The organism is Streptomyces sp. MB09-01 (assembly GCF_033794505.1).
In the GTDB taxonomy this organism is placed as follows: Bacteria; Actinomycetota; Actinomycetes; order Streptomycetales; family Streptomycetaceae; genus Streptomyces.
In genome coordinates, this window is record NZ_JARAYQ010000003.1 from 1 (window position 1) to 55,914 (window position 55,914).

The following is a 55,914-nucleotide window of genomic DNA, read 5'->3' on the forward strand; positions in this document are numbered from 1 at the left end:
GCTCACGGGTCCGGCCTGCGCAGCCCGGCGTAGGCGAGGCACCCGAACGGGTCGATCACCGTGTCCATGCACCCGATGGAGGAGTTGGAGAGGACAAGCGCCCGGCGTGGGCCTGCCTAGCCCGGCCCACGGTTGACGCCTGCTTACGCGCACCGTTTCGACGCACATCCTGAAGGAGACCCCCCAGTGAAGAAGACCACGGCCGTCATCACCGCTACCGGAGCCATCCTCCTCGGCGCGGCCGGCATGGCCTCTGCCGACGCCGGCGCCCACGGCGTGGCCAGCCACTCGCCGGGTGTCGCCTCCGGGAACGCCATCCAGATCCCGGTCCACATTCCCATCAACGCCTGCGGCAACACCGTCAACGTCATCGGGCTGCTCAACCCGTCCTTCGGCAACACCTGCATCAACGCCTGACCCAGCCCCAGCACGCACCGGGGAGCCTTGCCGGTTCCCCGTGTGACACGTGAGCGCGGCCCCGGCTTCCTCCCCGGTCGGCCGCGCTCACGCGCGTTCACCCCTGCCGTGAGCAACGCGGCGCCCGCTTGTTCGCCGTCCACGCGATGCCCCCTCCGGCACGCATTCGCCGGGCGGGCGACCGGCCCGACGCGCTGAACGACTCGACCACGTTCGCCACCTGCTGCTGGCCGAGCGCGGCGGGGGCGGAGCCGGCCCGCCGCCCGTCCCCCTGGAGCCGTTGTCACAGCCGGCGGCTACCTTGCAGCTCAGCACACCGTCACGGCAGGGCGCAGGAGCAGGGAGCGGCAATGGTCGTCGAGTTGGGGTACGCGCAGGCGTGGGATGCGGAGGCCCGTGCGCCCTGGCAGCCGATATCCGCCGGGGAGGCCCGGGAGCGGGATGCCACCGGGCTTCCGTACGTGGTGGTGTACCGGGAGCCGGGCCGGGAGGCTCCGCTGGAGGTCCGGCTCGTCTCCTGGCGGGACCACTACGTCGGGCTGTGGGTCTACGACGCCCAGGGCCGCCGCACCTACGACCTCGACATGCGGCTGCTGGACGAACCGTCGCGACTGCTGCGCCGGTACACCGTCGGCTGGCACTACACCGGCCCGGAGATGCCGGAGTTCGACGAGGGGTGCCCGCGCATCACCGTGGACCTCTTCCCGGACGGGAGGGGCCGACGGACGGAGGAGCTCCAGGGGAAGGGCGGGGGTACCTACGTCACCTCTCCCGCCCTCCGCGACGACGAGCGCTGGATGGACCGCCCGGCCTTCGGGGAGTGGCCGCTGCTCTCGGCCCAGGTGCACCGGCTCGTCGAGCCGCCGACCTTCGAGGCGGCTGAGCTGGTGGAGGTGGACGAGCCCGGTGACGGAGATGCCCCCGCCACCTGCTGGCGTCCGCCGCGCCCCGCACAGCCCGGGCCGATCAACGAGCTGTTCCGGCCCGGGGTGCGCGTGACCGACGGGTACCACCCCGAGATGACCGTCGTGGAGCCGCGCCGGGTCGCCACCCTGCGCGTGCCCAGCGGGCTGCTGGCCGTCTCCGGCCCGGACGCAGGCGAAGGCGGGGGGCCGCGCATCACGGTCCCCGTCCCGCCCGGGGAGTACGTCCTCGACGAGGCGCGGGTCCGCCACAGCTACCACTGCGAGTGGCGGGACACCGAGGTCACGACCACGGCCCCCACGGCCGTCCGCCTCCTCGTCAGCGAGACCCCCGCCGCGACCTGGGAGATGGCCCTGGGTCCGGACGACGATCCCCGGCTGTTCATCGAGGAGCAGATAGCCGGCTTCGACACCGACGGCGCCACCGGCTGCTTCGCCGACGCCGGGGCCTGGGAGCCGCTCGTCGCGCTCTTCGAGCGGGGGCTGATCCAGGGAGAGCCGGACCTGGACGGGTACGAGGACATCGACGACGGTTCCATGTTCATGCAGCGCACCTGGGACGAGGCCTCCGGCGGCGAACTCATGGCCTTCGCCACGACCGGGGACGGCACCTACCCCGTGTGGGTCGGCCGCTCCCACGCCGGTGAGGTGGTCGCTGTCGTCGTACTGGTGGAGGGGATGCCCGAACTGCTCCCGGAGCGGGACGCAACCACTGCCGATGCCTGAGACGACGTACGGGACCTTCGCGGAGTCCTGGGACGCGGCGTCCCGCGTCCCGTAGCGATGGTCGCGCACTCGAGACCGGCGCCCGCCTCGCCGACTGCCGTCCGCCGCTTCGCCCGCGCCGGCAGCCTCGACGAACTCCTGGCCAAGGCCGCCGGACGACATCCTCGCCCCCCTGACCGTGCGGCATCGCACGATTCCCGGCAGAGCCGAATGACGCGAACGTGCACAACACCCTTCAGATGTGGGAAGTGAGGCCGGTAGCAGGGTCGTGGGAGATCAGCGTCGGCATCCCCGGGTCATACCGGACGACCTCGCCGGTGAGCAGGGCCCGTCGTTGACTGGCTGTCGCGATTTCGACCAGGAACCGCAGCACGGCGGCCACCCCCGCCCCGTCAAGGACGTCCTCGGGCCAGACGGAGAACTCGATCTCCTCCTCGTCGCAGGGCAGCGCGAAGAACCACACGGCGCCGAAACGGGCCCGGAAGGCGGAACTCGTCCCCCCGCCCTCCGGCTCGTCTGTCCAGACGCGGAAGAGGTCGGCGAAGTCCGGACGCACGGGATCGAGGTGGGGGTAGGGGTGCTCCACCTCTGTCTCGTCGGCTACGACACGCAGGCGTTCGAGGACCGCGATCCACTCGACGCGGGTCGCCCCGAGAACCCGAATGTCCCTCAGGCTGCCGTCGAGATGGAAGACGGCGCACATCCACGGCTCGGGCAGGCACCGCGCGCGGGCACCGTGCTCACCGGCGTGGACGTCCTCGTGCGTCAACTCGAACAGCCCCTCGCGTTCGCCTCTCCCATGGCACCAAGGTAAGAGGGCCCCACGGCACGGAAGGACCTGCCCGGCCGGTTCAAGGGGTCGTGATCCCACACTCCGGGTCCTGCGACATCACAAGATCCCCGGCAGAGCCGAAATGCGTGACCGCCCACGATCCCGAGGTGCGGCCGATCGCGTGGGCCGCAGCGCCGCCGAACGCAGCGCGGTCCTTACCGAGGTCGAGAAGCCGGTGGCGCCCGGACACCCGGCACCCGTCGGCGTCTCGGGCGAGGAGACGCCCACGCGATGACCGTCGTCGCCCAGGAGGGTGACATGCTTCAGGTGTGCAACCCCTGGGGCTCGACCACCCGGGTCAGCGAGAACGACTTCATCAACGGCTACATGGGCAAGGCTTGCAACAGTGATCTCCCCAACGCGTACACCGTACGTCTTCCGCGCTAGCAGGGGCGGTGCGGCGATCGCAGCGGCCGTGGTCCTCGCTCTCGCCACGGGCTGCGGCTCCGGCACCGACGAAGCGGGCGAGGGCTCCACGAGCCGCGCGGTGAAGGACACCAGCATCACTGCCGAGCCGGGCGAGCGCTTCACGCTCACCGTCGCCCAGAACGCCTCCACCCGCGAGTACTGGTACCTGGTCGACCCCGAACCCGACAGCTCCGTACTGGTCAGCCGCGGCCAGGTCTACGCGTCGGACTCCGGCGACGAAGCGGTGGCCGGTGCCGGCGGCCGGCTCACCTTCACCTTCGAGGCCAAGGGCAAGGGGACCACCCGGTTCACGCTGCTGCACTGCACTTTCACCACCTGCCAGGGCAACACCTCCACCCAGCCCCCCGAGACGGCTGGGTCCTCCGCCACCCCGACCACGGGGGCGACCACCCCCTCCCAGGCGCCCGAGCGCATCACCTACACCGTCACCGTCAACTGACCGCAGCGGACAAGTCCCGGGCTACGACGCCGACCCGGTCTCTGCACCACCGCGCCTGGGGCGGGGCTCACCACCGTCGGCTTCGCAACCAGAGACCCGTTCTGAGTCCGTCGGGAAACCGGCAGGCCCCGCCTGACGACGGGTCGGGTTAGCCACCGACCTTGGACAACTGCTTGCAGGGTCCGCTCTGCTGGCTGCAGACGAGGAAGTACACGTCCTTCACCATGAAGAGACTTTCGTTGTCCTGCAGGACCGCTTCACCGTTGTCGTTGCCGTGCACATGGACGGTGCGCCACTTGCTGCTGTTGTCGTTCTTGTATTTGATCTGCAGTTGCGGCCAGATACCGTCGCCGTGCGTCACGTCCGTGAGGATGATGTGGCTCATGTAGGCGTTGTAGTAGCCCGGCAGGGCGTCCGAGGGCTCGTAGTAGTAGGCCAGGCTGGCACAGGCGAGGGAGGTGCAGGCGGTGAAGTTCCCGCCACCGGTGGCGCCGCTCCCGCCGGCGTGGGCCGGCGCTGCCGTCATGGCCGTGACCAACGCCGCCGCGGGCGCGACGCCCGCCAGAGCTCGTAAGATCCTCTTCCGCATACGACCCTCCACTGGGAATGCTGACCATTCGCGCACAGATGTGCGGGTTCACCGGCGCCTGCCGTAGGCACCCGCTGGGTTTCGCCGCTTTCCGCGGCAGGGATCGGGCCTCGTCGAGCACGCTGTGCTTGACACTGGGCCGGAGTCACACGCCTCAGCAGCGGCTGCTGTCGTCGCCGGCCGCCTTTGTCCCTCACCCTCCTTACATCGCGACGGGCGCCCGCGTGACCGATCAGGTACACCCTGCGCCCAGCGCGGGGCGGATTCGACTCGTTTCGGCCTGTCCCGAAACGAGAGCGATGGGAAGGATCAACCGAGGGGGAGGGGGATGCCGTGCTACGGGTTCACTTCACTGTCGAGGACCTGGCGCAGGTACAGGTCACGGTGTTGGGGCCATTGGCCGAGACGCAGCTGAGCCTGCGGACTGTGCAGCGACGGGACCGTGCGGCGCTGTTCCACGGGTGGCGTGCGCGTACCGGTCCGCAGATCGGCCCCGATGGGAGGGAAACGGCGCGGTTTCTCAGCTCAGCTGCCGGGGGGCTGGTCGATCTGTTCACTCTCGTGGGCGCGGCGGGCTCTATGGGCGAGGGGTTAGAGCGGCTGATCAGTGCCTCGGACCAGCGGCTGCGCACGGAATTCTCCGTGCTTCCGCGCACGAGTATGCGGCGGGCACCGTGGCTGGCTCAAGCGATGGATGCCGACCCGCAGGCGAGGCGAAGGATGGCCATCGCACTACAGGGCTGCCACCGCGTGGCAGTTGACCCGTACTGGGGGCGTATCGACCAGTACCTGGAGGGGGAGGTGGCACGGCGCGGGCGGCTCATGGTGCAGGTCGGGGTGGGGGCACTGCTGGACAGCCTGCGCCCGATGGCCGTGTGGCGGCCCCCCGTGCTGGAGATCCCGGGCTATCGGCCCCTGGTCCACCCGGAGGCCGACTTCCACGTGACGGGCCGTCCGTTCCTTCTGGCTCCGTCGGTCTTCTGCGGGCCGGTTCCCCAGCTGTTCGCCAGCCCCCAGGCCAACACGGTCGTCATGGTGTATCCGGCTCTGAACAACCCGGTCCACGCGGCTGCCCTATGGGCTTCCCCCACTGATACGCGCCAGGTCGATGCCCCGGTGCCGCCGGCTCTATCCGCGCTCCTCGGCCGTACCAGGGCAATCGTGCTGTGCGTGATAGCCGACCATCCCGCGTGCACTACTACGCAGCTCGCGCAGCGGGCGGGCATATCACCGGCCAGCGCCAGCGAGCACGCCACCACCCTGCGCAGCGCCGGGCTGACCACCCTCACCCGGGAACGGAAGGCCGCCCTTCACGCGCTGACCCATCTCGGCCTCACCCTGCTGAACACCAACGGTTCCGCTCCAGCCGAGTCCTGAACGCCAGAGGGCACACCTCAGATGAGCCAGTGGGCGAGATCTCTCGGGCGGGGACCAGGAACACGCTCTCAGCGGCCAGCCAGTGGCGTTCGACGACGGGCTCGCCTCCCCGGTACCGATGCACAGCAGGGGACCGACTCCCACCCAGGCGACGACCCATTTCCCGGTAGACCTGCCCGACGTCGCCGAGTAACTGCCGCAGGGGGAGCGCACCTCGATCCGGCCGCCCTGGGTGGCGCGGCGTACTGCGCGAGGATCTCGATCGAGGACCAAACGTCCAGCCCCTATGCCGGGAGTCGGAGCCAGGACCGCTACCGTCCCGCTGATCACCGTCGGCGACGGCACCGGCTTTCCACCGTCACCCTCGCCGCAAGACCGACCCAAACAGCCTCATACCCGGCACCACGTCCTTGACGAGGGACATCGAGGCACCCCACCGGGAACACCGTGCCCTCGTCACGTGAGCGTGATCAAGCCATCATTCCGTCATCTGATCGGCTCAGCAGGACCTAGAGTGTGCGCGTGACCGAGCAGAATCCCGAACTCATCGCCGGCCGGTACCAGCTGGTCGAACGCATCGGCCAGGGCGGTATGGGCCGGGTCTGGCGGGGCATCGACCAGCAGCTCTTCGGACGCGACGTCGCCGTCAAGGAGATCCTCTTCCCGCCGGGGATGGAGGACGGCGACCGCGCCGCGCTGCTCAGGCGGTTCACCGGTGAGGCTCGCGCAGCGGTCACTCTCAGCCATCCCGGGATCATCACCATCCATGACGTCGTGGAGCACCGCGGCGCTCCCGTGATCGTCATGGAGTTGATCCGAGGCCAGTCCCTGGCCGCCGCCATCCGGAGCGAGGGCCGGCTGCCCGTGCAGCGGGTGGCCGAGATCGGCGCCGCCATGCTCGGCGCGCTGGCCGAGGCGCACCGGGCGCGGATCGTCCACCGCGACATCAAGCCGGACAACGTGCTCCTGACCAAGGACCGCGTCGTCCTCACCGACTTCGGCATCGCCCACCTCGCGGACGCCACGACCAAGCTGAGCCACAGCGGGATCGTCATCGGTACGCCGCACTACATGCCGCCGGAGCAGCTGGAAGGCAAGCGCCCGACCCCCGCCAACGACCTGTGGGCGCTCGGCGCCACCCTCTACCACGCCGTCGAGGGGCACCCGCCGTTCGAGGCGGAGGGGCTCCACGCCCTCGCCGTGGCCGTGTTCACCCGCCCGCACCGGCAGCCGGTTCACGCCGGCCCGCTGGCGCCCGTGCTGGACGCGCTCCTCACCAAGGACCCGGCGCAGCGCGTGGGCGCCGCGGAAGCGGCCGAGATGCTGGCGTCGGTGCTGCGGTCCTTCCCGCCCCGGGCCGACGTACCTGCCGGGCACGGGCCGGGGCAGGAGCCCGCGCCCGAATCCGCGCCCACGCCCGATCCGAGGGCGACCTCCGCACCGGCACCGGCCCCGGCACCGGCCCCGGCCCCGGCACCGGACGCGGCGGCGGAGCACCTTTCCGCTCCGGCGGGGCCGGAACAGGCGCCACCGACGACGCCGTCACCGCGGACCGCCACCATCGTGGACTCCGGGTCCGCCGCCGGCACACAGCCGCGCCCCGTGCCGGACCGGCCGACCGGCGCGACCGGGGCCGTACCCCCGGCCGAGGACCCGGTCACGCTCGGGGCGGCGGCCGAGACGGAGCACGGCCAACGGACGTCCGCCCGGCGCCGGGGCTTCACCCGGCGCTCCGCGATCCTGGGCGCGGCGCTGGCCACGCTCACCACGGGCTCCGTCCTGACCTGGACCCTCACCCACGGCGATGACGCCCCCCGCGGCGGCAGGACGCCCGGCAGCGGCTCGGAGGCTTCCTCCGTCACGGTGGTGATCGGGGTGGACGCACCGCTCAGCGGCGGACTGTCCTCGATGGGCGTCGGTATCAGGAACTCCGCCGACCTGGCGGCCAGGACTGCCAATGAAACCCGGCACGTCCCCGGTGTGAACTTCGAGATCAAGGCCCTGGACGACGAGGCCGACCCCGCCACGGGCGAGTCCAACGCCGCCCGGTTCGTGTCCGACGAGAAGGTGCTGGGGGTCGTCGGACCCCTCAACTCCGGTGTCGCCCGGACCCTGGTGGCTCCTCTCGCGCGGGCGGAGCTGGTCAACGTGTCACCGGGCAACACCGACCCCGTGCTGACGCTGGGCCCCGACTGGGCCGCCGGCAGCAAGTCCCGTCCGTACTCCACCTACTTCCGCACCACCGCGACGGACGTCGACCAGGGGCCGTTTGCCGCCCGGTACCTGCACGGCGAGGCGAAGAAGACCAAGCTCTACGTGATCGACGACGCGAGCGCCCACGGCACCGCCCTCACCCGCGGTTTCACGGCCGAGTTCACGAAGCTCGGCGGGACGATCGTCGGTACCGAGCGGGTCGATCCCGCGGAACGTGCCTTCGCCGGCCTCGCCGAGAGGGCGCGGTCCTCGGGCGCCGACGCCATCTACTTCGGCGGCTACTACGACACCGCAGCGCCGCTCTCCCAGCAGCTCAAGCAGGCGGGGGTGAACGTCCCCCTGATGGGCGGCGACGGCATCTTCGACCAGCAGTACCTCACGACGAACCCGAAGGCCGAGGGCGACCTCGCGACCAACATCGGCGTACCCGCCGAGGAGTCGGCCGCAGGGCAGGACTTCCTCGCCCGGTACGGGAAGGCGGGGTACCCGGAGGCGGCCGGCTGGTACGGCCCTTACGCGTACGACGCGACCTGGACCCTCATCGAGGCGGTGAAGGCCGTCGTGGCGGCCAACGGCGGCACCCTGCCCAGCAACGCCCGGGCGAAACTGCCGCAGGCCGTGGCGCGCGTGGCCTTCGACGGCGTCACGGGCCGCGTCGCCTTCGACGGTAACGGCGACACGGTCAACCGCCGGCTGACGGTGTACAGGGTGAACGACGGCAGCTGGGCGACCGTGACGAGCGGACCCGCCACCCGCTGACGCCTCGCCGGGGCGCCGCGGCCCGGAAGCAGTTCGACCTAAAGGGTGTTCCAGAAGGTTGGTGTGGGCAGGTTCGGAGGAGTCTCCGGCCTGGTGTTTCACCGGGCCGGGGCGAGGTGTGCATGGTGGCGACGGCCTGGACTGCGTGGTGGAGGCCGTCGCCTTTCTGGCGGCAGTCACGGAGGATCTTCCAGTTCTTCATGCCGGCGAAGGTGTGCGCGACCCGGGCCCTGACCCGTCGGTGTTCGGCGTCCTCCTCGCCGCGCAGGAGCGGGCGTCCGGTCCTTCGACCCCGCCCCCCACCCGGGAGCAGGACTCGAGCCCTCCGGCAGCCCCAGGTCGACGCCTGCTCGATCTGCCCTGCCGCCCGCGAGCGCGGGGCACCGGCTCCTGAGCCTGAACATCCTGGGGCCACGCTCGCCCAGGCCCCTGCCCAGCGGGAACGAGGCTTGAGGCCCTCGACCTTGGGGAACGTGCCCGTACCCGGGGCTTCCGTCTCCCTTTCCCCCTGCCTTGCAGGGCCTCCAGTTGCCCTTGCGGCGCGGAGCCCTCCACCTGCCACCGGCCACCTCGCCCCCTCGCCGCCGGATTCCGCAGGCGGGGCGCGGGGCGCGACGCGGGAGAAGGAAGACCAAGAGCGGTCGATGAGGCCATGGGCTGCCGCCGACGCCGCGTTCGGCACGGAGGCCGGTGCGGCCGCGCTCAAGGACGACCGGAGCTTCGAGAAGATCGTCTTCTACGACCTGGCCGCATTTCCCGACCGCCACTCCCCGCCCGCCCTGCCTCTGATCCGGGGAATTCGGCACGCAATCCCAGCACCCCGGGGCGGCGTCGACCACCTAACCGGCCCCGCACCCCCTAACGTGCTGGTCGGCGTGAGACCGCGCCGACCAGCCCGACAGGGTGAGGAGGCGTATGCCGGACCACGGACCGGACAGCGCGCCCGACCACCGCCCGGACGACGCCCCGGACGGTGGCCGCCGCGTATCCCTCTGGCTGTGGTCTTTGCTCGGCCTGTTCGCCGCCTGCGTGCCGTGCGCGCTGCTCGTCGTGGAGAAGCTCGGCTCCGCCCTGTCCCCCGTGCCGCTCGTCCTCGCTGTGCTGGCCGCGTTGGCCGGGTACGTGCTTGCAGTGCGCGCCGTGGCGGGGGAGTGGCTCGGACAGCGCCCCCGCCGCTCCCGGATCCTGGTGTGGTCGGCCGCCGCGGTGCTTTTCCTCGGCAGCGTCGCGGTGCTCCTCGTCTTCCGTCCCCCGCCGCCCCCGCTCACCCGGATGAGTGGCGCCCGGGACGTGGCCGTGGCCGGCTTCGCGGCCGAGAACGGACGGCAGGACAAAAGGGTCCTCGACGACGTGGCTGCGACGTTCGCCAACGACATGGCGGCACGCATCCCCGCCGCGACCGCCGTCCGCAGCTACGCGGGCGAGGCGTCGCTGCCGCTCGCCCAGCTCGCCGACACCCGCCGCGGCGCACTGGAGCGGAAGACCGCCAGGTTCGCCGACGAAACCAATGCCGAGATCGTCGTCGGCGGCCTCGTCAGCGAAGACCGGGCGGGCCAGACCATGCTGCGGCCCGCCGTCTACGTCCGGGCCGACCAGATCCCCGATTCACCCGAACTCACCGGATGGTTCCTCGGCGAGCCGGTCCTCGTCGCCCGCGGCTGGGAGTCGGCTCGCGCCCGCGCCCAGCTGACAGGGGAGCTGACCCGCCGGATCGGCGCCCTCACGCAGTTCGTCGACGCGCTCGACACCTGGCGCAACGGCAGCCCCGCGGAGGCCGGCCGGATCCTCACCGGCCTGCTCGACGCGGAGCAGTACGCTGGTGCCAGCGGTTTCGTGCCACCCGATCTGGTACGGCTCTTCCACGGCCACGTCCTTGAGGACCAGGCGTACGACGAGAGCGGCCCCGGCCGCGAGGGGCTGCTGGAGGATGCCCGCAGCGACTACCTCGCCATCGGCCGGGACTCGCCGGCCGGCCGCCGCGCCGCCCTCAGCCTTCAGGGCAACGCCTACCGACGCGCCCTCGGCCCCACACACAGCTGCAAGCCGGGCACTGTGCGCGCCACGGACCTGGCCCAGGTCTCGAAGGCCCTGCGCGTCCTTGCCGCGGATCCCGGCATGACCGAACTCGGACGGATCAAAGCCAACGCAAATCTGGCCCAGGTCGAGCAGTGCCGCATCACGGCCCGACTGGTGAAGGACGACGGCATGGTGGAGCGCGCCGTGGCGACCGTCCGTACTGCCCCGGACCTCACCGGCGGCGCGGACCTGCGTGCCTTCGCGGAGTCCATCGCCGCCGTCAACGCGGCCGGCCGCGGTGACCTGACAGCCGCCCTCGACCGCATCCGGGACGCCATCGCACACGGCCAGGACCCGGTACGACGCGCCGTCTGGCACGGTCTGCTGGCCTCCTGAAGCTTTGAGCGCTGTGACCTCACGACCGGGCGTACGGCGCAGCAGGACGCCCTGACCCAGCTGGCCGCGGCGGAACGCGCGGGCAGGGCGGACAGCGCGCGCGTCCGCCGGGACGAACAGACCTTCGCCACGGAACTGCGGCGCGCCGAGGAGCGGTGCGGACGGAAAAGCCGATGAGACCGACAAGGAGAGGTGACGAGTGGTCACACGACGTCCGACCCGGTGGCGGCCGCCCATGCTGTGGGTCCTCACCGCGCTCCTCAGCACCGGCTGCACGATGCTCCACCAGACGCCCACCGCAGCCCCCACCAGCCGGGCCGCACCGTCGGCAACCCCCAGGCCGGAAGCCCGGGACATCCTGCTGGCCCAGCAGTTCGACATGGACATGGAGGGCGCAGGCCCGGTCAGCTGCGGCAACGACCTTCACCAGCTCACCCGAGGCCGTCCGGACGACCACCCCCGAGTCTGGGTGACCGCGGGCGAGGACGCCACGGGAGCGAGCAACGCGGTGGCGGCGGGCCTGGGCGAGGAGTCGCGCCTGTGCCTCCACGGCTTCCCGCCCGGCGGCCCCATCACGGTCACGATCAAGGCCGGAGGGCGCACCTACACCACGACCGTACAACCCGTGGCAGAGCTGACCGCCGCGCCGTCGGCGATGGACGACCTGTTCAACGGGCGTCCGATGGAGGTCGAGGACGTCGGCGACGGCCTGCTCGAGAGCGGCTTCTGGCACTTCCTCCCGTCCGAGCCGGCCCTGACAGACATCGCCCGGTCGGGGCGGTTCACCGTGGCAGCGCGCTCGGGAGACGTTCGCGCCGAGAGCGAGGTCCCGCTGCGCCTGCCCCGGGGAGCGGCCGCCGTAGAGGGCTGGGAACGGAACCACCAGCTCGCGGTCTACGGATACCCCGCCGGCGCACGCGTCCCCATCGGTCTCTACCGCCCGGAGGACCGGGCGGACGGCCGCGTCGCGGTGCTGCAGCGGGAAGTGGGCCGAGTGGTCATGCCGCGCCACCGGGTCGCCATCTTCACCGTCCCGCCGGACGTCTTCCGCACCATCAGTGCGGAACCCGCCGACGACGAGAACCCAGCCTGTCTCTCCGTCGCCGACCTCGCCAGCTGCGCCACCTGAGCGGGTCGGCTACGCGGCACGCAACTACGACTGTTTCGTCGCCCCTCGCGTCGACCGCAGCGATGATCCTGCCGAGTTCGGCAGGGCGGGCTGTCCTCTTGGGGGCTCGTGGGCCCTCAGGAGTCAGGCCCCGGTCCTGGACACGGAGAGGCCGCTGTCGGGCGCGAGGTCACCCGTCTCGTCGGCGATGGCGGTTCCGGCCCCGGCGGTCAGCGCCACGCCGACGAACAGGGCGGACGAACCGAGGACCGCACCGATGCGCTTGTGTATCGCCCAGTGCGGCGAGCTGCGCCTGGTCGCTTCTTCCCGGCACCCCGGCCACGTCCCGGGGCGCCCCGCCGGAAGGGGCATGGGCACGGCGTGGCGGGGCCGGGGCGCCCGGGGGCTGGCTCATGATCGGCTGTGTGAAGACTTCCGGACGTCTGGCCGCCTTCGCGGTCGCGGGCCTGCTCGCCGCACTTCCCGCCTGCTCGGAGTCCGACGGCCGCGGCGGCGGTGGGGCGGGGGTCCGTACGGGCGCAGACGCGAGGGCGGGTGCTCGTAACGGCGTGGACGCTGCTCGGACGGCGGCACCTCGCACGGAGTTCCGGGGCGGGCACGCCGCTGCCTCAGGCGCCGGTGACCCGTACTTCCCGGGTCTCGGCAACGTCGGCTACGACGTCACCCATTACGCCCTGACCCTGGCCTACGACCCCGGCAGCGGCCGCCTCGAAGGCACTGCGGAGATCACCGCGAAGGCCACTGCGGACCTCAGCGCCTTCAATCTCGACCTCCTCGGCATGGAGGTGCTGAGCGCCACCGTCGACGGCCGTACGGCGCGGGTTCGCCAGGACGGGCAGGAGCTGACCCTGCAGCCGCGCGTTCACCTCAGGAAGGGCGCCGCCTTCCGCAGCGTCGTGCGCTACGCGGGTACGCCGGAGTCGATCACCCATGACAACGGGTGGCGCGAAGGCTGGTTGAAGACGGAGAACGGAGCGGTCGCCTTCGGTGAGCCGACGGGCTCGATGTCCTGGTTCCCGGGCAACCATCACCCCTCGGACAAGGCCTCGTACGACATCATCGTCACGGTCCCCAAGGGGGTGCAGGCGATCTCCAACGGGCGGCTGCGCGCCCGGCGCACCAGCGGCGACCGTGCCACCTTCCACTGGCACCAGGCCGAGCCCATGGCCAGCTACGTGGCGACCGTGGCCATCGGCAGCTACGACATCAGGACCTCCCGGACCCGATCGGGCGTCCCGGTCGTGTCGGCGATGGACACGACCGCGAGCGTGGACGAGGACGGAGAGGTCCTCGGCCGGTTCCCCGAGATCATGGAATGGGCCGAGGGAAGGTTCGGTCCCTACCCCTTCTCCGCCGCCGGGGTGATCGTCGATCAGGCGGCCGATGTGCCCTACGCCCTGGAGACCCAGACGAGGCCGACCATTCCGGCCGACATCTTCCACACCACCAACGTGGTGCACGAACTGGCCCACCAGTGGTTCGGCAACTCCGTCACCCCGCGGACCTGGCGGGACATGTGGCTCAACGAGGGCTTCGCGACCTATGCGGAGTGGCTGTGGACCGAGGATCACGGCGGGGCCAGTGCCCAGGAGCACTTCGACCGCAACCACGCCAAGGCCGCGGACGACGACGAGTGGGACTTCCCGCCCGCCGAGCCGCCGAGTGCCTCGGACATCTCCGGCCAGCCGGTGTACGTGCGCGGCGCGATGGTGATCCACAGGATCCGCCAGACCGTAGGCGACAAGGCCTTCCGTACCCTGGTGCGGGGCTGGACCCTGCGCCACCGCCACGGCCACGCCTCCACGGACGACTTCACCGCGTACGTGGAAGCCAAGGCCGGCCGGGACCTCGACTCGATCTGGGACTCGTGGCTCTACGGCGACGGCAAGCCCGAGTGATGGGGCGACGCGGTGTCAGGTCCTGATGCGCCGGTGGGCGGTCTCGACGAGCTTCATGTACTTGTCCCAGTTCCACACGGGCCCGGGGTCCTCGTGGGTGGACAGCGGGATTTCGACGTGGCCCAGGATGTGGTCCCGGTCGACCGGTACGTCGTACTTCGCGCAGATCGTGGCCGTGAGCACGGCGGATGCCTCGTACATCCCGTCGGTGTAAACGGGCTGGTCGATCCAGCCTTCGTGCTCGATACCGATGCTCCGGTAGTTGTGCCAGACACTGCCGGAGTGCCAGGCAACGTCGCGCTCGCGCACGCACTGAGCGATCCGCGTGCCGGTTGCGCTGACCACGTAGTGCGCGGACACCCTCTCGGCGGGGTCCTTGAACTTGGAGAGCATGATCGGCAAGCGGTCCGTCGTCAGATGAATGACGACGTATTCGATGGGATAGTCCTCGGGACGGTCGGAGGACGTGTAGTTGGAGTCGGAGGCCTCGACCCAGACGGCGGTGGCGTAGTCCACCAGGGCGTCCCGACGCCGGGTCGCAGGCGGCCCGGCTGCGGCGACGGGGGCCTTGCGCACAGGGCTCGGCAGTGCAACCTTCACCTTCGCCTCGGACCCCATCAGTCGGGTCAGCTCCACAGCGGCCAGAGCCGTACTCGCCGCGCCGGCAACACCCCACAACAGCCGTCGACGGCTAAGCGGGCTGTCTTCCATGGCCACTCCTCATGAGGTCGAGCAAGACAGGCAGAGGACGACACGCCGCGAATCACGGCATCACGCTATATAAGCGGCACATCCCGTAATCTGATCCTCAACCAGTGCCCGCACCCCAGCAAGCCGATACTCCACCACTCGGCGCACACCCCCACCCCTGACCGGGCCCGTCCCCGTCGGCAGGCGTCACCCCGTTTCGCTGCCGTACGGTCCGCCATGCCGCCGGTCCGGCCCCTCGTTCGGAGCCCGCTGGCCGATTGCGGCGCGCTCGTGGCGAAAACGCAAGGGTGCCGCGCCCGTGGCCGGGTGACGCGGCCCTCGGTTCACGCTGCGGGCGCGGGCGCGGGCGCGGCGGGGGGCGCGCGGCCATCCGGCCGTCGTCGGGACGAGTCCCGCCCACGCCGTAGAGGGCCGCTAACGTCGGACGAATCCTTGCCGACGCGCACGCGCACGCGGCCAGGCTGCGCGTCGACCACGCCGTTGCCCCAGTAGCCACCGCGGCCACCGACCTGCAGGCCGCGGCCGAGACGCCCGCCACCCTGGTCCCGTCCGCGCGCACCGCGGAATCCCCCGTGCGCTGCACCAATTCCGCGTCCGCGTCCGCGGAGAGCGGGACGCGGGCTGCCTTCTGCTGAACACCAGCTCCAACCTCAAAAGCGCGCTGATCCTGCGGACCGCCGCGCAGGCTTCCGACGCGAAATCGATTTCACAAGCGGCTGCCACAGTCGGCACCGGTAACGCATCAGCGCCGTCGACGTCCATGACGCTCGCCCGAGGGAGCCTTGCCTCCGGCGAGACTCCCGTCAGCCCTTGGGGCGTCCTGGAGGCGCCCCAACTAGAGCTCGTAGAGCCAGACTTGCACAGAACGTTGACGCGTTCATGACCGCTGTGTACGTTGCGCTTGAAATCGATTACAGCCTTTCGCGGGGCGCCGCGGCGGACGTCACCCCGCCCGGTTCCGCGGGGCCGCAACACCGTCAGCCCGTCCTCGTTTCCGGCAGCCGCCGGCTGCCGCGACGCCATGCCCGGATCCGGGCCGCTCCGCCCTCGCGCCCTCCTTGCTCACACGGTCCGTTCACCAGATCAGGAGAAGAGATGTCCAGCATCGGAACGCGATGGAGAGGGATGTGCCTCGCTGTCTTCAGCGGCGCCCTCGTCACCTCGCTCGCTCTCACGGGTTTGCCTGCCGGCGCCGCGCCGGCTGATCCCGCGCTGCTGGGCAACGGCACGCTCAACCGGGCATTCGCCCATGCGACTTCCGCCTATCAGGTCCCCCGGGAGCTGCTCACGGCCGTCGCGTACGCGGAGACCCACCTTGACGACCACGACGGCGAGCCCAGCCACGCGGGTGGCTACGGTGTGATGCACCTGGTCAGCAATCCGGAGCGCACCACCCTGGAACTCGCCGCCGAACTCACCGGCGAACCGGCCCGTGCACTGCGCACCGACACCACGGCCAACATCCATGGCGGGGCTGCCGTCCTGCGTCACTACGCCGACGAGCTGAGGCTCAGCTCCGAGGACCGCCGGGACATCGACAAGTGGTACCCGGTCATCGCCCGGTACAGCGGTGCCGAGGATGACCGGACGGCCAAGCTCTACGCCGACACGGTGTACGAGATCCTGGCCCAGGGCGTCCAGGGCCGGTGACCCCGGAGCGGGGCAGTTACGCCGACGTCCCCTCCCTCGACGACTCCCATGACGACTCCACCGGCGACGCCACCACTCACCGGGAAGCGGTCGCCCTCAGCGCCGACTACCCTCCCGCGCACTGGGTTTCCGCCCATTCGGCGAACCACTCCAAGGGTCGGTCGTCCGCCATCACCAAGGTGGTCGTGCACGTCACCCAGGGGTCGTACGCCGGCACCGTCAGCTGGTTCCAGAACCCGTCCGCAGGGGTGAGCGCCCACTACGTGGTCCGCTCCTCCGACGGCCAGGTGACCCAGATGGTCCACGACGGCGACACCGCGTACCACGCACGGTCCGCCAACGCGTATGCCGTGGGTATCGAACACGAGGGCTACGTCGACAACCCCTCGTGGTTCACCGATGCCATGTACCGGTCATCCGCGGATCTCACCCGCCACCTGGCGAATCGCTACGGGATCCCCAAGACCCGGGCGAACATCGTCGGCCACAGCGAGGTGCCGGGCAATGATCACACGGACCCGGGCCGCAACTGGAACTGGAACTACTACATGCAGCTGGTCAACGGCGGCAGCCGACTGATGCTCGGCGGTTCGCCCGCGGACTTCAACGGTGACGGCAAGGACGATGTGGTGACGTTCACCCACGGGTCGTTGGCGGATGTGTATGTGGCGACGGCGATGGGTTCGGCCTTCTCCGGCACGTCGGTCAAGTGGAACGACTACTTCGGGCTGACCGGCGAGACGCCGCTGAGCGGGGATTTCAACGGTGACAGGAAGGACGACGTCGTCACCTTCACCCACGGCCCGAACAACGATGTGTATGTGGGGTTGTCCAACGGCTCCTCGTTCGGCGGGGGCCAGAAGTGGAATGACTTCTTCGCACTGAATGGTGAGGTGCCGGCGACAGGGGACTTCAACGGTGACGGGAAGGACGACATCGTCACCTTCACCCACAATGCGACGGCGGACGTCTACGTGGGCCTGTCGAACGGCTCGTCGTTCGGCGGCGGACAGAAGTGGCACGACTTCTTCGCTCCGACGGGGGAGTTCCCCGCGGTCGGTGATGTGAACGGAGACGGAAGGGACGACATCATCACGTTCACCCAGGGCAGCAACGCCGATGTGTACGTGGCCTTGTCGACGGGCTCGTCGTTCGCTCCGTCGAGGAAGGTGCACGACTTCTTCGCTCCGGGGACCGAACAGCCTCGGGTGGGGGACGTGAACGGTGATGGCAGGGACGACATCATCACGTTCACCCAGGGCAGCAACGCCGATGTGTACGTGGCGTTCTCCGACGGTTCGAACTTCACGGGCGGGGGCAAGGCCAACGATTTCTTCGCCCTCTCCGGCGAGTACCCGTATGTGGGTGACTACAACGGTGATGGCAAGGACGACATCGTGACGTTCACCCACACCGCTTCCGCTGACGTGTATGTGGGGCTGTCGAACGGCTCGTCGTTCGGTGGTGGTCAGAAGTGGCACGACTACTTCGGCCTGCCCGGCGAAACCACCTTCTAGGGGAACAGGATTCGAACGGACACACTGTGGTGGGCGTCGGCGAACCCTCGTCGGCGCTCCCACCGCCGTTCTCCGCAGCGCACTTCCCGGGCGGGCGGGAGCACGCCGGAGCGCCCTGCGCCGACGTGCCGGGCGGAGACGGGGTCACGGACAGGGGGACGGTCCGGTCGAACTCGAACGGACCTGGAGGGTCGTCTGCAGCACCACCGTCTGCTGGGGCCGGTCCTTCCCGGCGATTCGTTCCAGCAACAGGTCGACGGCCGTCCGGCCCAGGTCGTACGACGGCGGCTCGACCGTGGACAGTGACGATCCGACCAGAGACGCCCAGGGCAGGTCGCCGAAGGACAGCACTCCGGTCCGCGGCGGCTCCCTGTCCGCGGCCCGCAGCGCCTCGAGGACGCCGACCGCCATGAGGTCGTTCGTCACGAACACCGCATCCGGCGGCTCCTCCATCGCCAGCAGGTCGCACATCGCGTCCCGGCCGCCCCCCGGCCCGACATCGGCGTACCGGATGAGCGCCCGCAACTGCGCCTGATCCACGCCCAGTTCTCGCAGGTGCTCACCCATGGCCACGCGGTATCCGGTGAGACGTTCCTCCGCGGCGGAGGTGCCTTCCGGGCCGGTGATGCACGCTATACGGCGGTAGCCGCTGCGTAGCAGGTGTGCGGTGGCCTGCTCACCACCGTGCTGGTTGTCGATCATGACGGCGTCGACCGCTGACCCCAGTGGCCGCCGGTCGACCGCCACCACGGGCATCCCGGTGAACCGGGACAGGTCGGTGTGGCTGCGAGAGGCGGCTGCGATGATCACGCCGGCCGTCTGCTCGGCCAGGGCCGTGTCGAGGTAGCGTCGCTCCTTGTCGAGGTCCTCGTCGCTGTTGCAGAGGACGACCGAGTGGTTCTTCTGCTGGGCGGCGTCCTCGACACCACGCGCCAGTGCGGTGAAGTAGGGGTTCCGGATGTCCGGAACGATCAGGGTGATCACGCTGGACCGCTGCATCCGCAGGGCCCGGGCCACCCTGTTCGGGGCGAAGCGCAGTTCGGCCGCGGACCGCAGGACGCGTTCGGCGAGCTCGGCGGTGACCCGTCCGCCGTTGAAGACCCGGGAGACGGTTGCGGCCGACACCCCGGCGGCTCGTGCCACGTCGTTGATCGTTGCCACAGCGGTGGAGAGCCCCTCGTCCGGGCGCGGCAGCTGCCCGCGCATCATGTGTAGTGTCCAAGAACTGTACGGGCGGAACCCCCTGCGTGGGACCCGGGCGACGGATTGCAGACTTGCGCGTTCGTGGACCCCACCGGTGGGCCGCTGCCGCCGTCCGGCCGCGCGACCGGCGCTCGAACGGGTGCTCGGCATTCCGCTTCATCGGCATCGGTGTCTGTGCCGGCAGTGGCCCTCCGGCCTGCCGTCCAGGCAGGTATGCATCATCTCCTACGTGACCGCCCTCCCGACCAGCGCGAACCGATCGCCTCCGCACACCAACGGGGCACCTGGAAAAGGGAGTCGATGTGCAGCGACTCCATCCGTCGTCAGTGGCACGGCATGCGCCGCACGGGCGGAAAGGGGGAACCGTTCACGCATGGATGCGTGTCTCCGAGCACACAGCAAGACGTGTCCGGGCGGCCCGGCTCGATCCTCAGGGGGGATCTTGACTTCATCGCACCGCGGACGACTACGTGCTCTGGCCGCCGGCGTACTGGCGCTGGCCGCCGGCGCGCTGGTCACCGCCCCGAGCAGCGCAGCCGAGCAGCACCGCATACCCGGCTCCGCCACCACCTGGCCCGCGGCCGGCCCGGAACCGGAGTCGGCGTACGTCGCCGCACCGCGCAGCGACCGCCAGTACCCGGGCGTCGTCCTGCCCGGCCGCGCCACGGAGCCGGCGCGGGTGGCCGCCGCCAAGCCGCGGCACGACGTCGACGGCGACGGCCTCAGCGACATGATCGTCATGGAGTACGACCAGAGCACGGGCGTCTACCTGTCGTCGATCACGGCCTGGAGCGACTATGCGATCTACAAGACCGACCCCGAGGCCTCGTTCAAGGACCTGCTGCCGGTGGGCGATGTCGGCGGCACGACCAGGCCCGAGCTGCTCTCCCTCTCCTTCGACGGCGTGCTCACGCTCTACGAGGCCGGCCTGAGGGCCACGTCGGCGCCCCTGTGGTCCGGCGGCGGCTGGCAGAAGTACAACCGCCTCATGGCCACCGGCGACATCACCGGAGACCACCGCCCCGACCTGCTCGCCCGCGACCACGTCGGCGACCTGTGGCTGTACACCGGCACCGGAACCGTCAGCAAACCCTTCAACGCGCGGGCCAAGGTCGGCTCCGGCTGGGGGATCTACGACCAGATCGTCGGCGCCAGCGACGTCGACGGCGACGGCCTCGGAGACGTCCTCACCCGCACCCTGACCGGCGAGCTGTGGTTCCACAAGGGCTCCGGCAGCGCCACCGCCCCGCTCAAGCCCCGCGTCAAGGTCGGCACGGGCTGGAACACGTACAACGTGATCAGCGGGCCGGACGATGTCGACGGCGACGGCCTGAGCGACCTGCTCGCCCGCAACCGCGACGGCTTGCAGTACTTCTACAAGTCGCTCGGTGGAGGCAAGTTCGCCGCGCCCGCATACTTCGGCAGCGGCTATGAGCGCAACAAGTTCATCGTCGGCGCCGGCACCACGCAGCTCTACGGCAAGGCGCAGAACCTCATGACCCAGGCCGACAACACCCTGGCCAAGTACTACGCCCTGGCCAACGGTGACTACCTGTCGCCGCCGATCGCGGCCGGCACCGAGACGCCCGGCTCCCGCACCACCTACGCCACCGGGCTCAACAGCCACAACCACGCCAGTTACGTGCAGAACATCGGCAGCGACCTGTACATCCGCGGTCAGAAGGTCAGCACGACGTGGAACTACACGCTCATGGTCGGCCCCGGTGACCTCACCGGCGACGGCAAGGGCGACCTGCTCAGCCGCGACTCCGCCGGTGTTCTGTGGCTGCACCCCGGCGACGGCGCCGTGTACACCAAGCTCGGCGCGCGCATCAAGGTCGGCACCGGCTGGAACGCCTACGACGCGCTCGTCGGTGCCGGCGACTACTCCGGCGACGGGCGGCCCGACGTGCTCGCCCGGGACACCTCCGGCCGGCTGTTCCTCTACAAGGGCACGGGGACGTCCACCGCGCCGTTCGCCGCCCGGGAACAGGTCGCCACCGGCTGGAACGTGTACGACAGGCTGGTCGTGCCGGGTGACATCGACGGCGACAGCAAGGGCGATGTGCTCGCCCGCCTCCCGAACGGCGACATGTACCTGTACACCTCAACGGGCAACGCCGGCACCGCGACCTTCACCGCCCGGGTGAAGTTCGGCACCGGCTGGAACATCTACAAGAACATGATCTGAGCTTGTTCTTTAACCTTTCAACCGTTGTAGGGCGGTAAGGCGCTTTCCCCGGTGGACGGTTTTGCCCACGTCGTAACGGGGTGCCCGGTGTCTGTTCGGGGTGCCGGGTGGTCGTCCGGGTCCGGGCCGGTGGGGTTTCGGTGCTCTCGCGGGGCAGGACATGTGCTGGCGCAGGTTCCGAACCGTCCGCCGGACCCGGGCGGGTGTGAGCCGGTGCGGTGCGGCCGGCCTCTCCCAGGGGTACCGCAGGTCGCCGGTGAGCGAGCCGGAGCTGGGTGTAGGGCGCGTACAACTCGTCCCGGAAACGTGATGCTTCCGCGAACGCTTCCCCCGGAGCGGCTTCAGGCAGCAGACTCACCCTCACGGCCTTCGTTCTGATCGGTGCACCTTGGTCGGAGCACATGATCAGACGAACGCCGCCTCAGCGTCCGGAGAATGCACAGGTCAGCGACCCAGTTCGAGTCATTTTCGACGCCGCACCCTCCGGGGCAGGGTCAGGCTCCTTCGGGGGTGATCAGGCAGAAGGGATGGTCGACGGGGTCCTCGTAGACGCGGTAGCCGATCGGCTTGTCCGAACCATCCAGCAGCGTCGCGCCGAGGGCGAGCACCTGCGCCTCAGCCGTATCGAGGTCCGTGACCATCACGTCGATGTGCATTTGCTGAGGACGCGCGGGATCCGTCCACCGCGGCGCGCGAAAGCCGTCCACCCGCTGGAAGAGAACCACCGGGGTGCCCGCCGCGTCCTGGAGCACGACGAAATCGCCGGTGTCGGCCTGCCGGGAGAGCGACAGCAGCTTCTCGTAGAAACCCGCGAGTTCATCCGGGTCGGGGCAGTCGATGACAACGGTGTACAGGCGTCCGATCATCCGGCTCATTCTGCCACTCCACTGGCCGGCGAGCGGGCCAAACGGCAGGGGCCCAGCCCAAGGTTGAAGAACAAGCTGAGTCCCGCGGCCCGCACGGGCCGGCCGGCAGCGCGTCTCCGGCCCCAGCAGGTGGCGGTCGACCACGACCAACCGGCCCAATTCCCGCTCGTCGAAGACGATGATCACGCGAAGCCTCGCCCGCGTCTGTGGTTGCCCCGGTCCCAGGGCCCAGGGGCACGGCGGAGGTGGAGATGGACGTGAAGGGAGGGCGCGGAATCGTCGACGGCGCCGCTTCCTCAAATGAACCTCTGAACGTTGCTCGATCCGCTGGACAGTCTATTGATCGACCCCATACTTTCGGGGCTTGATGTACGTCAACCAGACAGACACAACGGGGGAGTTGTCCATGTCAAAGTTCACGCGGACCGCCGCAGGCATCCTGGGTGCGGTCGGAATCGTCGCTTCGTCAATGATCTTGGCTCCCGCCGCGCACGCGGCGAGTGGTGGCGGCTGCTGGGAGTACTCAGAGGGCTACGAGCGCTCCACCTACGTCAACTGGAGTTCCTGCATCAGTGCCCCGAAGGCGGGTATCGGCCGGCCCGATGCCTACGTGACCCTGCGCGCCGGGCACCCCGCCTGCAAGATCATGATCCAGGTGTTGCGGACGGGAGGCTCGAAGGTCATGTCGCAGAAGATCTACGACTGCCCCTCGGGTGCCATCCGGAACAAGCGCTTCACCGCCCCGGACTTCAAGGGCGACAATGCGACGCCCGGCAGGGCCTACGCGACCTACACGACCATCTTCTGGACCAGTTCCAAGACAGCCACCATGGCCAACAAGAGCCCCTGGCTGAAGCTGCCGTAAACGCCACCCGGACGCGGTACGTGCCCGCAAGGGGCGCGTACCGCGTGGCTCCGGGAGCGGGATGTGGCCCGGCACCTCCGCCCTGGGGCCGTGCCCGGCCGGCGTCGTTGCCTGCCATGGAGGAGATGCTGAACGCTGAGGGACGGCTCCTCGACGGGGCACCGAGCCGCGCCTGAAGCTGATCAGCGGGGACGCGGCGGCGGGCATGACGGTCCTGTTCGGCGCCCGGGTCCAGCGGCAGGGCGATGGGCCGCCGCGGGTCGGTGCAGGTCAGGGATTCCCTCCAAGGTGCTGCGCCCTTGTCATTTCGTTGGACGGACGTGCTGCTCGGGCTGTCGGCGCGGTAGGAGCCCGCAGGAGGTCTCGCCAGCCGGCAGGCCAATGGGACAGCGCGAGAGTGCCCATGATGAGAAGGTGGGTCGGCGCGGCCCAGCTCTCCACCGCCGGCTCGTGGTTGACGATGTGGGTGGTGACCGCGCCGGTGAGCACGAACATCAGCGTCGTGGCACCCAGGAAGCGCGTTCGCTTGGCTTTCGGGGGTCAGCCCCGCAGGGTGGCGATGGCCTTCTCGATGCGCCGTCGGCGCGTCTCGGGCCTCTTCGCGCTCTCGACGGCGCGCACGTGCTCGTGCTTGCGGCTAGAGGCAAGGTTGTCGTACGCGGCGCGGGCGGCCGGGTCGTCGTCCAGGGCTCGGGCGAAATCCGGGGGCTCGACGACGACGCGCGGCTCGGTGTCGAGCTCCAGGTCGACCTCGACCTGCTCGCCGATCGCGACACCGGCGGCCTGCCGGTTGGCGTTGCTGAGGCCGAGCAGGCGGCGGCCCCACAGGATGGCGACCCGGCTCTTCCAGGAATGCCCGTTGACCGTGATCGTCACTGCCGGCCGCGCGCCCCCACCGAGCGCTGCTACCACCTCGGGCGGAACTTCCAGGCCCCGCATGGGCTCGGGCGGCTCGACGTGGGCCCAAAACTTCATGATTCTTCTCCCGTTGTTCTGCCGGCTCACCGCAGATCCGGCCCGCCCGGCTCCGATGCTGCCCCCACTTCCCACACCGGGACCATCGCCGTGTCCCGGACGGCTGCGAGGCAAGAGAGCGCGGCTACTCGGCGTAGGGCTGGTCGGCTCCCGGGGCGCTGTAGCCGAGGCTCCAGACATAGCCATCCGGGTCGGCGAAGGTGCCGCCGTACCCGCCCCACGGCAGGGCACCGGCGGGCTTGAGGATCGTGGCACCGGCCTTCCGGGCCTCTGTCATGATCTCCTCGACCCGTGCCTCACTGCGGACGACGTAGGTCAGAACCAGCCCGCTGAAGCCGCTGCCTTCCGGATCCGTGCCCACCTGGTCGGCCAGACCCTCGCGACCGTAGAAGCCGACCGGCGAGGCGCCGTCCGACTCGAAGAACACCGAGATGCCGTAGTCGTTCTTGATCTTCCAGCCGAGCCCCTCGGTGTAGAACCGCTTGGCCCGGTCCATGTCCCGGACACCGAGCAGAATCGAGCTGACGTGCGCTTTCATGCCTTACTCCTTGCACTGTCGATGGACGTCGATCGGTATGACAGGGACGGAAGTCAGGACAGCGTGGGGGTGAGCGACGCGGCAGCCTCCCAGGCGAACCCGTCCGGGTCGGTGAAGGTGTCGGCGGTGCTGCCGAGGACGATGCGGTGCGAGCCGGTGCCGTCGACGGGGACGCCGAGGTCCTTGGCCAGGGCGCGGCGCTTGTACAGCGCCAGTGTGACGCGGCTGGACTGACCGGGGGCGAACTCGGCGTACTTGCCGCCGAAGCTCTTGGCCACAGTCAGGCCCCGATCGACGTAGAACTGCTTGGTGGCCTTCACGTCCTCGACGCCGATCAGCAGGACGACCTCGTCGATCTCGCGGGTGGCGGGGCCGGTGTCCTTCTTCGCCGACGTCGCGATCTTCCAGATCGTCCCGTCCGGGGCCTGGACGACGCCGCTGTACCCCCACAGCGACTTCGCGGCGGGCTTCAGGACCGTGGCGCCGGCGTCCACGGCGGCGCCGACGAAGCCGTCGACGGTGGCCGGGCGGGACACCGTGAGCGCCAGGGTGAAGCCGCGGAATCCGGTGGAGTGCGCCTCGGACGCCCGCAGGCGTATATACGCGTCCACGCCGAAGGCGCTGTAGAAGCGGCGGGCGGACTCGGGGTCGGCCACCTCAAGGGTGACGGACGCGACGGACGTGTTGGCTGCGGTGGAAGTGGTGGTTGCCATGACCATCACGCTAGGGGCTGTGCGGTGGCCGGGGCTTCTCGATTCCTGACCGGTCTTGAGACGTGCTTCGCCACGCACGCCGGCATCCCCTCCACCTGGATCGCCGACCCCGCATCGCGGGCCGTACCCGCAGCATCGGCATGGTCGGCCGCCGCATCCGCCGCCTGGCGCCGGAGGGCCCCGGGCGGCATGCCGACGAGCTCGGTGAAGCGGGTGGTGAACGTTCCCAGCGACGCGCAGCCGACCGCGAAGCAGACCTCGGTGACGCTGAGGTCGCCCCGCCGCAGCAGCGCCGTCGCCCGCTCGATGCGACGCGTCATCAGGTACGCGTACGGCGACTCACCGTAGGCGGCCCGGAACTGCCGACTCAGGTGCCCGGCGGACATGTTCACATCGTGGGCGAGCGCCTCCACGTTCAGCGGCTGCGCGTATTCCCTGTCGATCCGGTCGCGGACGCGGCGCAGCCGCGCGAGATCAGCCAGGCGCTGCGCCTGGACGCGTGCACGCCGCCATTCAGGCTTGCACATGAGAACCCTCCCCTGTCTTTCGTCTTCCATTTCCATCGACGTCTTCGAGCGTCTGGGGTGCGCGCCTCAGCGGGCACCCCAGACGCTCGGTGGTGTGGACCGGGCCGCCGGACTCGACCAGCCGCCGCTCGGGCAACTGCCGGACAGCAGCGGGACGGAGTCCGGGCTCATGACCGGCTCAACGAGGACCCGGACGCCGCCGGGGCGGCGACCGGCAGCAGGGCAGGCACTACCGCTTTGTGCGCCGCCGCGCTCCTCATGGGTGGTCGTGATGGCGGCCCGCCTAGCTCAGCGCAGCTCCTGAATGCGGACCAGGTTGCCCGCGGGATCGCGGAACGCGCAGTCGCGGACGCCGTACGGCTGCTCGGTCGGCTCCTGGACGACCTCAGTAGCACCGGCCTGCACCTTTTCGAACGTGGCGTTGAGGTCCGGGGTGGCCAGCAGGATCCAGCCGTAGGTGCCCTTGGCCATCATCTCGGCGATCGTGCGGCGCTCGTCCTCGGTGATGCCGGGATCGGCGGCAGGCGGCGCCAGAAGGATCGACGTGCCCGGCTGACCGGCCGGGCCGACCGTGATCCAGCGCATCCTGCCCTGCCCGACATCGCTGCGGACCTCGAAGCCGAGGACGTCGCGGTAGAAGGCGAGCGACGCGTCCGGGTCGTCGTGCGGAAGAGTAGTCGTGTGAATGGTGATGTCCATGGTGAGCAGGCTAGAGGCGGCTCCGTGCCCCGCGCTTCTCGATTCCTGATCGATCCGGACACGCCCGGACGTCCACGGGCATGTCACGCGGAGCGCACTCGCTTCCCGCGACGGTACACCCGATGCCCCGTCAACCGCCTTCCAGGGCCAACGATACGGACGAGCACGTGCCCGAGGTGGCGACTTCGATCGGGCTGCTGCTCACCGTCGTCGACGAGCGGCGCCTGAGCCCCGCCGGCGGCGGGCGTGCTCGCGGCGGCGACCTCGACTCAGGGGGTGTCGCGCTCCTCGACCAGCGGGTCCACGGTGTGGTCTCCGGCGCCGATGAAGTCCTTGCCCTGACCGCACTTCGACTGTGCCCGCACGTGACCCGTCCCCTCAGCCGGTGCACCGAGGGGCCCGCGGGCACCCCGGGCGTCCCGCTCACTGCTTGGTCAGGAGCGGCCCGGGAAGCGCAATGATCGGAGCCGTCCGGTTGCCGCCGACGATGCGTACACGGGTCGACGTTCCGCCCGGGATGCACGCGAGCGTGCGTGCTCTCACGGTTGATCCGCAGCTTGACCGAACTCGACATCTGCGGATAGTCAGGACCCATCCGCCCTGCTCCGTGCAGGTCCCGACCGGCAGGGTGTACTGGCCGCCCTGCCCTTGCCGGTCAACGTCAGGGATGCAGCGCCCTCCGGGGCGGTCCACACGCCCGGATAGTCCGTGTACGGCCCGGAGCAGGAGCCGCAGACCGTCGCCACCAGGGCTACGACGGAGATTGCGGCTACGGCACGGGACGGCGGGCGGGCGCGAGCGCTCCGCCGTGCCGGCGAGGCAGATGACGGTGGCCGCGCCGGAGGCGACCATGGCGACCGCGCCCCACACGAACCAGGGGCCCGTGCCCGCCGCGACCGGCACGACCAGGAGAGCCGGCGCGAGGATCCACGAGGCGGCTGCCCGCCAGGCGCCCTCGCGCCGAGGAGGGAGGTGGCCGGGTGGGCGCCCCCGCGTGGAGGCCGCGGCTGGCGTCGCGGCCCGGGCCTGCCGTCAGGAGTTGGGCAGGCGGCGGAAGCGGCCGTCGTCCTGGTAGCCGACCGCCGGTATCCCCAGCAGGTCGTCCACGCCGGGGAAGCCCTCGCCCGCCTGGAACTCCGCCCCGTGCACCGACGCGTTCTGCGGCGGGCCCGCATACATGCCGGTGTGGGCGCTGCCCAGTTCCATGAGGTAGCCGCCCGTCGCCGATGGGCGGCGCCGGTCGTTGGCGACGGCCTGGGTGGCGTAGGTGTTCATGGCGGCGACGCGCTCGTAGAGGGCGGTCGCCGACATCGGGGGGCGGCGGGCCGGGCGGCCGTCGAGGCCCTTGACCCGGATGTGGTGCGTCCGGGCGTGCCTCAGCACCGCTCCCAGCCCGGTCGCGCCCAGGTTCATGTTGCTGTCGTAGCGGGCGACGAACGCCTGCAGTTCGGGGTTCATCGTCCCTTCGGCGAGGTACGCGTCGACGTGTGACTGGTATCCGTCGTCGCGGATGCTCTCCAGGTAGAGGGTGCTCACGCCGGCGGCCTGGATCTGTTCCATGTGCGTGCACAGGAACTGCCAGATGGGTGCCCCGGAGTGGGTGCCGCCGATGGCCACGCCCTCGGACTGATCCAGCAGTGCGCGCAGGTCGCCCATCGCGTCCTGGGAGGTGGCGCCGGCCAGGGTGTCCTCCACCCTCTGGTGGCGCTGCTGCCGGTCCTCGGGAGTCTCCGTGTACGCGTCGCGCGTGGCTCGGGCGTCACGGCCGAGTTGTGTGTCGCGCGCGTCCTGGCGGTTCCAGTGGCCGAGGGTGCGCGGGTCGGCGCGGCCGATGCCCTCCAGTACGTCATTGCGTCCGGCCGTCGGGGGGACGTCCGGCGCGAGCCTGCGGATGTTGCCCAGGTTGTAGTGGAGCAGCTGGTCGGTCTCCTGGAGTGTCTGCGGGTCCGCGTCGATGGCCAGACGCTGCTTGTTGACGGCGTCCCGGGTGGCCTGCGGCAGACTCTGCCATTCGTCCGCCGTCAGCGCGTTCGGCGTGCGGTCCCTCGCACGGGAGTTGCGGGGACCCCGTAGCCGCAGCGCTGGGCCCGGCGGGTGCTGGTGCAGTTCGTCCTGCTCCATGCGCTGGACCGCGGGAGCCGGACCCGACGGCGGCTCCGCGGTGTGCGCGTGCCGCTGTGCCTCGATGATGCGGGACACCGCCGCGTTCCCGGCGAGACGCTGGAGCTGCAGCATCGACTCCGCGGTCGTTGCGCCGCCGGACCGGGACGGTCGCGCGGCCGTCGCGGCTCCCGGGCGCTGCGGTCCCTTCCGCTGCTCGTCACCGGCCTGCTGCGCCCGCATGCGGCGTCCCTTCTGCGACATGGACTGGGAACGTCCAGTGTCACTGCTCTGCCTTCCTCGGCGGTACGTCCGGAGGGGCAGGTACGGGTGCAGGCGCCCTGCCCTTCACGCGTGGAGCGGGAGCGGGGGCGGCTCACCGTCCCCGGCGTGTCCCCCGGAGCGGGGCGCGGATGGGGGCTCCGGCTGTCAGGGGGGCCGCGGCTGGGTCGGCGACGTACGCCCGCCAGCCGCAGGGAAGCCGATGCCGTCAGGACACACGCAGCAGCACACCCTTCACACCCGGCCGTACGGGCCCGGCCGGGTGGCGCCGATCCCGTTCGACGCCGAGACGGTCTTTCCGGAGCTGGCCGGTACGGCCCGCTTGGTCACCCTCCTCTCTCCCCGGGCCGGGCGGCCTGGCCCGGATGACAGCTCCGTTGGCGGGGTGCCGCTGCCGCTGCCGCTGCCGCTGCGGTTGCCGCTGCTGTGCGGAGCTGGGAGGCGGGGGAGGTGTCGTGCTCGGTCTCGTCCCGTTCACTCTTGGGTGGTGTTTCGCCTGTGCGGGGTGGGGGAGTATCGGTTTGCTGCCGGCCGCGGCGTTCGCGGGCTGGGGTGAATCGGGAAGGCGTGTCATGGCTCAGGGGACTGTGAAGTGGTTCAACGCGGAGAAGGGGTTCGGGTTCATTGCGCCGGATGACGGTACTCCGGACGTGTTCGTGCATTTCTCCGAGATCGATGCGTCCGGGTTCCGGTCGCTCGAGGAGAACCAGCGGGTGGAGTTCACCACTGGCCAGGGCCCCAAGGGTCCCCAGGCGCAGCAGGTCCGCCCCATCTGATCCGTTCTCGCCGACCGCTGCCGCGGAACCCGACCCTCGCCCGGCCCTTGCGTCCTACGGCCAGTTGCGGGGTTCAGGGCGTGCCCGCGGTCACGGCCGCGCCCAGTCGACGCCGAGGGCGGCGAGCTGCGCCCGGCCGAGCCGGTCGCGGCGGGCTTCCTGGTTGGCGTACCAGATCCCGGTGCGGTGTTCGGCGCCGTGGGGCAGCCGCTCGACGGCGGCCCGGCGGGGCAGGCGGCCTTCCCGCTGGATGTACTGCTGGAGGGCCTGGAGGCCTTTCTGGATCGCCTCGGCCTGCCCGCGCGCGGGCAGGCCGAGGCGGCCGCCTTCGCCGCCGTCTTGCGGGCCCGCGGGGCCGTTTTCACGCCGAGCTCGGCGGGCCGGCACTGCTGCTCCTCGTTCAGCCGGTTCCAGTCCCGCCGTTGGGTGGCGAGCCACCGTCCGACGTCCTCGCCGTGCCGGGTGACACCGGGGCGACGGCCGTCAGTAGCCTGTCCACGACGACCAGCCCCTCCCCGCAGCACGTGACCGGGCCGGCTCACGATGCCCAGGCTGCCCCGCTCGAGTCGCCCACGCACCGGCATCCGCCGAAAGCGGTACGGGCGAAGTGTTACTCGGGGCGTGAAGTGGAGCGTACGTGGCGACGGACCCTGCGCCGCACGCGCTCGCCCACCACGACCAGGAGATGCCCATCCCCATGATGTCGGGGAAGACATCCCTGACCAGTTGTACCGTGTTGGCCCCGGTGGCGGCTTCACCGATGACTTCCAGGACGCCCGTGCTCAGGGAGTCCGGGGCGGGGCGAGCCGCCATTCCCCGGAATGGCCGGGTGGGAGCGCCAGGTCACGTCGGACGGCGGTGTAGTACCCCTCACGTGCGGCGCGTTGGTGCTGGAGGAGGGTCGACCAGGCCTCCGGGCTCTGCGTGCGGTCTCGCAGGAAACCCTCCATCTCCATCACCACGACGACCCATGCGCGTGCCTTGTCCACCACGTCCGGGGTGCCGAGCATCAACAGCGCCTCCCCGGCCGGATCCCGGGCATCAGTGGCATCGGCCAGGAGCGGGGCCGCTTCCTCGGGCGACAAGGGATGCGGGTGGGGGTCGTTGCCGAGGTGCGCCGCGATCCGGTAGGCCAGGGTGACGCTCTTCTTCAGCGACCTGGCGTAGTCGGCGTAGGCCGTCAGCCGCCGCCCATCCCACTGGGCCGCCTGCTCGCGGCGGAAGCGGGCCTGGTCGCCGCGCGTGGTCGCCAAGTACGAGCCGAGGGCGCCGATCACCACGCCGATCAGGGCGGGGAGCTGTTGTATGAACGCTGACATGATCACACGGTATATCGCCCGGGCAGGAGCGACCTGATGTTGTCTCAGTTCGTGAGTCCGCGGCAGCCGATGCGAGGGGCGGCGATGGCGGCGAACGTGAGGTAGTGCCCGGCCCTGCGCTCGAAGCGACGCCCCCGTGGGATCCTGCTGCAATGTTCTTGAGTGACCATGCAAACAGTGTCGAGCTTCGTCCGCTGCGCTACCAGTTCGCCACGGTCCGGGGTAACCGCTACGACGACAACTGGCTGGTCATCGGTGGCACGGTGACGACTGCCGAGGGCAGTTGGTCCTTTGCCGACCCGTGTCTGTTGACCCACGAAGCCCGCCAGGTTGCCGCGTGGTTGCGCGGGGTGGCCGCGGGGACGGTGTCCGTGATCCAGCCCAATGCCGAAGGCTATTTGTTCCCCGACCCGTGGTTCAACGAGCCCGTCCTGGCCTTCACCTTCGCGGGCCGGAGCGAGACCGAGGCGGTGATTCGCATTCACCTGTCCATGGAGGCGTCGCCTCCATGGCAGCAGGGTGAGGACAAGGCGGACATCTACCAGTACTTCATCGAGGTCCGGGCGAACACGGCGGCCCTGCTTGAGGCGGCTGACCAGTGGGACCTTGACCTCGTGCCGTTCCCAACCCGCTGACCCGAGGCGGCCGTTCCCGCCGGGCGGTGCCGATGGGCCTCTCCGGTCCCGGCTGGGGCGGCGCGCCACCTGGGCTCCGTCGGTCGCCGCCGTGTGTCTGCCGCCGGATGCGAAGCGGTCGCCCTCAGGCGGCGCGTGGGGGCGCCGGTGGCATGGCCAGACGGGCCGTCACTGCGGTCAGCCAGAGCAGGCCGAGTCCCGCGCCCGCGGTGAAGGCGAGGACGGAGGCGGCCGAGGCCATGAATCCGACGAGGACCGCGACCGGTACGAGACGGGACGCCACGGCCCAGCTGCGGTGCCCGCGGGTGGCGAGCGGGCGGGACAGGACGACGAACGCGGCACACAGTGCGAGGTACCCGACCATTCCGGCAGCCATGTGGGCGGCACCGTGCCCGCTCATCACGGTCGTGCCCGGGGCCCCGACGGGAAAGCCTGCCCCGGCGTCGGCCGGGAAGGCCGCGGCAGCCCAGAAGGAGATGCCGAAGACACCGACCAGGACCGGGCCCCACGTGCCGCCCGCGTCCCCGCCCACGACCCGGCGCAGACCGGCTGCCCCCGCGATCAACAGGGCGCCGGCGAGTGAGAAGTTCACTGTCTGGACCCAACCCGACTCGCCGAGGGCCAGCTGGCTGATCGCGTTACGGCCGAAGTCGAACCCGTCCCGCGCGAAGCTCTGGACGATGGCCGCGCCGAGGAACAGCGGGCCCGCCGCCATCCCGCCGACCAGAGCCGTCCGCCCACGGCGCGATGCAGGTGCGGTGGGGGCGGGGTGAGGGAGTGCGCTGAGCGTGTGGGGCATGACCGGCCTTCCTCGCATCGATGTCGTCGCTGATCTGACCGACGGCGACCGGCGAAGTCATCGCTCCGGGGGGCGTGATCTGGGTCACTGAAGTCCCGGTCGCCTGGCTCGAATTGAGCGCGAGGGCTCCCACGGCGCCGCCCCGGCGCGGTGACCGGTTCACGTGAAGGGGACGCGCATGCCGCCCTGCCGCCCGCGGTGAGGACTTCGAGCACCGTGGCGACCAGGTCGTGGTCGTACGACTTGCCGTCCGAGGCCAGTACGCCGGGGGCAGATGCTCGCGCCGGTCGCGGCATCCAGCCAGAGCAGGGTGGCAGGGGCCTCCGCCACGGAGTCCAGGCTGCCGCCGAAGTAGCCGCCCGGCACGTTGACGGCCTCTCCGAGTGCCGGCAGCCAGGCGTCGAGGGTGCTGTCCTCCGGCACCAGCCACACCTGGCTGCCCCCAGCCGCGCGCGTCGGCTCCCTCCGGAACCCAGCCGAACAGTTGACGGCCCGGTGGCCGACCTCAGCTCGGCTTGCGCCACACGGAGATGTGCTTCGCGGAGTCCTGGGTGAACGGCGCCCCGTCCCAGTCCGCGACGCGACGTTCCCTCTCGAGCCCGGCGATCCGTGCCATCAGGTCGAGCTCTGCCGGCCAGGCGTAGCGGTGCCGGGAGTTGTCGCGGCGGTAGCGGCCGTCGTCGCCGTCGCGGGTGAAGTGGTGCGAGACGAGAATCTGCTCGACGAGGTCGAAGGTGTCGAAGCCGAGATGCTGCTCAGACACGTCGAACGGCACCGCGACCTGGCCGGGCGGCAGGAACCGCAGCGGCGGCACGCCCAGCTCGATGACGAATCGGCCGCCGGGCTCCAGATGACGTGCGGCGTTGCGGAAGCACTCGACCTGCTCGTCCTGCGTGAGCAGGTTCGTGATGGTGTTGTAGACGAGATAGACCAGGGTGAACTCGCCGGGGACGACGGTGGTGGCCATGTCCCCGATGACTACCGGGAGCGTGTCCTCGTCGATCTTGCGCCGCAGCACCGCTGCCATGTGCTCGGACAGTTCGATGCCCACTACCGGCACGCCGCGTTCCCGGAGCGGGACGCCCACGCGTCCGGTCCCGATGGCGAACTCCAGTGCCCGGCCGCCTCCGGCGAGCTCGGCGAGGAAGGTCAGAGTCGGGCCGAGAACGGCGGCCGAGGACGTCTCGGTCTCCTCGGCGTCGTAGCGGTCGGCGGTCTCACGGGTCCACAGCTCACTGCTCGTCACGGGCGGCCACTTTGCCGGGTACCGAGGGGCGCTGTCGACGCATTTTCCTTCCACCGGCTCCGATCACACGGTTCGGGCGGGCCGGTGCAGGCCTTTCAGGGTGCCGCCCGGCTCGGGGCGCACGGTCACGGCGGTGGTGCGCTCGTTCTCCTCGGCGCAGCGTGCACCGCCCACAGCTGGTGCCCATGCCGCAGATGCCGGCCCGTACGCCACTTCCTCGGCGACGCCGATCCCGGTTCCCGGCACGCGCCGACGGACGCGACGGCGGTGCTGGGCTGCTCCTGCGGCATCTGGGACTTTGCCGGCCCTGTTCGCATGGTCCGCCCTCGACGAACCCCCCACCGCCCGGCCTGGGGTGCTCCGGCCATGGGACCGTACGCCTTCCCGCGTTCCGCCTACGAGGAGGCGCTCGCGCACGTGGTCCACCTCGCCGAGGCCCGCACGGCCCTGCCTCCGTCCGGCGCGGTCGGGGGGACGTGACCGCGGTTCCGGTTCCGGTTACCGGTACTGGTTCCCGTGATGCGTCCCACCCGCGCCTTTCTATCTCCTATCTGTGTTGTTTCTAGAATGGCCGGATGAAGGACATCGACGCGATCGCCGTGTTGCAGGATCCCGTGCGCCGCCGCCTGTACGAGTACGTGGTGGCACAGGGCCGTGAGGTCGGCCGCAACGAGGCCGCGGAGGCGGTCGGGGTGGCGCGCACGCTCGCTGCGCACCACCTGGACCGGCTGGCCGAGGCCGGCCTGCTGGAGAGCGGTAGCCGCCGTCTGACGGGACGGTCGGGGCCGGGGGCGGGCCGCCCTGCCAAGGTGTACACGCGGACGCGGGTCGAGCGGTCGGTGTCGCTGCCCGCCCGTGACTACCGCACCGCCGCCGAGTTGCTGGCCGAGGCCGCCGAGCAGGCCGGACTGGACGCCGGGCTCTGCGCGGCCGCGCGCCGCCGGGGTGAGGCCTTGCGCGGCTCGGCGGGGCCCTGTAGCGGTCTCGAAGAGGCCATGGAGATGCTCGCCGCCCGCGGCTACGAACCGCACCTGGAAGCCGTCGAGAACGTCGAGGGCGTCCACGGTGCGGAGGGTGTCGGCGGGGCGAACGGAGAGGCCGCCCGTGTCGTCCGCATGCGCAACTGCCCCTTCCATGCCGTCGCCGAACGCTTCCCGCCGCTCGTCTGCGGCATGAACCTCGCCCTGCTGGAGGGCCTGCTGGGAGCCGACGGTCCGGTCCGCGCCCGGATGGACGCCCGGCCGGGGGAGTGTTGCGTGGTGGTCGAGGCTTCTAAAAACAATGATGATTGACATAGAAACGGGGGGCGTGCTGGGATGGGGCCATGACCGCATCCACGCATGCCGCCCACCTCGCCCAGCTCAACGTCGCCACGCTCAGCCATCCCTTCGACGACCCGCGCATGGCGCCGTTCGTCGAGATGCTCGATCCGGTCAACGCCGCCGCCGACGCCTCGCCCGGCTTCGTGTGGCGGCTCGTGGAAGAGGGGGAGGCCGACGCCACCGGCCTCCGCCCGGCGGGCGAGGACGTCATCGTCAACCTGTCGGTGTGGGAGACCCAGGAGGCGTTGTGGGACTTCGCCTACCGCAGCGGGCACCTGGAGGTGATGCGACGGCGCCGCGAGTGGTTCCAACGGCACGTCGAGGCGCACCTGGTGCTCTGGTGGGTTCCCGCCGGGCACGTCCCGACCGTCGGCGAGGCCCTGGAGCGGCTGGCGGACCTGCGGGCGCACGGGCCGTCCCCGCGCGCGTTCACCTTCGCCTCTTCCTACACCGCCACCGAGGCCGCCGAGCACCCTCGGGCCGTGGGGCCGGCGCAGACCGAGGAGGTCGCCCGGACACCTTAGAGGGGTCTGGGCTTCCTGCCGGACACCGGTGGCAGGCGACTGACGCGGCCCGGCCGTCGCCCAGCCCGGGGCCGCCCCGCCCGCGGCCGAACGGCCCAAGGGCGGAGGCCGCGACAGGCCCGGCCTCCCCGGTCGCACCTATCGTGGGAGCAGGCCCATGACGGTACGGACGCGCGCGGACGGGTGGATCGTGAACGGATCCGGGATCGACTACGAGGCGGTCTTCCAAGCCCTGCCGGGCGCCGTCGCGCTGCTCACCCCCGACCTGGTGTACGTGGACGCCAACGAGGCCTTCCTGATCATGTCCGGCCGTACCCGCGAGCAGATCATCGGCCGCTACGTCTTCGACGTCTTCCCCGACAACCCCCGCGACCCGGACGCCACCGGAATGCGGAACCTGCGCGACTCACTGGAACGGGTCGCGGCCACCGGGGAGCGCGACACCATGGCCCTGCAGCGCTACGACGTGGAGCACGCCGGTCGGCCCGGGGTGTGGGAGGAGCGGTACTGGAGCCCCGTCAACGTCCCCGTCCTCGCCCCCGACGGCAGCGTGGCCATGCTCCTCCACCGCGTGGAAGAGGTCACCGAACTCATCCGGGCCCGCGACGGCACCCGTACCGACACGGTCCGTGCCCGGGAGCTCGCGTCCGATCTCTACCTCCGCGGCCGGGAGCTGCAGGAGGTCAACGCACGCCTGCGGCAGGCCCACGCCCGTGAACGCGAGGTGGCCCTCCACCTCCAGGAGGCGATGCTGCCCGCGCCCCGCCCCCTCGGCCACCACGAGGCCGCCGTCCGCTACCGGCCGGCCACGGCGGCCTTGCACGTGTGCGGCGACTGGTACGACCTCGTCGACATGCCCGAGCGCACCGCGGTCGCCGTCGGGGACGTCGTCGGCCACGGACTCCGGGCGGCCGGCGTCATGGGCCAGCTCCGCAGCGCCCTGTCGGCCGCCTCCCGCGTCGTCGACGGTCCCGCCCAGGCCCTCGAGGTCCTCGGGCTGTACGCCCGCGCCATCGAAGGCGCCGAATCCACCACCGTGGTGTCGGTCTTCATCGACTGGAGCGACCGCACCCTCACCTACAGCAGCGCCGGTCACCCCCCACCCGCGCTCTGCCACCCCGACGGCACGGTCAGCTTCCTCGACCAGGCGACCGACCCCCCGCTCGGCGCCCGGCCCGAACACACCCGCCGCCCCCAGGCCCGGACCGCCTTCACCGACGGCTCCGTCCTCGTCCTCTACACCGACGGCCTCATCGAACGCCGCCGCGAGGACATCGACGTCGGCCTCCAACGGCTCGCCGACGCGCTCGCACAACACCGCACGGCCGAGCCGGACGCCCTCGCCGACGCCCTGCTGAGCGACCTCGTCCCGCCCGGCGGCGTCACCGACGACGCGGCCCTGGTCATCCTCCGCCTGTGACGGCCGAGCCCCACCCCGCGCACCGGCGTGACGCCCCCGCCGGTCAGTGCGGAAGCTCGACCGACACGTGCGGGGACAGCGCCCGGAGGAACTCCGCCGCGTCGAACATCGCGCCGGCCGAGGCCACCCCCGTGGTCCGCGTGCGCCCGGCCAGGATGCGCGCGACGGCCTCCACCGCCAGCGGTGCGGTGACCGCGTAGATGTCCTGCCCGCGGGCCGAAGCGCGACGCTCGACGCCGCCCGCACTCACCACGACGTCGACGACGAAGGTCTGGTTCGACCGCCCGAGGGCGTCGACCGGCTCCGGCGCGGGCGTGTCCTCCTCGGCGAGGTCCTTCGCTGCTTCGACCGTCATGTAGGTGCGGACCTCCGGGACGGCCAGGTGACTGGGGACGGTGACGACATCGGCCATCGTGAACTCCGCGATCACCGCCCGACGGCCCACGGGCTCCGGGAAGAACCAGTCCTGCTCCCACGGCTCGTCGTCGTGGTACTGCAGCGCGCCCTCCGCGAACCGCACCCGACGGCCGGCGCGACGCTCGTGGGACACCCGGCCCGCCAGCCGGGTGCCGGGCGTGGGGTGCCAGCCGTTCAGCCCGTACGCGACGTGCACCGCGTCCGCGGCGGTCCATTCCCCCATCGCCGCCGTCACCAACAGGTCGCCCAGCCCGCCGTAGAACGCCATCGCCGGCACCACGGGCGCGTCCGCCTTCCGGGCCGCTTCCGCACGGTCGGAGAACATCGAGACGTTCGCCTCGATCTCCGCCGCGACGTCGACGTACGGGAGCCCCGCGCGCAGGGCCGCCTCCACGACCGGGCCCGCCGTCAGCGCGAAGGGTCCCGCACAGTTGACGACAGCCGCCGCGCCGGCGAGGGCCCGGTCCAGCGAGCTCGCGTCGTCCACGGCGGCCGGCCGCACCTCCACGTCTCCCCACTCGGCGGCCAGCGCCTCCAACCGGCCCGCGTCACGGCCGGAGATGACGGTGGCGAAGCCACGCCTTCGTAGTTCGGCGACAACGAACCGACCCGTGTGCCCGGTCGCCCCGTAAACCACCACTGCAGCTGTCGTGCTCATCGTTCCCCGCTCTCGATGTCCTGGTGGATCCAGTCTCGGTGCGGGCGGCATCCGAAGGGGATGGTCTGGAACGACATCATGCGTACACTTTCGGACATGCCCACTGTCGCACTGCTGGCCGCCGGTCACCTGCTGCACTTCGAACTGGCGGTGGCCTACGAGATCTTCGGCAATCCCCCGCGCGAGGCGACGGAGGGCTGGTACGACGTACTGCTCTGCGGGCCCGGGCCGGTTCGGGTCGGCCCGTTCATGGTCGAGCCCGACCACGGGCTGGAGCGCGTGGCCGGCGCCGACACGGTGATCGTGCCCGCGTGCGCCGACATCGACGAGCCGCCGCCGGCGGAGCTGATCGAGGCCGTGCGCGCGGCCCATGCGGCGGGGGCCCGGGTCGCCTCCCTGTGCACCGGAGCGTTCGTACTCGGCGCCGCGGGCCTGTTGGACGGGCGGCGGGCCACCACCCACTGGGCTCATGCCGCGGAACTGAGCGCACGTCATCCGCTGGCCGTCGTCGACCCGGACGTCCTGTACACGGACAACGGAAGCGTCCTCACGGCTGCGGGCAAGGCCGCCGCCGTGGACCTCTGCCTCCACCTGATCCACCTCGACCACGGTGCCAACATCGCCAACGCCGTCGCCCGGCGCCTCGTCATGCCGCCCCATCGGCCGGGCGGACAGGCCCAGTTCGTGGCCACGCCGGTGCAGGCCGGGGGCGACCACGTACTCGCCCACCTGCTCGCCTGGGTCCAACAGCGGCTGGACCAGCCGCTGACGGTGACCGACATGGCGCGGAAGGCGAACACGAGCCCGCGCAACCTCGGAAGGCAGTTCCGGTCGGTGATCGGCCAGACGCCGCTCCAGTGGCTCCTGACCCAGCGCGTGCGCCGCGCCCAGGAACTGCTGGAGGCCACCGACGAGACCATCGAGGCGGTGGCCCTCGCCACCGGCATGGGGACCGCCACGACCCTGCGGCGCCAGTTCAAACGGATCGTCGGAGTCCCGCCCGACAGCTACCGCCGCTCGTTCCGCAGCGCGGCTCCCGCGGCCGGGCCGGTGCAGCTGCGGTGAGGAGAGGGAGTCGACCGGGCGTCACCTCGCCCGTCAGATCCCGCCACTGCCGATGTGGTCCGCGAGATCGACGTCCGGTCCGTGCTCCTCCTGCATCCGTTCGGCCCGCACGACCGTCTGCGTACCCGCGTGGTTGGCCCTCGGCTTCAACTCCCGTGTCCGTGCGGGGCGGTGATCCGGCGTACGGCCTCCACCACCGCCGCCCGGTGGCGGGTGAGCTGCTCGGGCGCCCAGCCGGTGCCCGTACCGCCGGCCGCCGCGCCGCCGGCGCCCGTACCGCCCGCGGCGGTACTGCCCACCGCCGGACCGCCGACCGCGCCGAACCACGCCTGCGACATGGCCACCACCAGCGTCAGCACGTCGGCGGCGTCCATCCCGGCGTCGATCCGGCCCGCATCCTGCGCCTGCCGCACGGCTGCGATCTTGCCCTGGTAGGACGCCGCCTCGGTGTCCGTGCTCCCCGGACGTTCCAGCTGCTTCCACAGCACCAGACGCATCAGCGACGGCCGCTCGACGAGGTGGTCGAAGACGGCGCCCGCGTAGCCGGGCAGGTCGTCGACGTCGAAGGGCACCGACTCTGAACCCGTCTCCAGCGCCCGCTGGAGCACGGCGTCGAAGAGCTGCTCCTTGTTGCCGTAGTAGACGTAGATGAGCCGCTTGTTCGCCTGCGCGGCCTCGGCGATGCGGTCGATCCGCGCGCCGGCGATGCCGTACGTCGCGAACTCGGAGAAGGCCGCGTCGAGCAGCCGTGCCTTGGTCGCACTGGAATCCCTTGCCATGGCGTACAGCCTAGCAAGTAACTATCTGGTTATTGACATCCGCCGCGAGGCGGTGCATGCTCTATCTATCCAGTTAGTTACTTACGAAGGAGACCGCGATGGAGACCGCGATGGAGATCCGCGCACTGGGCAGCCAGGGGCTGAAGGTCGGTGCCGAAGGGCTCGGCCTGATGGGCATGAGCGCCCACTACGGAGCCGCGGACGAGACCGAGTCGCTGGCCACGATCGACCGCGCCCTGGAGCTCGGCGTCACCCTGCTCGACACCGCCGAGGGCTACGGCCCCTTCCGCAACGAGCAGCTCCTCGGCAAGGCTCTCGCCGGCCGCCGCGAAGCCGCCGTGATCGCCACGAAGACCGGTGTCGAGTTCACCGACGAGGGTGCCCTCCGCGGCCACAACGCGACCCCCGAGTACATCCGCCGCTCGGCCGACCGTTCCTTGCGCCACCTGGGCACCGACCACATCGACCTCTACTACCTGCACCGCATCGACCCGAACGTGCCCGTAGAGGAGAGCGTGGGCGCCCTGGCCGAGCTCGTCGCCGCCGGCAAGGTCCGCCACATCGGCCTGTGCGAGGCCGCCCCCGCCACCATCGCCCGCGCCCACGCCGTCCACCCGCTCGCGGCCGTGCAGACCGAGTACAGCCTCTTCGAGCGCGGCATCGAGCACGACGGCGTCCTCGACACCCTGCGCGAGCTCGGCATCGGGCTCGTCGCGTACTCCCCGCTCGGCCGGGGCTTCCTCTCGGGCGCGATCACCAGCCCGGACGACTTCGCGGCCGACGACTTCCGCCGCACCGACCCCCGTTTCCAGGGCGAGAACTTCGGCCGCAACCTGGCCGTCGTCGACCAGGTGCGCCGCCTCGCCGCCGAGAAGGGCGTCACGCCTTCGCAGCTCGCGCTGGCCTGGACCCTGCGCCAGGGTGCGGTGCCGATCCCGGGCACCAAGCGTCGCCGCTACCTGGAGGAGAACATCGCCGCCACCGCGGTGACGATCACCGACGCGGACCTGGCGGCCATCGACGCCGTGGCCCCCCACGGCGTGGCTTCGGGCGACCGCTACGCCCCGGAGCTGATGCAGTCACTGAACGGCTGATCCGCTGTTCCGCTGATGCGCTGATGCGCTGATCCGTTGAGCGGCCGACCGGCCTACGGGCTTGGGGCGGTGTCTCGGTGCGACCGGATGGTGTCAGCCACCGGTCGATTGCCGACCCGGGCGCCGAGGAAGCGCGTGACGGCCGAGTCGAGGAGGCTGCCGAACTCCCCTCTGCCCGTGATCCGCGGGCCCTCGGCCACGACCTCGTCTCCGGTCAGCGCATCGAGGTCCGCCCACTTCCCGGGCGGCCACAGTGGCTACACCGACTGGCCGGAAGAGTTCGGGCGGCGGCTCGCGGAGGTGCTGGGCGCCCGATAGGGGGCGCCGGTCGGCCCGGTCGGCCCGACCGGCCCGACCGGCCCGACCGGCGCCGACAGACCCGACCGGCGCCGACAGACCCGGGCGACGCCGGCTCCCTGCGGGAGGGGAGGATGGGCGCGTGCTCCCCTACGTTTACCGCGTCACCAAATACGACCCCGCCGACCGCGACGAACGCGGCTACTACACCGGCTCGGAGGACTGCGTCAGCGATCACGGCGAGGTGGAGGCGGCCTACCTCCGGGCGATCGAGGCGTTCGCCGTCGACTCCGGCATCGACCGCCTGTCCGTACGCGAGCCGCAGATCTCGTCCTTCGTGCACTTCGGTGCCGAGCCGCCCATGGAGGGTTACGGACCGGACGGACTCTTCCCGAGCGGTCCGTCCGGCCGGACGGGCTTCCACGACGGTGCGGAGCTTCCGCTCGGCACCGCGCTCGAACTGGTGCGGGTCATGCTGCGCGACGGCGGTGCCTGGTGCCGGCTGGAGGCGGAGGGCGCGTTCGCCGTGCACGTGGGATGGGACCAGTACCTCTACATCGGCAGCAGCTCCCCGTGCGAGGAGGCGCAGGGCCGGACCCGTGCGCTCGGGCTCTTCCCGGAGCGCTCGGGCTCTTCCCGGAGCGCATGGACGCGTCCCCGTACGACGTGGAGGCCGACTGGGAGACCGACGGGGAACACGTCCAGCGGCCCGGCGACGAGGAGTTCTGGGCGCGCCTGCGCTACGCCGTCCTCTCGTGTCAGGCGGGACTCCTGGAGGAGGAGCCCGTCGAGGGCGTCTCCCGTTTCCACCGCCTCACCCACGAGACCCTCGACACGGTTCGTGCCGGACTCGCTCCCCGCGCCCGGTTGTCCGTGTGGCCGGACCTGTCCTGCGACATCGACACGGTCCTGGATGCTCTCCCCGTCGACGGCCTCATCGAAGGCGTCTGGCAGGACGAGGACGGCCGGATCCACAGCGCCGTCGTCGCCGAGGAGGAGTTCCCGGAACTGGCCGCCCGGATGTCCCGTGCGGGTGCGGCAGCCCTCCTGTCGATGTACGCGGACGAGCGCGTGCCCTTGTTCACCGCCGTCATGCCGGACGGCGACGGAGTGGTACGGGCCCGCTGGCGGACCGATCCCACACCGGGCGACCGCAACTGGGCCTTCCTCAAGACCCGGGGGCTTCGACGAGGCCAGGTCGTCACCGGCACCGTCGTCCACATCGCCGACTTCTGCGTCACGTTCGTGGACATCGGCGGCTTCACCGCGATGATCAACATCCCCGAACTGTCATGGCTCCCCATCGGGCACCCCTCGGAGGTCGTCTGCGTCGGTCAGGAGGTCACAGCGGAGGTCCTCGACGTCGACATGGTCCGCGAACGCGTATCACTCTCGCTCAAAGCCCTGCAGGAAGATCCACGACGACCGTGACCCCCGAGCGAGCGGGATTCGGGCCGAGGACTGTCCTCCCTGTCACGTCCCGAGGGCTTCCGCACCCGGGCGTCGCATCATGTAGACGTCGACCGGGTCCTGAACCTCCACGGTGAACCCGTGGCGCTCGTACAGTCGCCGGGCGGCGCTGCCCTGCAGGACGTTCAGGCGGACGAGGACGCCGTCGGCATCGATCCGCTTCAGCAGCGCGCGCAGCACGGCCGATCCGAGTCCCCGGCCCTGGAGGGCCGGAGCGAGATAGAAATGCTCCAGCCAACGGCCCTCCTCGGCCGGGCGCACAGTGACGCAGCCCGCGAAGGCGCCATCGGCCACGATGACCGAGGTGTGCCGGGGAGAGAAGGAATCCCGCAGCCGCTGCCGGACCCGATGCTCGTCGAACCGTCCCAGCCGCTCCAAGTCCGGGCGCATCACCGTTGCCCGCAGCTCTGCGATCGCCTCGACATCTTCCGGTTCTGCGGAACGCAGCGCCCATTCCACGGGACGGCTCGCCCCGATCCCGCGGCCCGGCCCGGCCGTATCGCGTCCGCCCTCGCGTTCGTATCCATGGCCGGAGTATCTCAACGGCCCCCGTGACCACGCACACAGCAAGATCGCGCACCGGCCGACGCATTCCGGGCAGCGGCCTCGGTGCAGGGGCGGCCTCCCCGTGAGGGCTCAGTGGACGGGGGACAGGGCCCGCTCCAGGGCGTCGAACGCCGCGTTCACCCCCACGCGGTGGTCTTCGGCCACGTCCGCCGCGCGCTCGCCGGAGAGCAGCCGGCCGGCCGTGGTGACGTGGACGGCCCGGTACGCGGCCACGGTCAGGGCCGCCGTCAGCCGTGCGTCGGGGCCGCCGATCGCGTGCCCGCTCCCCGGCCGCATCCTCACGGTCGAGTTCGACGGCCCGCCCGCCGACCGCGAGGCACCCGTCACCGCCGAGGAGTTGCAGACGGGCCTGCGGCGGGTCACCGGATCGGCGGACATCACGGTCACCGAGGTGCACACCGCCACCCGCTTCAGCGACAACGCCCGCCAGGCGGCCGACTACCGGGCCGGCCGGGTACTGCTCGCGGGGGACGCTGCGCACGTCCACCCGCCGTTCGACGGCCAGGGGCTGAACCTCGGTATCGGTGACGGGCTGAACCTCGGCTGGAAGCTCGCCGCGGTGGTCCGGGGGCAGCCCCCGACGGGCTCCGGGACTCGTACACGGCCGAGCGGCACCCGATCGGGGCGTGGGTGCTCGAATGGACCAGGGCGCAGGTTGCCCTGATGCGGCCGGACGTGCGTTCCAGGGCCTTGCTCGACGTCGTCACCGACCTGATCGGGACAGCCGCCGGCACCACCTACTTCGTCAAGAAGAGCTCCGGGGCAGGGCAGCGGTACGACCTTCCCGGCAGTCACCACCTGGTGGGCCGAAGCGCCCCCGACCTCGAACTCGCCGATGGGCGCCGCCTCGCGGACCTGATGCACGACGGACGGGCGCTGCTGCTGGATCTCGCGGACGACGCCGAACTCAGGGCGGTGGGCGAGGGGTACGGAGACCGGGTGCGGGTGGTCACCACCACCTGCCCCGCCGGGCCGGCGCCCACCGGACTGCTGGTGCGTCCCGACGGATGCACCGCGTGGGCCGCGGACGCGGCCGACGACCGGGCGGACGCCACGCAGCACCTCGCCGCGTCCCTCGCGCAATGGTTCGGAACCCCCGTGCCCGTCGGGGGCTGACGGGCAGGGCCTGCGGCAGAGGGCGCACGGCCCTGCCGGATTCGCTCGCTCACGCCCTACTATCGTTCCCCGTGACCGAACTCCCCTCGCACCTCCGTGCGACAGCAGACGCTTACGACGCCGTCGCCGTTCGCTACGCCGAACTCGTCCGCAACGGGCTCGCCGGCCTTCCGCTGGACCGCTCGGTCCTCTCCGCGTTCGCCGATCTCGCGCGAGCCGCTGATGCCGGGCCCGTCGCCGAGCTGGGATGTGGTCCCGGATACGTGACGGCACACCTGCGCGACCTCGAGTTGGACGTCTTCGGCGTCGACCTTTCGCCGGTGATGGTCGACCTTGCCCGGGAGACATACCCTCACCTGCGGTTCGAGCGCGGTTCGATGGCCGCCCTGGACCTGGCCGACGGCACGCTGGGCGGCATCGTGTGCTGGTACTCGGTCATCCACGTTCCGCCGCCGGAAATTCCATCCTACTTCGCCGAGTTCCGCCGCGTTCTGGCTCGGGGAGGCACCCTCCTGCTCGCCTTCTTCGAGTCCGAGGGCGGTCCGGTGGAGGCGTTCGACCACAAGGTGACGACGGCCTTCCGATGGCCGATCGACGTCCTCGCGGGGCTGGCCCGCGAGGCCGGGTTCGTCGAAGTCGGACGGATGCTGCGGGAGCCGCTCGCGGAGGAACGGTTCCGCCGCGGCCATCTCCTGATGTCTTACGAACCCGATCGACCGGACGCGTCCTAGCGGTTCGCGTAGGTGAGCACCTTGTCGAAGGCGTAACGGGCTCGCTCGAGCCGTCCGGCGCGCGCGAGGGCGTGCACGTAGAGGAAGGTGCACAGGGAGAAGGTGCCCTCGGAGCCCTGCAGGCCGTCGGGACGTCGGCCGGGCGGGGCTGCCGCGGCATCCGGGCTTCCGGCGGCGCGTACCAGGTGGTGTGATCCGGGAGCGGTGCGCCCTGCCACGCCAGCCGACGGCGTGGGGCGTCGGCCTGGACGCGGTCCGCACGCATCGCGGGCACCAGCCTCGGGGAAAGGCGGGCCACGTCGTTGTCGGTGTGGCTGGTGATCGCCCACGCGCTGGAGAAGCCCATGCGTGCGACGCTACCGCCCGCCACTGACAGTGCGGGGCGCTCCTCATCTCCTCTCGGCCCGGTCGGCCCGGCTGACGCCGCGCCAGGCCCCGTACCGCGCAGGGTGCGGTCCGCGGCGGCCCGTCAGGCGGGCCGAAGGTGGCGGGGCGTGCCGATGCGGGCGGCGAGGAGGGCGATGTCGTCGTCCGCGGATGCCGGTACCAGGTGCGCGATCAGGGTGTCGCACAGGTGGTCCAGTGGCTGGTGCGGTTCCGTGAGCAGGCTCGTGAGCTCGTTGAGGCGTTCGTCGATGTCACGGCTGCGGGCCTCGATCAGGCCGTCGGTGTAGAGGACGAGCAGACTGCCGGGGGGCAGGGAGATCTCGGTCGTGGTGAAGGTGATGCCGCCGACGCCCAGCGGGACGCCGGGCGGCGTCTTGACGAGGTACACGGTGCCGTCGGGCTCGGCCACGGCCGGTGGCGGGTGTCCGGCGCGGGTGACGGTGCAGTGGCCGGTGACGGGGTCGCAGACCACGTAGAGGAAGGTGGCCAGCATCGGTTCGGCGAGGTCGGCGAGGGTGGCCTCCAACTGGTGCAGCAGCGCCGTCGGCGACATGTCGAGGCGCGCGAGGGCGCGTACGGTCGCGGAGAGGCGCCCCATGACCGCGGCGGCCGCGATGCCGTGCCCCATCACGTCCCCGATGAGCAGCGCGGCCCTGCCTCCGGTGAGGGGGAGGACGTCGTACCAGTCCCCGCCGACTTCGTTGACGTCGCTGGCCGCCAGGTAGCGGTGGGCGATCTCGATGCCCGGGGGAGGTGTGACGTGCTGGGGGAGCATGCTGCGCTGGAGGACGACCGCGGTCTCGTGCTCGTGGTGGTACAGGCGGGCGTTGTCGATGCCGATGGCGGCCCGGGCGGCGAGTTCGGTGGCGAGCGTGACGTCGTCGGACCCGAAGGAGGCCCCGCCGGGCCGGGCGCGGTAGAACGTCGCGACGCCGAGGACCACGTCCCGCGCGACGAGCGGGATCATCATGAACGAGTGCACGCCCGTCTCGAGCAGTTGCGCGGGCTTGGCGGTGTGGCGGGAGGCCGTGGCGACGGCCCGTTCGTCGAGGTGGGCGATCAGGAACGGCTGCCGGGCCGTGAGGGCCTGGGTGTACGGGGCGGCCGCGGGGAAGGTGAGGGTCCTGCCGAGCGGCGCCAGGATCTGGGTGACGGCGGAGCCGGTCAGCGGCGCCTTGCCCAGGCGTCGCAGCGCAACGCCCGCGGCCAGTCCGGAGCCCGGCTCGTTGCCGCTCGCGAGGGAGTCCAGTACGTCGACGGTGACGGCGTTGGCGAGGTGCGGGACGGCGAGGTCGGCCAGCTCCTGCGCCGTGCGCTCCAGGTCGAGGCTGCCACCGATGCGGGAGCTGGCCTCGCTCAGCAGCGCGAGCCTGCGGCGGCCCGCCTCGACCTCGGTCTGATCGCGCTGCTGCCGGGTGATGTCGAGGAGGGAGGCGATGATGCCGATCGGCCGGCCGCCGGGGTCTTCCACACGCACGTAGGAGCACGACCACACGTGGTCGTGCTCCGGGTCGGCCGGGGTCCGGCCGGTGCGTCGCCGGTCGAGGACCGGTTCACCCGTGTCCAGGACCTGCCGCATCGCCTCTTCCATCTCGTCGGCGTTCACCTCGGGCAGGATCTCGGCCAGGCGTCGGCCCACGTGGGCTGATTCCGCGAGACCGTTCATCGCTTCCAGCGCCGGGTTGACCTGCAGGAACCGTAGCTGTGTGTCGAGGACGCCGATTCCGACGGGGGAGCGGGCGAACAAGCCGTCCCACACCGCCGAGGACCCGCGGATACGGCGGGCGGCATGAGCGTCCGCCGCGAAGACCAGGACCGCGGAGGCGCCGTGGCGCCGGTCGGGCACGGGACAGGCCCAGATCTCGAGCTCCAGCGGGTGACCGCTGCGGTGCCAGGCGGTGACCGTACCCATCACCCCGCGACCGGTGGCGGTCGTCTCCCACAGGGACCGGCCCAGGCTGCGGTCGGCACCCGGATGCAGCAGATCGGCGATGTGCCGGCCGAGCACCTGGGGCGGGGTGTATCCGAGCAGTTCCTGCGCGCCGTGGTTCCAGCGCACCACCAGCCCCTCGCTGCTGGTGGCGATCAGCGCCACCGGCAGCGCGCCCAGCCATCCTCCGGCGTCCTGGGCGGCGCCGCTGATCAGATCCTCGAACGGCATCTCCTCATGCATCCTGTACCCGCTCCTCCTGGGAGGCCCCGGCCCCGCGGCGCGGAAACCCCGGACAGCGGCCGGCGGTACCGGTGCCCACGGTGCGGGAGGGCGCCCAGGCCCGCTCCTGCGGCCGCTCACTCGGTGCGTGCTGCGGCTGCGCTTCGTCCACATCTCTCATCGTGGCCCTGGCGCCCCTGCGCCGCCCTCCGACCGCCCCTGCTCTACGGCCGACCGGTGGTCGCGGGGGCCGCGGCTGCGGGCCCCTCGGCGCAGCGGAGGCGGTCGCCGGTCACAGGGGCGCCGTCGGCGACGTTGCGGTCGTAGGTGACGGTCTTGACCAGGACCGGCTGCGTGCCGACCGCGACATCGAAGATCGCGCCGTGATCGGGGCGGGCCTCCAGGCGGGAGCCGGGCAGAGCGGCCGCGAGGGTCGCCGCCTTCTCCTCTTGGCCGGCGGCGAACCGGATGACCGGGGGGCCGGCCGGGCGGGCGGACGGTGCGGACTGCGAGGTGTCGGTGACGACGAACCCGTTGCGGCGCAGGGCCGCGGCGACGGCGGAGTCGTCCACGCGGACGGCGATGCCGGCGGGGTCGGTCGGCGCCGGGGTCTCCGCGACGGGCTGGATGCGGGTGTCGCCCGTGAGGGGGCGGTCCGCGCCCAGCGCGTCCCACAACGCGGCGGAGCGGGCCTCGTGCCACACCAGCGAGGAACCCACTCCGGGTACGCGGTGGTCGAAGAGCCGGATCGGGACGGTCGCGAACTCGATCCGGTCCGCACGGAGGCGGCCGAGCGCCCAGCCGATGCGGATCAGGTCGCCCGGCCCGGTCCGCGCGTCGGTGCGTACGGACTTCAGCAGGGCGTGCACGGTCCGCGCCGTGCGCACCGGGCTGGCCAGGGCCCCCTCGAGGGTGAGGCGGGCCAGGAGGTCGTTGACCACGCGCTGCTGGCGGCGGACGCGGCCGAGGTCCCCGGGCCGGAGGTTGACGTGCCGGGCGCGTACGTAGCGCAGGGTGTCGTTCCCGTTGGTGTGGTGGCGGCCGGCGCCGATGTCGAGGCCGGAGTTCTCGTCCGTGAGGGGCCGGTCCGTGCAGACGGTCGCGCCGCCGAGGTTGTCGATCGCCTGCTCGAAGCCCCTGAAGCCGGTCTCCAGGTAGTGGTCGACGTGGAGACCGGTGGCCTTCTCGACGGTGGCCACCGTGAGTGCGCCGCCGCCCATGGCGTACGCGCTGTTGATCTTTCCGCTGCGGGCGGTGGTGGTGTCGCCGGCGTATTCGACGTAGGAGTCACGCGGGATGGAGACCACGCTCGCACGCTCCCCGCTCTCGGAGAGGTGCACGAGCATCATGACGTCGGTGCAGTTGCAGGCCTTGCCACCCACGTGGAGCCGGTTCTTCTCCGCCGTGGAGAGACCGGCGCGGCTGTCGATGCCGACGATCAGGATGTTCGTTCCCCGGCCGCCGCTGCCCGACGGCCCCCCTTCGGCCGAGCCGGCCGCCGAGCCGGCCGCCGAGACGGCCTGCGGGCCCACGAGGGAGCCGCAGGAAAGGGCGGTCAGCAGCGCGAGAGCAACCGTGAGACGACGCAATGCACATCCCCGAAGTAGGACGAACCGGCTCAAAATCCGACTCTACGTGGCCTCTGTGCGAACGACGGGGCTGTACGCGCCGGTTTCACCCTTGTGACGGGAAGGCCGTCCTTCCTGACGGGACGTCGGCCGACGGCACGGATGAACGTGCCGTCGGCCCACACCGAAGGGCGAAGCCGCTACCAGTAGTGGCGCCTTCCGCCGACCTCGTGTCCGACGGCCCCGAGGATCCACAGCACGGCGCCGATGACGAGCAGGATGATGCCCAGCGTCCACAGGATCGAGATACCGAGCAGCCACCCGACGATCAGCAGAATGATTCCGAGCACGATCATGAGGGTCTCCCATCTCCCTAGCCGCCTCTTGCCCGATGCCGGACGCGCGATGCGTGTACGACGGCGGGTCCTACCGGAACGCGGCGCACAGGGCGTCTCACCGTTTTCCACCAGCGCAAACACTCGAACCGCCGCCGGTCCCGGCCCCCGGTTCCCCCGGCCGGAAAATCCGGTTGTGGCGACGGTCCGCACGGCCTACGTTCCCGAGAATGCTGCCTTTGGTGGAAACGGACGAGGAGTGGGACGCCATCGTCCCTGACGAAACGATCATGCGACCGGGTGCGGAGGACCTCTGCGGCCGTCTGGGTCTGGGCGGAACGCCCCTGGTCCGGTTCAAGGACGGTTCCCAGCCCGTCTATGCGGTCGGTGACGAGCACGTCCTGAAGCTGTTCCCGGCCGCCGCGGCCCGGGACGGCATGGCCGAAGGACGGGTGCTCGCCCACGTGCAGGGACGGCTGCCGGTGGCGACACCGCACGTCCGGGAGTCCGGCGCCTACGAGAACGGCTGGCGCTACGTCCTGATGTCGCGGCTCGGCGGCGAGAGCCTGGCGCACGCCTGGCCGCGGATACCGCAGGCCGACCGGGAACGGCTGGTGGCCGAGGTCGGCGAGGCACTGGCGGCGCTGCACGCACTGGACCCCGAACCGCTCGCCGACGTCCTCGGCCCCGGAGACTGGGGCGCCTTCGTCGACGGACAGCGGGAAGGCGCCGTGGAACAGCAGCGGGGCCACGGACTGGCCGACGCATGGCTGGAACAGATTCCCGACTTCCTCGCCTCCGTCCCGCTCCCGCGCGAGCCCCGGCGCGCCCTGCTGCACACCGAGGTGATGCGGCAGCACCTCCTGGTGGACCCGGACGGCTGGCGCCTGACCGGATTGTTCGACTTCGAACCGGCCATGATCGGCCACCACGCGTACGACTTCGTGGGCGTCGGACTCTTCGTCACTCGAGCCGACCGCCACCTGCTGCGCAGGTTCCTCGCGTCGTACGGCAGTGGATCCGGGGCCGGCCTCGAGCCGGCCGAACTGCTCGCGTACACCCTGCTGCACGTGTACAGCAACCTGCCCTGGTACATGAGGGAACTGGGTGCGCCGGCGGAGACGAAGCTGAACTCCCTCGCCGAATTCTGGTTCGGCCGGGACTGACGGCGAGCCCGGTCGCCTACTCGCCGTTGGCGGAGAAGTGCTGGTAGTCCCGGTTGGCCCAGCGGCCGCCCCAGCGCCAGCCGACCTCGCGGAACGCCTCGGTGACGGCGTCGCCGGGGTGGATCTGGCCCGGTTGGTTCAGGGACCGCTGCAGGTGGGGGCGGCCCTTCGGGGGGTGGACGACGCCGTGGACGTCCACGTACGGGTTCTCGACGGGGTTGATGTCCACGGCGTCCCCCCAGGCGTGCTGTGAGAGGCGCCGGGGATCGCCGGTGACCGGGCGGCAGTTGAAGGCCGAGGTGTTGTCCTCGGCCATGGCCTCGGAGTCGTTGCGGTACTCGGCCATCACGCGCATCCGGCGGATCGGGAAGCGCGCGTCGAAGGCCCGCTGGAAGACGTGGAGGAGGGGGCGGACGGCGTTCTCGTGCACCACCAGCTCGCCCGGGTGGGTCCGGCCGTCGAAGCCCCAGTGGTTCATCCGGATCAGCTTCAGCTGCTCGGGCGGGACCGGGCAGCCATTGCGGTAGGAGGCGCCCAGTTTTTTCGCCGGTACGGCCGTGACCCGCGCGGACAGCGGGTCGGCAGGCCGGGCCTGGAAACGCGGCGGACCGGCCTGGGTGGAGCAGGCCAGCGCGGCCGCGCACAACGTGGCCGTCACGGCCGCGGCCGCGGTGGTGTGGCGCACGGGAACACGCTACGGCGGTCCCCGGGGCCGGGCATTCCGGGCGCGGCCGGTCGAGCGGCGCGCGAGCCCCGGCCCCCGCGGCGGCCCCGGCCGCCCGAGCGGTGGTCAGGGGAGGGTGGTGACCGGCAGGTCTTGCAGGGCGCGGAACCGGAAGGTGCTGTGCCACCGGAGCCGGTCCGCAGGGTGGGCGAGCCTGAGGCGGGGGAGCCGCTCGATGATCGAGGTGAGGGCCAGGGTGAGCTGGAGCCGGGCCAGGGGCGCTCCCAGGCAGTAGTGCATGCCGTGGCCGAGGGCGAGGTGGGCCTTGTCGGCGCGGTCGATGTCGAAGCGGTCGGGGTCCGGGTAGCGGGCCGGGTCCCGGTGCGCGGAGGCCAGACCGAAGAGGACGGTGTCCCCGGCCGGTATCCGTACGCCGCCGATCTCGACGGCTTCGGTGGGGAAGCGGCGGATCGCGGTCTGGTTGGGGCTGGTGTACCGCAGGAGTTCCTCGACCGCGTCCGCCACGCGCGCGGGCCGTGCCCGCAGCTCGGCCAGCTGCTCCGGGTGCTCGATGAGCGTGAGCACGCCGGCGCTGATGACGTGCTGGACGTTCTCGCTGCCGGCCCCGAGGATCAGGAAGGCGAGCGAGACGAGTTCGTCCTCGGTGAGCCGGTCCTCCTCGTCGCGCGCCGCGATCAGGCTCGACAGCATGTCGTCACCGGGGGCGGCGCGCCGCAGGGCCACGAGGTCGACGAGGAACCGGTGGATGTCACCGATGGCCTGGACGAGGCCCTCGCGGGAGCGCGGGCCGAGCATGGTGGCGACCCAGGCGGCGAAGCGCTCCTGGTCGCCGGCCGGGATGTCGAGCAGGGCACCGATGACCCGTAGCGGCAGTGGTCTGGCGAATTCCGTCACCAGGTCCGCCTCGCCGGTGCCCGCGATCTCGGCCGCCAGCTGCGCGACCTGGCCGTCGACCGCTGCCCCGATGCTCTCGCGGAGCACTTCGACGTGCCGGGCGGTGAACCCCTTCGCGACCAGTCGGCGAAGGCGGAGGTGGTCGTCCGGGTCGATGTTCAGGAGGTTGCGGTCGAGCGCGGGCGGGAGTGAGAAGCCGCTGAAACCCGTCGACGCATGGCTCTTGTCGACCGACAGGCGCTGGTCGGACAATCCGGCGCGCACGTCCGCCTCGTGGGTCACCAGCCACACCGGCGAACCGTCGGGCAGCGCCACCCGGTGCACCGGCCCCGCGGCGCGCAGTTCCGCGTAGACGGCGTGGGGGTCGCGTGAGAACGCCTCCCCGAACGGCTGGGCCAGGGAGACGTCTTCGGATGTCCGGGTCATGCGCATTCCCCTACGTACTGGGCGGCCGGTCGGTGGCGACGGGTTCGTTCGCAACCTTGATCAAGATCACGATAGTCAACTCGGCCCGGTCCCGGGGGACTGGTTCTCGGGCAGGCAGTCGAGGATGAGGGCGATGGTTTCGCTCGTGCCGGTGGTTTCGTGCATCCGGCCCTCGTGCGTTCGCACGCGGTAGCGGCCGTTTCCGATCGCCCGGGCCATCGGCAGGTCGGTGGAGAGGGGAGCGGTGACGCGGCGGCTGAAGCGCAGCCAGTCATGGCTGGTGCCGGGGGACAGGGCCCGGAGGCGCGGTTCGGTGAAGGCGGCCTCGACGAGTTCGTACAGCGGGGCGTGCAGCGGTCCGGCAGCCGCAGCACGCAACTCCCGCCATCTGACGGGCACCCCGTCCCCGGGCTCCCCGGCCCCGGACGGCTCCCCGGATCCGAAGAAGGGCCACTGCGCGGTGAGGCCGGGCACGCGCAGCCCCTGCAGCCAGGAATGCAGCGCGCCGGCGGCCTCGGACAGTTCTGCGGTGCCGCCGTGGGCCGTGCGGGCCCCGTCGGCACGGCAGTCGACGGAAAAACTCCGCCGGCCGAGGGTCATCGAAACGATCACGGAACGGTTGCCGCTCCGGGCCCGCGCAACGATGTGCCGCCAGCGGGGCGGTGGCATGAGTTCGATCGTGAGTCCGTACCCCGCCCGGTCCGCTGCCGCCTGCAGCGCATGCCGCAGGGACCCGGCCCGGAGGACCTCGGGGTAGAACTCCGCATACGCGTGCAGCGGATCCTCCGGCTGCGCATCGGTGTGTTCCTCGGGCATGGGCCCGAGTCTGCCAGCCGCGCGGCTACGCGGGACCGTTGTTGCCGAGCGGAGTACGGGCCGGGGGCCGGGGTTGCGACCTGTTCCGCCGGTGGCGGCGGGACGTACCGTCCGGTCCGGCAGCAGCGGCTCGACGCGTGCCCCCTGGGCGTCGGTCAACGACACACCAGACCAGCGATCGGATGATCCGAAGGAAGCGGCCTATTCCTCGAAGGGGACAAACCTGGCAAGCGAAGCCCAGTCCAGGGGGCGCGCGATCGTGGCCAGGCGGGCGAACGGATCCTGCCCAGCCGTCTGGAACCACATCAGCGAAAGCGTCGTGTGCCCGGGCTCGGCAATGTCCTCGGGCTGCCACCATGACGTCAGTCGCGCATGAACCGCTTCTCGCGGCAGCCACTCCTCGACCCGCCCCTCCGCATCGGCTCGGAGCTTGTCGAGATCGTGCACGTACAGATGCGGCGTCGCTGCCATCGCCTTCTCGATGCCCTTCAGGCGAAAGCGACGGTGCAGGTGCGGCGTTCCCTCGAGCATGCCTTCACGGTCGTCACTTACCGTGAGCGCGCGAAGCTCGGCCTGTACAGGTCCCACCTGATAGCTGCGCACCGCGTCATCCGTCATCTGGATCATGGGCTAGAGGGTAGGTGTGTCCGGCGAGCGGACCAAACGGCTGCGTGTACCCCTAGCAGGCGCCCGGCCCCTTGTGCGTCCCCTCGTCTTCGGCGTTGCAGCTGCGGGCGAGCTCGGTGTAGAGGGCGGTCTCCACCTTGCCCAGCAGGCGGGCCAGTTCGGTGCGTTCGGCGTCGTCCAGACCGTCCAGGGTCTGGCGTTCCAGCGCGCCCCACGCCCCGCGGACCTGGAGCAGGAGCCCGCAGCTGGCGTCGGTCGCCTCGACCAGGGACGCCCGCCGGTCCGACGGGTCGGGGCGGCGGCGTACGTGGCCGGCTTGTTCGAGGCGCTGGAGCATCTTGGTCACTGTGGAGGGGTCGAGGCCGACCGTCTTGATCAGCTCGGACTGGCGCACGGCCCCGTTGTCCCAGAGGTGCATCATCAGGAACTCCTGCCCCGGGTGCAGCCCCAGGTCGCGCAGGGCGCGGCCCGCCGCGATCCGGTGGAGGCGGGCGACCCGGCTGATCGCATGACTCACCGGCCCCTCGAGCACGGCGCTGGGCGCCGCCGTGCACTGCGAGGTGGTGCGCGGTTCCTGAGCGGTTTCCGCGGTCATGGGGGCGCTCCTCCTGGGTCGGGTGCGGCAGGGTCCGGTCGGCGGACCACGCCCTGACCGTCGTCGTCCGTCTACGGATCTTACCCGCCCTCCAGATTTTACCTTGGCCGGCCAAGTAATGGGGTACGCTGCATCCCGCAGCCAATATTTGGCCGACCAATTATCTCCGTGAGGCGAATATGACCAGCGCTTTCGAACCGGTTCGCGTCGCCGGCTCCACCCTCTCCAACCGCATCGCCCTGGCCCCGATGACCCGCAGCCGCGCAGGTGAGGGTGGTATCGCGACCGCCCTCGTCGCCGAGTACTACACGCAGCGCGCCTCGGCCGGTCTGATCATCAGCGAGGGGATCCAGCCCTCCGTCGTCGGCCAGGGCTACCCGTTCACCCCCGGCCTGCACAGCGCCGAGCAGGTCGCCGCCTGGCGTGAGGTCACCGACTCGGTGCACGCGGCCGGCGGCCGGATCTTCGCCCAGCTGATGCACTCCGGCCGGATCGGCCACCCGTCCCTGCTGCCCGACGGCCTCGTCCCGGTGGCCCCGTCGGCGGTCGCCGCCCAGGGGCAGCTGTTCACCGGCGAAGGTATGAAGGACTTCGTGACCCCCCACGAGCTGACCGGCGCCGAGGTGCGGGCGACCATCGCCGCTTTCGCCGAGGCCGCCCGCAACGCGGTGGAGGCCGGCTTCGACGGGGTGGAGCTGCACGGGGCCAACGGCTACCTGATCCACCAGTTCCTGGCCCCCGGTTCGAACCTGCGCACCGACGAGTGGGGTGGCCCGGTCGAGAACCGGATCCGCTTCGCGGTGGAGGTGGTCAAGGCGGTCGCCGCCGCGGTCGGCGCCGAGCGGACCGCACTGCGCATCTCGCCCGGGAACACGTACAACGACATCTCCGAGCCCGACCCGCAGCCCGCCTACGAGGCGCTGGTCAAGGAGATCGACGGGCTCGGGCTCGCCTACCTGCACGTGCTGGAGCCCACCTCCGAGACCCGCGAGACCACCCTCGCCCTGCGCAAGCAGTTCTCCGGGCTGCTCGTGCTGAACCCGGCGA

General features: G+C 71.2%; 54 protein-coding genes and 4 pseudogenes (1 of these 58 only partly in view). 25 read left to right on the forward strand and 33 right to left on the reverse strand.

Annotation, left to right across the window (positions count from 1 at the left end):
• Positions 1-246 precede the first annotated feature (246 nt).
• Entirely contained in the window at positions 247-417 is a 171-nt protein-coding gene (locus tag PV721_RS01060) for a chaplin (protein WP_319720908.1), read from the forward strand.
• A 350-nt stretch (positions 418-767) separates the two neighbouring features.
• On the forward strand, positions 768-2,066 hold the full coding sequence (locus PV721_RS01065) for a DUF4241 domain-containing protein (protein WP_319720831.1): 1,299 nt from the start codon (positions 768-770) through the stop codon (positions 2,064-2,066).
• A gap of 235 nt (positions 2,067-2,301) precedes the next feature.
• On the opposite strand, the gene PV721_RS01070 is transcribed toward PV721_RS01065, so the two are convergent.
• Positions 2,302-2,835: a hypothetical protein gene (locus PV721_RS01070; protein WP_319720832.1), complete on the reverse strand. Its 534-nt coding sequence runs from the start codon at positions 2,833-2,835 to the stop codon at positions 2,302-2,304.
• A gap of 294 nt (positions 2,836-3,129) precedes the next feature.
• Between PV721_RS01070 and PV721_RS01075 the strand changes: the two genes are divergently transcribed.
• Positions 3,130-3,285 (forward strand): hypothetical protein, encoded by a 156-nt coding sequence (locus tag PV721_RS01075; protein ID WP_319720833.1) that lies wholly within the window; start codon positions 3,130-3,132, stop codon positions 3,283-3,285.
• A 28-nt stretch (positions 3,286-3,313) separates the two neighbouring features.
• Positions 3,314-3,766, forward strand: a complete 453-nt coding sequence (locus PV721_RS01080; RefSeq protein ID WP_319720834.1) for a protease inhibitor I42 family protein — start codon at positions 3,314-3,316, stop codon at positions 3,764-3,766.
• 148 nt (positions 3,767-3,914) lie between these two features.
• Here PV721_RS01080 and PV721_RS01085 read toward each other — a convergent pair whose 3' ends face one another.
• Positions 3,915-4,355 (reverse strand): hypothetical protein, encoded by a 441-nt coding sequence (locus PV721_RS01085; RefSeq protein ID WP_319720835.1) that lies wholly within the window; start codon positions 4,353-4,355, stop codon positions 3,915-3,917.
• A 720-nt stretch (positions 4,356-5,075) separates the two neighbouring features.
• On the opposite strand from PV721_RS01085, the gene PV721_RS01090 reads away from it, so the two are divergent.
• Together PV721_RS01090 and PV721_RS01095 are read left to right on the forward strand one after the other, a co-directional pair.
• A complete protein-coding gene (locus PV721_RS01090; protein ID WP_319720836.1) occupies positions 5,076-5,732 on the forward strand; it encodes a winged helix-turn-helix domain-containing protein in 657 nt (218 codons plus the stop codon).
• A 522-nt stretch (positions 5,733-6,254) separates the two neighbouring features.
• Complete coding sequence (locus tag PV721_RS01095) at positions 6,255-8,705, forward strand: bifunctional serine/threonine-protein kinase/ABC transporter substrate-binding protein (RefSeq protein ID WP_319720837.1); 2,451 nt, start codon at positions 6,255-6,257, stop codon at positions 8,703-8,705.
• A 100-nt stretch (positions 8,706-8,805) separates the two neighbouring features.
• Here PV721_RS01095 and PV721_RS01100 read toward each other — a convergent pair.
• Positions 8,806-8,994: pseudogene (locus PV721_RS01100) on the reverse strand (IS5/IS1182 family transposase); the annotation flags it as partial.
• A gap of 626 nt (positions 8,995-9,620) precedes the next feature.
• Between PV721_RS01100 and PV721_RS01105 the strand changes: the two are divergent.
• Positions 9,621-11,117 carry a hypothetical protein gene (locus PV721_RS01105; protein WP_319720838.1) on the forward strand — a complete coding sequence of 499 codons (1,497 nt, stop codon included), beginning with the start codon at positions 9,621-9,623 and terminating at the stop codon, positions 11,115-11,117.
• A gap of 199 nt (positions 11,118-11,316) precedes the next feature.
• The gene (locus PV721_RS01110; RefSeq protein ID WP_319720839.1) at positions 11,317-12,246 is read left to right on the forward strand and encodes a hypothetical protein; all 930 of its coding nucleotides are present in this window, start codon (positions 11,317-11,319) and stop codon (positions 12,244-12,246) included.
• A 123-nt stretch (positions 12,247-12,369) separates the two neighbouring features.
• Here the strand turns inward: PV721_RS01110 and PV721_RS01115 are convergent, their stop codons facing one another.
• Positions 12,370-12,597, reverse strand: coding sequence for a hypothetical protein (locus PV721_RS01115; RefSeq protein ID WP_319720840.1), 228 nt, complete (start codon positions 12,595-12,597; stop codon positions 12,370-12,372).
• A 197-nt stretch (positions 12,598-12,794) separates the two neighbouring features.
• Here PV721_RS01115 and PV721_RS01120 point away from each other — a divergent pair, with 197 nt between their 5' ends.
• Entirely contained in the window at positions 12,795-14,144 is a 1,350-nt protein-coding gene (locus tag PV721_RS01120) for a M1 family metallopeptidase (RefSeq protein WP_416370999.1), read from the forward strand.
• Between the two features lie 15 nt (positions 14,145-14,159).
• Here PV721_RS01120 and PV721_RS01125 read toward each other — a convergent pair whose 3' ends face one another.
• The gene (locus tag PV721_RS01125; RefSeq protein ID WP_319720842.1) at positions 14,160-14,855 is read right to left on the reverse strand and encodes a peptidoglycan recognition family protein; all 696 of its coding nucleotides are present in this window, start codon (positions 14,853-14,855) and stop codon (positions 14,160-14,162) included.
• 1,125 nt (positions 14,856-15,980) lie between these two features.
• Here PV721_RS01125 and PV721_RS43830 point away from each other — a divergent pair.
• Positions 15,981-17,077 (forward strand): annotated as a pseudogene (locus PV721_RS43830) (N-acetylmuramoyl-L-alanine amidase); the annotation flags it as partial.
• A 105-nt stretch (positions 17,078-17,182) separates the two neighbouring features.
• A complete protein-coding gene (locus tag PV721_RS01140; protein ID WP_319720909.1) occupies positions 17,183-18,022 on the forward strand; it encodes a VCBS repeat-containing protein in 840 nt (279 codons plus the stop codon).
• 144 nt (positions 18,023-18,166) lie between these two features.
• Here the strand turns inward: PV721_RS01140 and PV721_RS01145 are convergent, their stop codons facing one another.
• Complete coding sequence (locus tag PV721_RS01145; RefSeq protein ID WP_319720844.1) at positions 18,167-19,231, reverse strand: LacI family DNA-binding transcriptional regulator; 1,065 nt, start codon at positions 19,229-19,231, stop codon at positions 18,167-18,169.
• A gap of 436 nt (positions 19,232-19,667) precedes the next feature.
• Between PV721_RS01145 and PV721_RS01150 the strand changes: the two genes are divergently transcribed.
• On the forward strand, positions 19,668-21,416 hold the full coding sequence (locus PV721_RS01150) for a VCBS repeat-containing protein (RefSeq protein ID WP_319720845.1): 1,749 nt from the start codon (positions 19,668-19,670) through the stop codon (positions 21,414-21,416).
• 9 nt (positions 21,417-21,425) lie between these two features.
• Here the strand turns inward: PV721_RS01150 and PV721_RS01155 are convergent.
• Together PV721_RS01155 and PV721_RS01160 are read right to left on the reverse strand one after the other, a co-directional pair.
• Positions 21,426-21,668, reverse strand: a pseudogene (locus tag PV721_RS01155) (transposase); the annotation flags it as partial.
• Positions 21,669-21,910: 242 nt separating this feature from the next.
• Positions 21,911-22,468 carry a VOC family protein gene (locus PV721_RS01160; protein WP_319720846.1) on the reverse strand — a complete coding sequence of 186 codons (558 nt, stop codon included), beginning with the start codon at positions 22,466-22,468 and terminating at the stop codon, positions 21,911-21,913.
• Between the two features lie 220 nt (positions 22,469-22,688).
• Here PV721_RS01160 and PV721_RS01165 point away from each other — a divergent pair, with 220 nt between their 5' ends.
• A complete protein-coding gene (locus PV721_RS01165; RefSeq protein WP_319720847.1) occupies positions 22,689-23,147 on the forward strand; it encodes a hypothetical protein in 459 nt (152 codons plus the stop codon).
• A gap of 540 nt (positions 23,148-23,687) precedes the next feature.
• On the opposite strand, the gene PV721_RS01170 is transcribed toward PV721_RS01165, so the two are convergent.
• The 6 genes from PV721_RS01170 to PV721_RS01195 all read right to left on the reverse strand — a co-directional run bounded on the left by PV721_RS01170 (position 23,688) and on the right by PV721_RS01195 (position 28,963).
• Complete coding sequence (locus PV721_RS01170; RefSeq protein ID WP_319720848.1) at positions 23,688-24,122, reverse strand: YdeI/OmpD-associated family protein; 435 nt, start codon at positions 24,120-24,122, stop codon at positions 23,688-23,690.
• A gap of 124 nt (positions 24,123-24,246) precedes the next feature.
• The gene (locus tag PV721_RS01175; protein WP_319720849.1) at positions 24,247-24,660 is read right to left on the reverse strand and encodes a VOC family protein; all 414 of its coding nucleotides are present in this window, start codon (positions 24,658-24,660) and stop codon (positions 24,247-24,249) included.
• A 53-nt stretch (positions 24,661-24,713) separates the two neighbouring features.
• Positions 24,714-25,379, reverse strand: coding sequence for a glyoxalase (locus PV721_RS01180; protein ID WP_319720910.1), 666 nt, complete (start codon positions 25,377-25,379; stop codon positions 24,714-24,716).
• A complete protein-coding gene (locus PV721_RS01185) occupies positions 25,379-25,900 on the reverse strand; it encodes a helix-turn-helix transcriptional regulator (RefSeq protein ID WP_319720911.1) in 522 nt (173 codons plus the stop codon). Before PV721_RS01185 ends, PV721_RS01180 begins: the two co-directional genes overlap by 1 nt.
• A gap of 288 nt (positions 25,901-26,188) precedes the next feature.
• Complete coding sequence (locus PV721_RS01190) at positions 26,189-26,599, reverse strand: VOC family protein (RefSeq protein ID WP_319720850.1); 411 nt, start codon at positions 26,597-26,599, stop codon at positions 26,189-26,191.
• Positions 26,600-27,631: 1,032 nt separating this feature from the next.
• Complete coding sequence (locus PV721_RS01195) at positions 27,632-28,963, reverse strand: hypothetical protein (RefSeq protein WP_319720851.1); 1,332 nt, start codon at positions 28,961-28,963, stop codon at positions 27,632-27,634.
• 590 nt (positions 28,964-29,553) lie between these two features.
• Here PV721_RS01195 and PV721_RS01200 point away from each other — a divergent pair.
• Positions 29,554-29,757 carry a cold-shock protein gene (locus PV721_RS01200; RefSeq protein ID WP_314247744.1) on the forward strand — a complete coding sequence of 68 codons (204 nt, stop codon included), beginning with the start codon at positions 29,554-29,556 and terminating at the stop codon, positions 29,755-29,757.
• A gap of 90 nt (positions 29,758-29,847) precedes the next feature.
• Here PV721_RS01200 and PV721_RS01205 read toward each other — a convergent pair whose 3' ends face one another.
• Together PV721_RS01205 and PV721_RS01210 are read right to left on the reverse strand one after the other, a co-directional pair.
• The gene (locus PV721_RS01205; protein WP_319720852.1) at positions 29,848-30,144 is read right to left on the reverse strand and encodes a hypothetical protein; all 297 of its coding nucleotides are present in this window, start codon (positions 30,142-30,144) and stop codon (positions 29,848-29,850) included.
• Positions 30,145-30,539: 395 nt separating this feature from the next.
• Positions 30,540-31,076, reverse strand: coding sequence for a hypothetical protein (locus PV721_RS01210; protein ID WP_319720853.1), 537 nt, complete (start codon positions 31,074-31,076; stop codon positions 30,540-30,542).
• Positions 31,077-31,228: 152 nt separating this feature from the next.
• Between PV721_RS01210 and PV721_RS01215 the strand changes: the two genes are divergently transcribed.
• On the forward strand, positions 31,229-31,711 hold the full coding sequence (locus PV721_RS01215) for a hypothetical protein (protein ID WP_319720854.1): 483 nt from the start codon (positions 31,229-31,231) through the stop codon (positions 31,709-31,711).
• A 124-nt stretch (positions 31,712-31,835) separates the two neighbouring features.
• On the opposite strand, the gene PV721_RS01220 is transcribed toward PV721_RS01215, so the two are convergent.
• From PV721_RS01220 to PV721_RS01235, 4 genes are all read right to left on the reverse strand, one after another.
• Positions 31,836-32,510, reverse strand: coding sequence for a DUF998 domain-containing protein (locus tag PV721_RS01220; RefSeq protein ID WP_319720855.1), 675 nt, complete (start codon positions 32,508-32,510; stop codon positions 31,836-31,838).
• Between the two features lie 159 nt (positions 32,511-32,669).
• On the reverse strand, positions 32,670-32,933 hold the full coding sequence (locus tag PV721_RS01225; RefSeq protein ID WP_319720856.1) for a hypothetical protein: 264 nt from the start codon (positions 32,931-32,933) through the stop codon (positions 32,670-32,672).
• 82 nt (positions 32,934-33,015) lie between these two features.
• Complete coding sequence (locus PV721_RS01230) at positions 33,016-33,756, reverse strand: class I SAM-dependent methyltransferase (RefSeq protein ID WP_319720857.1); 741 nt, start codon at positions 33,754-33,756, stop codon at positions 33,016-33,018.
• Positions 33,757-33,819: 63 nt separating this feature from the next.
• The gene (locus tag PV721_RS01235) at positions 33,820-34,002 is read right to left on the reverse strand and encodes a hypothetical protein (protein WP_319720858.1); all 183 of its coding nucleotides are present in this window, start codon (positions 34,000-34,002) and stop codon (positions 33,820-33,822) included.
• A gap of 329 nt (positions 34,003-34,331) precedes the next feature.
• Between PV721_RS01235 and PV721_RS01240 the strand changes: the two genes are divergently transcribed.
• The 3 genes from PV721_RS01240 to PV721_RS01250 all read left to right on the forward strand — a co-directional run bounded on the left by PV721_RS01240 (position 34,332) and on the right by PV721_RS01250 (position 37,022).
• A complete protein-coding gene (locus tag PV721_RS01240; RefSeq protein WP_319720859.1) occupies positions 34,332-35,048 on the forward strand; it encodes a helix-turn-helix transcriptional regulator in 717 nt (238 codons plus the stop codon).
• A gap of 32 nt (positions 35,049-35,080) precedes the next feature.
• Positions 35,081-35,602 carry a DUF3291 domain-containing protein gene (locus tag PV721_RS01245; RefSeq protein ID WP_319720860.1) on the forward strand — a complete coding sequence of 174 codons (522 nt, stop codon included), beginning with the start codon at positions 35,081-35,083 and terminating at the stop codon, positions 35,600-35,602.
• A 157-nt stretch (positions 35,603-35,759) separates the two neighbouring features.
• Positions 35,760-37,022, forward strand: a complete 1,263-nt coding sequence (locus PV721_RS01250) for a PP2C family protein-serine/threonine phosphatase (RefSeq protein ID WP_319720861.1) — start codon at positions 35,760-35,762, stop codon at positions 37,020-37,022.
• 43 nt (positions 37,023-37,065) lie between these two features.
• On the opposite strand, the gene PV721_RS01255 is transcribed toward PV721_RS01250, so the two are convergent.
• The gene (locus PV721_RS01255; RefSeq protein WP_319720862.1) at positions 37,066-38,097 is read right to left on the reverse strand and encodes a saccharopine dehydrogenase family protein; all 1,032 of its coding nucleotides are present in this window, start codon (positions 38,095-38,097) and stop codon (positions 37,066-37,068) included.
• A gap of 96 nt (positions 38,098-38,193) precedes the next feature.
• Here PV721_RS01255 and PV721_RS01260 point away from each other — a divergent pair, with 96 nt between their 5' ends.
• Positions 38,194-39,162, forward strand: a complete 969-nt coding sequence (locus PV721_RS01260) for a helix-turn-helix domain-containing protein (RefSeq protein WP_319720863.1) — start codon at positions 38,194-38,196, stop codon at positions 39,160-39,162.
• A gap of 146 nt (positions 39,163-39,308) precedes the next feature.
• Here PV721_RS01260 and PV721_RS01265 read toward each other — a convergent pair whose 3' ends face one another.
• Positions 39,309-39,941 carry a TetR family transcriptional regulator gene (locus tag PV721_RS01265; RefSeq protein ID WP_319720864.1) on the reverse strand — a complete coding sequence of 211 codons (633 nt, stop codon included), beginning with the start codon at positions 39,939-39,941 and terminating at the stop codon, positions 39,309-39,311.
• A 110-nt stretch (positions 39,942-40,051) separates the two neighbouring features.
• Here PV721_RS01265 and PV721_RS01270 point away from each other — a divergent pair, with 110 nt between their 5' ends.
• Complete coding sequence (locus tag PV721_RS01270) at positions 40,052-41,035, forward strand: aldo/keto reductase (protein ID WP_319720912.1); 984 nt, start codon at positions 40,052-40,054, stop codon at positions 41,033-41,035.
• 942 nt (positions 41,036-41,977) lie between these two features.
• Positions 41,978-42,763, forward strand: a complete 786-nt coding sequence (locus PV721_RS43835) for a S1 RNA-binding domain-containing protein (protein ID WP_416370998.1) — start codon at positions 41,978-41,980, stop codon at positions 42,761-42,763.
• Between the two features lie 42 nt (positions 42,764-42,805).
• On the opposite strand, the gene PV721_RS01280 is transcribed toward PV721_RS43835, so the two are convergent.
• Both PV721_RS01280 and PV721_RS01285 read right to left on the reverse strand, forming a co-directional pair.
• Positions 42,806-43,249 (reverse strand): GNAT family N-acetyltransferase, encoded by a 444-nt coding sequence (locus PV721_RS01280; protein ID WP_416371000.1) that lies wholly within the window; start codon positions 43,247-43,249, stop codon positions 42,806-42,808.
• A 189-nt stretch (positions 43,250-43,438) separates the two neighbouring features.
• Positions 43,439-43,651 (reverse strand): hypothetical protein, encoded by a 213-nt coding sequence (locus PV721_RS01285; RefSeq protein WP_319720914.1) that lies wholly within the window; start codon positions 43,649-43,651, stop codon positions 43,439-43,441.
• On the opposite strand from PV721_RS01285, the pseudogene PV721_RS01290 reads away from it, so the two are divergent.
• Positions 43,629-44,485, forward strand: a pseudogene (locus PV721_RS01290) (FAD-dependent monooxygenase); the annotation flags it as partial. The gene PV721_RS01285 and the pseudogene PV721_RS01290 sit on opposite strands and share 23 nt — an antisense overlap.
• Before the next feature lie 71 nt (positions 44,486-44,556).
• Positions 44,557-45,216, forward strand: coding sequence for a class I SAM-dependent methyltransferase (locus tag PV721_RS01295; protein WP_319720866.1), 660 nt, complete (start codon positions 44,557-44,559; stop codon positions 45,214-45,216).
• Here the strand turns inward: PV721_RS01295 and PV721_RS01300 are convergent.
• The 4 genes from PV721_RS01300 to PV721_RS01315 all read right to left on the reverse strand — a co-directional run bounded on the left by PV721_RS01300 (position 45,213) and on the right by PV721_RS01315 (position 49,679).
• Positions 45,213-45,434 (reverse strand): hypothetical protein, encoded by a 222-nt coding sequence (locus tag PV721_RS01300; protein WP_319720915.1) that lies wholly within the window; start codon positions 45,432-45,434, stop codon positions 45,213-45,215. The genes PV721_RS01295 and PV721_RS01300 overlap by 4 nt on opposite strands.
• A gap of 251 nt (positions 45,435-45,685) precedes the next feature.
• Positions 45,686-47,776, reverse strand: coding sequence for a SpoIIE family protein phosphatase (locus PV721_RS01305; RefSeq protein WP_319720867.1), 2,091 nt, complete (start codon positions 47,774-47,776; stop codon positions 45,686-45,688).
• Between the two features lie 203 nt (positions 47,777-47,979).
• Entirely contained in the window at positions 47,980-49,344 is a 1,365-nt protein-coding gene (locus PV721_RS01310; RefSeq protein WP_319720868.1) for an LCP family protein, read from the reverse strand.
• Positions 49,345-49,523: 179 nt separating this feature from the next.
• Entirely contained in the window at positions 49,524-49,679 is a 156-nt protein-coding gene (locus PV721_RS01315) for a DUF6131 family protein (protein WP_319720869.1), read from the reverse strand.
• Between the two features lie 209 nt (positions 49,680-49,888).
• Here PV721_RS01315 and PV721_RS01320 point away from each other — a divergent pair, with 209 nt between their 5' ends.
• The gene (locus tag PV721_RS01320; RefSeq protein ID WP_319720870.1) at positions 49,889-50,824 is read left to right on the forward strand and encodes an aminoglycoside phosphotransferase family protein; all 936 of its coding nucleotides are present in this window, start codon (positions 49,889-49,891) and stop codon (positions 50,822-50,824) included.
• Positions 50,825-50,840: 16 nt separating this feature from the next.
• On the opposite strand, the gene PV721_RS01325 is transcribed toward PV721_RS01320, so the two are convergent.
• The 5 genes from PV721_RS01325 to PV721_RS01345 all read right to left on the reverse strand — a co-directional run bounded on the left by PV721_RS01325 (position 50,841) and on the right by PV721_RS01345 (position 54,867).
• The gene (locus PV721_RS01325; protein WP_319720871.1) at positions 50,841-51,509 is read right to left on the reverse strand and encodes a M15 family metallopeptidase; all 669 of its coding nucleotides are present in this window, start codon (positions 51,507-51,509) and stop codon (positions 50,841-50,843) included.
• A gap of 105 nt (positions 51,510-51,614) precedes the next feature.
• The gene (locus PV721_RS01330) at positions 51,615-52,829 is read right to left on the reverse strand and encodes a cytochrome P450 (RefSeq protein WP_319720872.1); all 1,215 of its coding nucleotides are present in this window, start codon (positions 52,827-52,829) and stop codon (positions 51,615-51,617) included.
• A 75-nt stretch (positions 52,830-52,904) separates the two neighbouring features.
• Complete coding sequence (locus PV721_RS01335; protein ID WP_319720873.1) at positions 52,905-53,645, reverse strand: DUF6193 family natural product biosynthesis protein; 741 nt, start codon at positions 53,643-53,645, stop codon at positions 52,905-52,907.
• A gap of 201 nt (positions 53,646-53,846) precedes the next feature.
• Positions 53,847-54,272, reverse strand: coding sequence for a hypothetical protein (locus PV721_RS01340; RefSeq protein ID WP_319720874.1), 426 nt, complete (start codon positions 54,270-54,272; stop codon positions 53,847-53,849).
• 52 nt (positions 54,273-54,324) lie between these two features.
• Complete coding sequence (locus PV721_RS01345; RefSeq protein WP_319720875.1) at positions 54,325-54,867, reverse strand: MarR family winged helix-turn-helix transcriptional regulator; 543 nt, start codon at positions 54,865-54,867, stop codon at positions 54,325-54,327.
• Between the two features lie 179 nt (positions 54,868-55,046).
• Here PV721_RS01345 and PV721_RS01350 point away from each other — a divergent pair, with 179 nt between their 5' ends.
• Positions 55,047-55,914, forward strand: partial view of an alkene reductase gene (locus tag PV721_RS01350; protein WP_319720876.1) — the 5' portion only. Its footprint extends 197 nt past the window's final position; the window shows 868 of its 1,065 coding nt (coding positions 1-868); its start codon is at positions 55,047-55,049; its stop codon lies off the right edge, out of view.

Coding starts and splice junctions, on each gene's coding strand:
- PV721_RS01060 (WP_319720908.1), top strand. CDS start 247: ATGGCCTCTGCCGACGCCGGCGCCCACGGCGTGGCCAGCCACTCGCCG.
- PV721_RS01065 (WP_319720831.1), top strand. CDS start 768: ATGGTCGTCGAGTTGGGGTACGCGCAGGCGTGGGATGCGGAGGCCCGT.
- PV721_RS01075 (WP_319720833.1), top strand. CDS start 3,130: ATGACCGTCGTCGCCCAGGAGGGTGACATGCTTCAGGTGTGCAACCCC.
- PV721_RS01085 (WP_319720835.1), bottom strand. CDS start 4,355: ATGCGGAAGAGGATCTTACGAGCTCTGGCGGGCGTCGCGCCCGCGGCG.
- PV721_RS01090 (WP_319720836.1), top strand. CDS start 5,076: ATGGCCATCGCACTACAGGGCTGCCACCGCGTGGCAGTTGACCCGTAC.
- PV721_RS01105 (WP_319720838.1), top strand. CDS start 9,621: ATGCCGGACCACGGACCGGACAGCGCGCCCGACCACCGCCCGGACGAC.
- PV721_RS01115 (WP_319720840.1), bottom strand. CDS start 12,597: ATGCCCCTTCCGGCGGGGCGCCCCGGGACGTGGCCGGGGTGCCGGGAA.
- PV721_RS01125 (WP_319720842.1), bottom strand. CDS start 14,855: ATGGAAGACAGCCCGCTTAGCCGTCGACGGCTGTTGTGGGGTGTTGCC.
- PV721_RS01140 (WP_319720909.1), top strand. CDS start 17,183: ATGGGTTCGGCCTTCTCCGGCACGTCGGTCAAGTGGAACGACTACTTC.
- PV721_RS01145 (WP_319720844.1), bottom strand. CDS start 19,231: ATGATGCGCGGGCAGCTGCCGCGCCCGGACGAGGGGCTCTCCACCGCT.
- PV721_RS01165 (WP_319720847.1), top strand. CDS start 22,689: ATGTCAAAGTTCACGCGGACCGCCGCAGGCATCCTGGGTGCGGTCGGA.
- PV721_RS01170 (WP_319720848.1), bottom strand. CDS start 24,122: ATGAAGTTTTGGGCCCACGTCGAGCCGCCCGAGCCCATGCGGGGCCTG.
- PV721_RS01175 (WP_319720849.1), bottom strand. CDS start 24,660: ATGAAAGCGCACGTCAGCTCGATTCTGCTCGGTGTCCGGGACATGGAC.
- PV721_RS01180 (WP_319720910.1), bottom strand. CDS start 25,379: ATGGTCATGGCAACCACCACTTCCACCGCAGCCAACACGTCCGTCGCG.
- PV721_RS01185 (WP_319720911.1), bottom strand. CDS start 25,900: ATGTGCAAGCCTGAATGGCGGCGTGCACGCGTCCAGGCGCAGCGCCTG.
- PV721_RS01190 (WP_319720850.1), bottom strand. CDS start 26,599: ATGGACATCACCATTCACACGACTACTCTTCCGCACGACGACCCGGAC.
- PV721_RS01195 (WP_319720851.1), bottom strand. CDS start 28,963: ATGTCGCAGAAGGGACGCCGCATGCGGGCGCAGCAGGCCGGTGACGAG.
- PV721_RS01200 (WP_314247744.1), top strand. CDS start 29,554: ATGGCTCAGGGGACTGTGAAGTGGTTCAACGCGGAGAAGGGGTTCGGG.
- PV721_RS01210 (WP_319720853.1), bottom strand. CDS start 31,076: ATGTCAGCGTTCATACAACAGCTCCCCGCCCTGATCGGCGTGGTGATC.
- PV721_RS01215 (WP_319720854.1), top strand. CDS start 31,229: ATGTTCTTGAGTGACCATGCAAACAGTGTCGAGCTTCGTCCGCTGCGC.
- PV721_RS01220 (WP_319720855.1), bottom strand. CDS start 32,510: ATGCCCCACACGCTCAGCGCACTCCCTCACCCCGCCCCCACCGCACCT.
- PV721_RS01240 (WP_319720859.1), top strand. CDS start 34,332: ATGAAGGACATCGACGCGATCGCCGTGTTGCAGGATCCCGTGCGCCGC.
- PV721_RS01245 (WP_319720860.1), top strand. CDS start 35,081: ATGACCGCATCCACGCATGCCGCCCACCTCGCCCAGCTCAACGTCGCC.
- PV721_RS01250 (WP_319720861.1), top strand. CDS start 35,760: ATGACGGTACGGACGCGCGCGGACGGGTGGATCGTGAACGGATCCGGG.
- PV721_RS01255 (WP_319720862.1), bottom strand. CDS start 38,097: ATGAGCACGACAGCTGCAGTGGTGGTTTACGGGGCGACCGGGCACACG.
- PV721_RS01260 (WP_319720863.1), top strand. CDS start 38,194: ATGCCCACTGTCGCACTGCTGGCCGCCGGTCACCTGCTGCACTTCGAA.
- PV721_RS01265 (WP_319720864.1), bottom strand. CDS start 39,941: ATGGCAAGGGATTCCAGTGCGACCAAGGCACGGCTGCTCGACGCGGCC.
- PV721_RS01270 (WP_319720912.1), top strand. CDS start 40,052: ATGGAGATCCGCGCACTGGGCAGCCAGGGGCTGAAGGTCGGTGCCGAA.
- PV721_RS43835 (WP_416370998.1), top strand. CDS start 41,978: ATGGACGCGTCCCCGTACGACGTGGAGGCCGACTGGGAGACCGACGGG.
- PV721_RS01305 (WP_319720867.1), bottom strand. CDS start 47,776: ATGCATGAGGAGATGCCGTTCGAGGATCTGATCAGCGGCGCCGCCCAG.
- PV721_RS01315 (WP_319720869.1), bottom strand. CDS start 49,679: ATGATCGTGCTCGGAATCATTCTGCTGATCGTCGGGTGGCTGCTCGGT.
- PV721_RS01320 (WP_319720870.1), top strand. CDS start 49,889: ATGCTGCCTTTGGTGGAAACGGACGAGGAGTGGGACGCCATCGTCCCT.
- PV721_RS01330 (WP_319720872.1), bottom strand. CDS start 52,829: ATGACCCGGACATCCGAAGACGTCTCCCTGGCCCAGCCGTTCGGGGAG.
- PV721_RS01335 (WP_319720873.1), bottom strand. CDS start 53,645: ATGCCCGAGGAACACACCGATGCGCAGCCGGAGGATCCGCTGCACGCG.
- PV721_RS01340 (WP_319720874.1), bottom strand. CDS start 54,272: ATGATCCAGATGACGGATGACGCGGTGCGCAGCTATCAGGTGGGACCT.
- PV721_RS01345 (WP_319720875.1), bottom strand. CDS start 54,867: ATGACCGCGGAAACCGCTCAGGAACCGCGCACCACCTCGCAGTGCACG.